This is a genomic window from Geodermatophilus sp. DF01-2, assembly GCF_004571065.1.
GTDB lineage: Bacteria > Actinomycetota > Actinomycetes > Mycobacteriales > Geodermatophilaceae > Geodermatophilus.
Window position 1 is genome coordinate 1 of the sequence record NZ_SPQN01000010.1, and the last position, 57,671, is coordinate 57,671.

The window sequence follows — 57,671 nt, forward strand, 5'->3', positions numbered from 1 at the left end:
CCGCGCACTGCGGCGCCCGCGCCTGCCGGCGCCGGCCCGAGGCGTGCACCCACGACCTGACCGGCCGGCCCGGGCTGCGCGCCCCCGGCCCGACTGAGGGCTACGGGCCCGGTGCCGCACTGGACCGCACCGGCCGGGCGCGGGATCGGCGGTGTAGGTTTCCCGGCTGCCGCCGCTGGGTGCCCACGGCCGGCGAGCTCGACCACCACCGGCCGTACGCCGCCGGGGGTGAGACCAGTGCGGCCAACCTGGCCGGCTACTGCACCGGTGACCATCGCGGAAAGCACCAGGCGCCGGGCTGGACCCACACCCTCGACCCCGACGGCACACTGACGGTCACCACACCGTCGGGTCTCACCGCCGTCACCACCCCACCGCCCTACTGACCGACCGGATGGACCTGGCCCGGCACGGCGCACACAACTTCTGGGGACTGCTCACCCGCACCGCCGCCACCATCGCCGCGCACACCCTGCTACGCACCTGCCTGGCCGACCTCACCGTTGCGTAAGACAACCCACATAACGCGCCTGAGGGAAGCGTGCCGGTCGGGTTTCGCCCACCGGCGGGGAACCCGGTGGCAGCCGCGCCGGTTCGTCGGCACAGTGCGCGGATGGCCGTCGACCACTTCACGGGATGGATCGCGGAGCGCTACGACGAATCCGCGGCCGAGACCTTCGTCCCCGCGGTGGTCGATCCGGTGGTCGACCTCCTCACCGACCTCGCCGGGACGGGCGCCGCTCTGGAACTGGGCATCGGGACCGGCCGGATCGCCCTCCCACTCAGCGCCCGCGGCACCAGCGTGCACGGCATCGACCTGTCCTCGGACATGGTCGCGCAGCTGCGGGTCAAGCCCGGCGCCGAACGCATTCCCGTGGCGATGGGCGACTTCGCTGCCACCTCGGTGGACGAGACATTCGCCCTCGCCTGCCTGGTCTTCAACACGATCATGAACCTGACGACCCAGGAGGAGCAGGTCGCCTGTTTCAGGAACGTCGCCCGGCACCTCGAGCCCGGCGAACGCTTCGTCGTCGAGGTCGGCGTCCCCGACCTCCGGCGACTCCCGCCCGGGGAGACCGCCCGGCCCTTCCTGGTGTCACCCACGCGACTGGGCTTCGACGAGTACGACGTCGCGCAGCAGCGACTGGTCCCCCACCACCACGTGCTGACCGACGGGCAGTGGCGCGCCACTTCGATCCCGTTCCGGTACGTGTGGCCGGCCGAGCTCGACCTCATGGCCCGGTTGGCGGGGATGGAGCTCGAGGCGCGCTGGGGTGGCTGGGACCGTCAGCCGTTCACGGCCGAGAGCCGCGCGCACGTGTCGGTCTGGCGCAAGCCGGGCTGAGCCCGCTGGCCCCCTTGAGGGCACGGCCCTCTCCGGGCGTGCGCTCTGAGCCTGCGAAGGGCTCGGAAAGAGGGTCCTTCAGGCGTCACCGATCGTCGCCACGGCGCGGGCTGCCTCGGGCCCCTCCTCGAGGAGCACCCGGAAGCCGTCGTCGTCCAGGATGGGCGCCTTGACCTGCACCGCCTTGTCGTACTTGCTGCCCGGCTCGGCCCCGACGACGACGAAGCCGGTCTTCTTGCTCACCGACCCGGTCACCTTGCCGCCGCGCTCCTGGATCGCGGCGATCGCCTGGTCGCGGCTGAAGTCGCGCAGCGAGCCGGTGACGACGACGGTGACGCCGGTCAGCGGCCCCGGCCCGGCGTCCTCGCCCTCGTCGGCCATCCGCACGCCGGCGGCGCGCCACTTCTCCACGACCTCGCGGTGCCAGTCGACGGCGAACCAGTCGCGGACCGACCGGGCGATGGTCGGCCCCACCCCGTCGGCGGCCGCGAGCTCCTCCTCGCCCGCCTCGGCGATGCGGTCGAGCGAGCGGAAGTCGCGGGCCAGTGCCTGCGCCGCCGTCGGGCCGACGTGCCGGATGGACAGCGCGACGAGCACCCGCCAGAGTGGGACGTCCTTGCGGGTCTGCAGGTTCGCCAGCAGCTTGCGCCCGTTGGCGGAGAGGCTGCCGTCCTTCTTGGTGAAGAAGGCGGTGCGGCACAGCGCCTCCTCGTCGAGGGTGAAGACGTCCCCCTCGTCCTGCAGCAGGTGGCCATCCAGCAGCGCGATGGCCGCCTCGTAGCCGAGCACCTCGATGTCGAAGGCGCCCCGGCCGGCGACGTGGAACACCCGCTCCCGCAGCTGGGCGGGGCAGGACCGGGCGTTGGGACAGCGGATGTCGGCGTCGCCCTCCTTCTCCGGCCGCAGCTCGGTGCCGCACTCCGGGCAGTGCGTCGGCATGACGAACTCGCGCTCGTCACCGGTGCGCGCCGCGGCCACTGGGCCGAGCACCTCGGGGATCACGTCGCCGGCCTTGCGGATGACGACGGTGTCGCCGACGAGCACGCCCTTGCGTTCGACCTCGCTGGCGTTGTGCAGCGTGGCCAGCTGCACCGTCGACCCGGCGACCTTCACCGGCTCCATGAAGGCGAACGGCGTGACCCGGCCGGTGCGCCCGACGTTGACCCGGATGTCGAGCAGCTTGGTGGTGGCCTCCTCGGGCGGGTACTTGAAGGCGATCGCCCAGCGCGGCGCCCGCGAGGTGGAGCCCAGCCGGCGCTGCAGGGCGACCTGGTCGACCTTGACCACGACGCCGTCGATCTCGTGCTCGACGGAGTGCCGCTGCTCGCGGTAGCGCTCGACGTAGGCCCACACGCCCTCGAGGTCGTCGACCACCTCGAACCGGTCGCTCACCGGCAGGCCGAGCTCGCGCAGCCGCGCATAGGCCGAGGACTGCCGATCCGGCGTGAACGCCTCCCGCGCCCCGAGGCCGTGCACCACCAGCCGCAGCGGACGGGAGGCGGTGACCCGCGGATCCTTCTGCCGCAGCGACCCCGCGGCGGCGTTGCGCGGGTTGGCGAACGGCGCCTTGCCCTGCTCCACCATCCCGGCGTTGACGTCGGCGAACGCGGTGACGGGGAAGTAGATCTCGCCGCGCACCTCGAGCAGCGCGGGGACGTCGTCCCCGGTGAGCTGCTGCGGGACGTCGGCCATCGTGCGAACGTTGGCGGTGACGTCCTCCCCCGTCACCCCGTCGCCGCGGGTCGCCGCGCGGACCAGCCGGCCCCGCTCGTAGACCAGCGCCACGGCGACGCCGTCCACCTTGAGCTCGCAGAGGTAGACGGCCGCGCTGCCGACCTCGCGCTCGACCCGGGCGGCCCAGGCGGAGAGCTCGTCGCCGGAGAACGCGTTGTCCAGGCTCTGCATCCGCTCCAGGTGCTTCACCGGGGCGAAGGTGGCGGTGAAGCCGCCGTTGACCTTCTGGCTCGGGGAGTCGGGCGTGACGAGCGCCGGGTGCGCGGCCTCGATGGCCTCGAGCCCGGCCATGAGCTCGTCGTACTGGCCGTCGCTGACCAGCGGCGCGTCCTGCACGTAGTAGGCGAACGCGTACCGGTCGAGCTCCTCGGCCAGGTCCCGGTGCCGGGTGCGCGCCTCGTCCGGGACCTCGGTGACGTCCTCCCGCTCGGTCACGGCCCCCACCTGCGGGGCGTCGGCCAGCGGCTCCGGCTCGGCGTCGGTGGTCACGTCGGAACGGTATCCGGCGGGTACGACGGCGAACCCGCCGTCACCCGGTCGGGGTCCGCTCCCGCGGGGACGGCACCTGGTCGGGATCGGGCCGCCGCGGCGGACGGACGTCCCCCAGGCAGCTGAGCAGTCCCACGGCACAGAGCACGCCGGTCAGGAGGCGCCACCCGCCGGGCAGGTCCGTCGCCGTCAGGGCGATCCAGAGCCCGACCGCGCTGAGGACCGCACCCAGAGCGCTCACCGCGCGGTACCAGCCGGGGCGGGTGGCGCTCAGCCGCCGCCAGCGGTCGAGCACGCCACCGCTGCCCTCGGGAGCGGTGAAGTCACCCCGCACCGACGCGTAGAAGCCGCCCGCGATCCCCTTCCCCTGGACCTCCTGTGCCTCGGCCTCCTCGACGCCGTCCAGGAGTGCGGGGACCTCGGGCGGCAGGCCGAGGACGACGACGGCGTGCTGCACCACCTCGGCTGGGGATCCGTGCATTCCCAGCAGGGCCGCCGTGTCCGACTCCGGTCGACCGGTCGCCTGAGCCAGGAGCCGCGGATCGCCCGGCTGCATGCCCCAGCAGTGCCGGTCGACCTCCTTCCCCCCGCGCAGCAGCACGTACTCGACATCGACGTGCGTACGCCGCAGCACGAGCCCCGTCGTGCCACGGCCGACCACGGCCGACAGGTCGCCGGCCACGGCTTCGGCCGGCCGGTCGCCGTCGGCCAGCACCGCGGTCCACTCTCCGTTGGACACCAGCTTCGCGCCGTGGTTCCCCAGAGCCACCGCCTCGGCCACCCGGTGGGCCGGAGCACGGAGCAGCAGCAGTCCGTCGTCGAGAGCGTCGTCGTCGACGACCTGGAGCTCCACCGGCACCGCGGCTCGTACGAGCGCCACGGCCTCGGCGCCGTCGCGCCAGTCGTCCTCCGACAGCGGGAGGCTGAGACCCTCGCGACCCACCAGCGCCCACTCCCCGGGTGCCTGCCGCACCAGTCCGACGGCGTCCCGCCACAGCACGGTGATCCGGCGGTCCTCGCCGAGCAGGAGGCTCGCCCCGTCCTCACCCACGACCAGCCGGGCGTCCTTGGGTACACCACGCAGGCGCCTGCGGGCGAACACCCTCCCGGCGGGGACGACGCCGGGTGACCAGTCCGGCAGCCGCTGGAGGTCGGCCCACGGCAGCTCGGACTCCCCCGGAACGAGGAGGACGGCGGCATCCCGGAGCGCGGAGGCCAGCTCGCGGACGGACTGCACGCTCAGCGAGGCGGCGTCGCTGCGCAGTTCCTCCGCGCCGCTCGCCGGAACCCCGGTGACCGCAGCGTGGGCGAGTGCGCACGCCTCGTCGACGTCCGACCGGGGGTCGTCGAGGTAGGCCTCGAGCTCGGCCCGCTCCTGCTCGACCTCCGCCGCTGTGGGCCCCTGGTCGGCGAGTCGGTGCACCTCCCGCCAGAGAACCTGGGCAGCCATGGCCTCGGAACCCGGACGCACGTCGCTGGTCACCACGAGCACCCGGGTGCCGTGGTCGATGCCCAGCTTGCCGGCGTCCACCGAGTAGGCCAGGCCACGGCGGTGCCGCAGCTCGTCCTCCAGCCGCGTCCGGAGGATGCCGATCGTGGCGCTCAGCGCCGGGTGGGACGGCAGCTCCGCCCCGAGCGCCACGTGCGCCTCGAGGGGCATCGGACCCCAGGCAGGAGTCGCGAGCGCCCGCCGGTGCTGCGGCGCACGCTCGGGAGCATGCCCCTCGGCGAGCGGGAGCTCGAGCCCTTCGGGCACCGGTCCCGACAGCCACAGGGCGGCGTTGCCGCGGACGAAGTGGCTCCGCGCCCACTCCCGCACGGCTGCGGCGTCCAGCGATCGCAGCGCGGGCTCTCTCGCCGATGCCAGCCCCGCACCGGCGGTGCCGTACAGCTCACCGAGCAGCACCGCGACCGGAGGCGGGGCGACCGTTCCCCCCTCCGCGCGGAGGACGTCGGCTTCGACCGCGAGCTGCTCGGTGGGCAGGTCCGCCAGCGCCAGGCAGACCGCACGCAGGAAGGCGGCCACGCGGTCCGGAGGCCCGCTGGCGGTGAACTCGGTCGCGGTCAGGTCGACCGAAGCGTTCCCCTCGACCGTCGTGCGCCCGACCGCACGCATCGCGAGGTGCTCGACGAGGTGGGTGATGCCGCCGCGGACGAAGTCCTCGTCGCGGCGGCCGACACCGAACACCAGCCCGGCAGAGAGCGGCGGTGGGCCGTCGGCCACGAACACGGGGATGCCTTGGATGGCGAGCTCGCGCACCGCGGCAGCGTAGGGCCGTGTGCCTCACCCAGCGCATGGACGCGCCGACGCAGCGTCACTCGGGGAGCAGGTACCTCGCCGCCTCGCGTACGTGGGTCATCGCCGCCCGCGCGTAGCCGGGCGTGGCGCCGGCCAGCCCGCAGGCCGGCGTGAGGGTGACCGCCCCGGGCAACCGGTCGGCGGCGAAGCCGAGCTCCCGCCACCACGCCTGCAGGCGGGAGGCGGTCGCCTTGGGAGCGGGCAGCGGGGCGTCGGTGCCCGGGACGACGCCGGGGAGCAGGTGCGTGCCGGCCTCGACCGCGGTGCCGAGCGCATCGAGGTCCTGCACCAGCCCGAGGTCGAACGAGACGGCGTCCGCCCCGGTGGACCGGAACAGCTCCAGCGGAGCCCGGTCGGCGCAGCAGTGCACCACCACCGGCGCCGGCAGCGCGCGGACGACGGCGGCGAGTTCCTGCTCCACCACGGGCGCCTCGACGGCGGGCAGCTTGCCCCATCCGCTGGCGGTGGGCAGCGCCCCCTGGAGGACGGCGGGCAGCGACGGCTCGTCGAGCTGCACGACCACCCGTGCCCCGGGCACCCGCGCGGCGACGGCGGCGACGTGTCCGGCGAGGCCCTCGGTGAGCGACTGGGCGAGATCGCGACGCGCGCCGGGGTCGACGACGGCGCGGTCGCCGCGGGTCCGCTCGAGGCCGGCGGCCAGCGTCCACGGGCCGGCGGCCTGCACCTTGAACGGGCCGGTGTAGGCCTCGGCGACGTCGTGCAGGGCGTCCAGGTCACGGGCCAGGAACTCCTCGGCACGGCGCTGGTCGATCCCCGTCCGCGGGACCAGCCGCCAGCCGGCCGGCGTCAGCTCGACGGCCAGGTCGACCAGGAGGGCGGCGCTGCGGCCGATCAGGTCCGCGCCGGCGCCGCGTCCGGGCAGCTCGGGCAGGTGGGCGAAGTCCGGCAGCTCACCGGTCACCACCCGCAGCGCCTCGGCCGGGTCGGCGCCGGGCAACGATCCGACCCCCGTGGCCGGGCCCCACGACGGGGGCGCGAACGCCGGCTCCTCCTCCGGGGACGGTCCGGTCGGTGGGGCGGGGTCGATCGGTGATGCCACGCTCGCGACGGTAGCCCGCGTCCGGCCCCGTCCAGGGCACCGCCCCGAGCCTGCGAGGAGTGGGGAGGACGGGGTCCTTCTTCAGGCGGCGCGGTCGGCGGCGAGCACGGTGCCCTGCCCCAGCACGAGATCACCGCGCCGGGCGTCCGGGGCGTAGAGCACCGCCGACTGCCCCGGGGCGACCCCGCGCTGCCGGCTGTCGAGTACCAGCCGCAGGCCGCCGTCCTCCCCTGCCGTCACCTCGCACGGCACCGGGGTGCCGTGCGCCCGCAGCTGCACCTCAGCGCGGAACGGCAGCGCGGGCACCGGGCCGGTCCAGGTCGGCGGGGCGGTACGGACCTCGCCCACCCCGGCGAGGTCGGCGGTGCCGATGGTCACCGTGCGGGACACCGGCTCGATGCCGAGCACGTACCGGGGACGGGAGTCACCCACGGCGACGCCGAGCCCGCGCCGCTGGCCGACGGTGAAGCCGTAGGCGCCGGAGTGCTCCCCCACGGTCGCACCGGTGGCGGCGTCGACGACCGGGCCGGGCTGCTCGCCGAGCCGCCGGGCGAGGAAGCCGCGGGTGTCGCCGTCGGGGATGAAGCAGATGTCGTGCGAGTCGGCCTTGGTGGCCACCGCGAACCCGCGCTCGGCGGCGATCTCGCGGACCCGCTGCTTGGTCATCGACCCCAGCGGGAAGACCGCGCCGGCCAGCTGGTCGGCGGTGAGGACGGCGAGCACGTAGGACTGGTCCTTGGCCGCGTCGACCGACCGCCGCAGCTCGCCGTCGGCCAGCCGGGCGTGGTGGCCGGTGACCACCGCGCCGAAGCCCAGCGCCTGCGCCCGATCGAGCACCGCCGAGAACTTGATCTTCTCGTTGCAGCGCAGGCAGGGGTTGGGCGTGCGCCCGGCGGCGTACTCGGCGACGAAGTCCTCGACGACGGCTTGCGTGAACCGCTCGGCGAGGTCCCAGACGTAGAACGGGATGCCGAGCTCGTCGGCGACGCGCCGGGCGTCGTGGGCGTCCTCGACGCTGCAGCAGCCGCGGGCGCCGCTGCGCAGTGTCTGCCGGTCCGGGGAGAGCGCGAGGTGGACGCCGGTGACGTCGTGCCCGGCGTCGACGGCCAGGGCGGCGGCGACCGCGGAGTCCACGCCCCCGCTCATCGCGGCGAGGACCCGCATCACCGCCGCCCCATCCCGGCCCGGCGGGCACGCTCCACGACCGGTCCGATGACCGCGAGCAGGGCGTCGACGTCGGCGTCGGTCGAGGTGTGCCCGAGCGTGAACCGCAGCGAGCTGCGGGCCCGGTCGGGATCGGCCCCGACGGCGAGCAGCACGTGGCTGGGCCGGGCGACGCCGGCGCTGCACGCCGACCCGGTGGAGCACTCCACGCCGCGGGCGTCGAGCAGCATGAGCAGTGCATCCCCCTCGGCGCCGGGGAAGGACAGGTGCGCGTTGCCGGGCAGCCGCCCCGGGCCGCCGATCGGGTCCGCCCCACCGATGACATCGTCCAGCGGGGCGCCGTTGAGCTGGGCGTCGGGCACCTGGGCCATCACCCCGGCGACCAGCCGGTCGCGCAGCGCGGCCAGCCGGTCGGCGCGCTCCTCCCGGGTCGCGACGGCGGCCGTGGTGGCCACCTGCAGGCCGACGATCGCCGCGACGTCGAGCGTGCCGGAGCGGACGTCGCGCTCCTGTCCGCCACCGTGCAGCAGCGGGGTGCACTCGGCCTCGCGGCGCAGCAGCAGGACACCGGCGCCCATCGGCCCGCCCAGCTTGTGCCCGGTCATGGTCAGCGCGTCGACCCCGCTGGCGGCGAAGTCGACCGGCACCTGCCCGATCGCCTGCACGGCGTCGGTGTGCAGCAGGACGTCGACGGCGTGCGTCACCTCGGCCAGGGCGGCGATGTCGCTGACCGTGCCGATCTCGTTGTTCGCCCACATGACGCTGGCCAGGGCGACGTCCTCGCCGTCCCCCAGCGCGGCGCGCAGCGCCTCGGGCGTGACCCGGCCGGTCGGCTCGACCGGCAGCCAGGTGACGTCGGCGCCGTCGTGCTTGGCCAGCCACTCGACGCTGTCCAGGACGGCGTGGTGCTCGGCCGGGCTGACCACGATGCGCCGGCGACGGGAGTCGGCGTCCCGCCGGGCCCAGAACAGGCCCTTGACGGCGAGGTTGTCACTCTCGGTGCCCCCGCCGGTGAACAGCACCTCGGAGGGGCGGGCGCCCAGCGCCTCGGCCAGCCGCTCCCGCGACTGCTCGGCGACCCGGCGGGCGGTGCGGCCGCTGGCGTGCAGCGAGGAGGCGTTGCCCACGCGGCCCATCTGCTCGGTCATCGCGGCCAGGACCGCGGGGAGCAGCGGCGTGGTGGCCGCGTGGTCCAGGTAGACCGCCTCGGGCGAGCTCACCTGGCCTCCTCGCTGGCGCTCGTCGGCCATGTGACCGTCATCCTGTGCTCCCTCGTGACCTCGCACGCGCGGTCACAGCGCCAGGGTAGTCGCGCGGGACGACGGGTCGCGGCGCAGGACCTCGGAGGGCGGGCCCCGGGAACGCGCCGAGCGCCGGCCCCCACGTGGGGGCCGACGCTCGGCGCGGGTGGTGTGGTCAGCCCTTGCGGGCGGAGATGGCCCCGGTGGCCTGAGGGACGACGGTGTTCAGGTCGCCCACGACGCCGAAGTCGGCGAGCTCGAAGATCGGCGCCTCGGGGTCCTTGTTGACCGCGACGATGGTCTTCGAGGTCTGCATGCCGGCCCGGTGCTGGATCGCCCCGGAGATGCCGACGGCGATGTAGAGCTGCGGGCTGACGGTCTTGCCGGTCTGCCCCACCTGGAAGGTGTGCGGGTAGTAGCCGGAGTCGACCGCGGCGCGCGAGGCGCCGACCGCGGCACCGAGGGAGTCGGCCAGGGCCTCGATGATCGAGAAGTTCTCCGCGCTGGCCACGCCGCGACCGCCGGAGACGACGATGGACGCCTCGGTCAGCTCCGGGCGGGAGGACTGCTGCTCCACCACCCGGTCGACCACCCGGGTGGCCTTGGCGGCTTCCGACAGGGAGACCGCGACGGTCTCCTCCTCGGCGGCCGCCGGCGCCGGCTCCGGGGTGACCGAGTTGCCGCGGACGGTGTAGATCGGGGTGCCGACGGTGACCTTCGAGTGCACGATCGTCGCCCCGGCGAACGCCACCTGCGTCGCGGTGCCGTCACCGGCGATCTCGGTGACGTCGGTGAGGAAGCCGCTGCCGGTCTTGATGGCCAGCCGGCCGGCGACCTCCTTGCCCTCCGGCGAGGAGGGGATGACGACCGCGGCGGGCTGCTTGTCGGCGACCAGCTGCGCGAGCACCTCGGCCTTGGGGGCGACCAGGAACTGGTCGACCTCCTCGGACTCGGCGACGTAGACCTTCGCCGCACCGTACTCGGCCAGCTGCGCCTTCGCCGCGGCGGCCGAGCCGGGGCCGCCGACGACGACCGCGGACGGCTCACCGAGCGCGCGAGCGGCGGTCAGCGCCTCCAGCGTGGTCTTGCGGACACCCTCACCGGCCGGGTTGAGCTCGACGAGGACCAGGACCTCAGCCATGGGAACTACCTCTCCTTCGATTCGGTCCGGGTCAGACGATCTTCTGGCCGGCCAGGAAGTCGACCAGCGCAGTCGCGCCGTCGCCCTCGTCGGTGACCTTGACACCGGCGCCCTTCGGAGGACGGCCGGAGAAGTCGAGCACCTGGCTGGTCGCGCTCGCCAGCCCCACGGTGGCCGGGTCGACGCCGAGATCGGCCAGCGACTTCTTCTCCACCGGCTTCTTCTTGGCGGCCATGATCCCCTTGAAGGAGGGGTAGCGCGGCTCGTTGATGGTGTCCCACGTGGACACGATCGCCGGCAGCGGCGCCTCCAGCGCCCAGTAGCCGCCGTCGGTCTGCCGCTCCACCCGCGCCACGCCGCCCTCCACGGTGAGCTTGCGGGCCCCCGACAGCTGCGGAATGCCCAGCCGCTCGGCCAGCAGCGCCGGCATCACCGACAGCTGGCCGTCGGTGGACTCCGCACCGCACAGCACGACGTCGTAGGACATCTGCCCCAGCGCCGCGGCCAGGATCGCCGACGTCTGCGGCGCACAGGAACCGTGGATGGCGTCGTCGACCACGTGCACGGCCTTGTCCGCGCCCATCGACAGCGCCTTGCGGATCGCGTCCGACGCCGACTCCGGGCCGACGGTCAGCACCGTCACCTCGCCACCGTGGGCCTCCTTGAGGACCAGGGCCTCCTCGACGGCGTACTCGTCGATCTCGTTGACGACGTTGTCCGCGCTCCCCCGGGCGACGGTGTTGTCCGCCGGGTCCAGGTTGCGCTCGCTCCCGGAATCGGGGACCTGCTTGACCAGAACGACGATGTCCATCGTCAGACCTACCTCCGCGCTGGGGTCGGGATCGCGGGCCGGCGCCCGCCTGCTCCGATAGTGGACGTTACCGCCGCGTAGCGGCTCCGCCGCCGGCGGCCCGGGTGACCAGGGTCACGCCGGCCGGCCGCGTCAGCGCCCGGTGAAGGTGGCGTTGCCCGGGCCCTGCTCGAGGAAGGACCGCATGCCGGTCTTCTGGTCCTCGGTGTCGAACAGCTCGGCGAACAGCCGGCTCTCCAGCGCCAGGCCCTCGCGCAGCGGCCGGTCCAGGCCCTCGTCGATCGCCCGCTTGGCGGCGGCCAGCGCCAGCGGCGGGCCGGCGGCGAACTTGCGGGCCATGGCGACCGCCGTCTCGTAGACCTCCGCGTCGGGGACGACGGCGTCGGCGAGCCCGATCTCCAGCGCCTCCTCGGCGCCGACGTGCCGGCCGGTGAAGACCAGGTCCTTGGCCCGGGCCGGTCCGACCAGCCGGGCCAGGCGCTGGGTACCGCCCGCGCCGGGGATGACACCGAGCAGGATCTCCGGCTGGCCCACCTTCGCGCCGGCGCCCATGACCCGGAAGTCCGCGCACAACGCCAGCTCGTAGCCGCCACCGAGCGCGTAGCCGGTGATCGCGGCGATGACCGGCTTGGGGATCTCCTGGACGGCGGTGAAGGAGTCGGTCAGCTCCCGGCCCCAGGCCACCATGCTGCCGCCGTCGAGCCGGGACATCGCCTTGATGTCGGCGCCCGCGGCGAACACCCGCTCCCCGCCGTAGACGACGACGGCCCGCACGTCCTCGCGCTGCCCGGCCTCCAGCGCCGCGGCGCGCACCTCCATGTGCAGCTGCTGGTCGATCGCGTTCATCTTCGGCCGGTCGAGGCGGATGGTCCCCACCCCGTCGGCGATCTGCAGCGTCACGAACTCCGGCTCTGCCACGGGGACCTCCTGGGGTGGACGACGTCGTCGCCGCACCCTATAAGGACCCCCTGCCCTCCCGGCCTCGTCCAGGGCACCGCCCCGAGCTCGCGAGGGGTGGGGAGGACGAGTCCTTCTACCGCAGGGGGCCGTGCTCAGGCGGCCCGGCGGGCGGTCCAGCGCCCGTCGGCGCGCTGCACCCGCAGCGCCAGCCCGAACGTCTCCGACAGCGCCTGCTGGGTGAGCACCTCCTCGACCGGTCCGGCCGCCACTGCCTGTCCGGCGCGCAGCAGCAGCGCGTGCGTGTAACCGGGCGGGATCTCCTCCACGTGGTGGGTCACCAGCACCTGGGCCGGGGCGTAGGCGTATCCGGCGAGGTCGGAGAGCCGGCTCACCAGGTCCTCCCGGCCGCCGAGGTCCAGGCCGGCGCCCGGCTCGTCGAGCAGCAGCAGCTCCGGGTCGGGCATGAGGGCACGGGCGATCTGCGCCCGCTTGCGCTCTCCCTCGCTGAGCGTGCCGAACGGGCGGTGCGCCATCGGGGCGACGCCCCACTGCTGCATGAGCATCGCCGCGCGGGTGAGGTCGTGGACGTCGTAGCGCTCTCGCCAGCGGCCGACCACGGCGTACCCGGCGGAGAGGACGACGTCGCCGGTGCGTTCACCGGTCTCGATCCGTTGCGCCAGCGCGGCGCTGGTCAGCCCGATCCGCGGCCGCAGCTCGAAAACGTCGACCGCGCCGAGGGTCTCCCCGAGCAGCGTGACGGTCCCCCGCGTCGGGTGGAGGTGCGCCGCGGCCAGCTGCAGCAGCGTCGTCTTGCCCGCGCCGTTGGGGCCGAGCACCACCCAGCGCTGGTCCGCCTCGACCGTCCAGTCGACCCCGCGCAGCAGGTGGGTCTGCCCCCGGACGACGTCCACCCCGTGCATCTCGACGACCGGATCGCTCGACACGCCCCCATCCAACCAACCCAGGCCGGACCCGCGCCGCTGCGACCCGGGGGCATCTCGTGCTGCCAGGATCACCGGGTGCGCAGCAGCCCGGACGACGTGGAGGTCTGGCCCGGCTCCCCCGCGCCCCTGGGCGCGCACTGGGACGGCACGGGCACCAACTTCGCCCTCTGGTCGGCCGGTGCGCACGCCGTCGACCTGTGCCTGTTCGACCGCGACGGCACCGAGCACCGCCACCGGCTGCAGGAGACCACCCACCAGGTCTGGCACGGCCGGCTGCCCGGCGTCGGTCCCGGCCAGCGCTACGGCTACCGGGTGCACGGCGTCTGGGACCCCCGCTCGGGGCTGCGGCACAACCCCGCCAAGCTGCTACTGGACCCCTACGCCCGCGCGGTGGACGGCGAGCTGGCCCTGCACCCGGCCCTGTTCGGCTTCCGGTTCGAGGGCGGCGAGGGGCCCGACCCGCGCGACTCCGCGCCGTACGTGCCGCGCGGGGTGGTGGTGCACGACCCGTTCCCGTGGGACGGCGACCGACGGCCCGCCACCCCGTGGTCGGACACGGTCATCTACGAGGTGCACGTCAAGGGGGCGACGATGCGCCACCCCGACGTCCCGCCCCCGCTGCGCGGCACCTACGCGGGCCTGGCGCACCCGGCGTTCGTCGAGCACCTGCAGTCGCTCGGCGTGACCGCCGTCGAGCTGCTGCCGGTGCACCACTTCGTCAGCGAGCCGCACCTGCTGCGCCGCGGCCTGACCAACTACTGGGGTTACAACACCCTGGGCTACTTCGCCCCGCACACCGCCTACAGCTCCGCAGGGGCCGGGGGCCAGCAGGTCACCGAGTTCAAGGCGATGGTGAGGACGCTGCACGCGGCCGGCATCGAGGTCGTCCTCGACGTGGTCTACAACCACACCGCCGAGGGCGACCACACCGGCCCGACCCTGTCGTTCAAGGGCATCGACAACGGCGGCTACTACCGGCTGCGCGAGGGCGACCCCAGCCGCTACCAGGACTACACCGGGTGCGGGAACACCCTCGACGTCCGCCGTCCCCAGGTGCTCGCGCTGCTCATGGACTCGCTGCGCTACTGGATCACCGAGATGCACGTCGACGGCTTCCGCTTCGACCTCGCCTCGGCCCTGGCCCGCTCGCTGCACGACGTCGACCGGCTGTCGGCGTTCTTCGACGTCGTCCACCAGGACCCCGTGGTCAGCCGGGTCAAGCTGATCGCCGAGCCCTGGGACGTCGGCCCCGGCGGCTACCAGGTCGGCAACTTCCCGCCGCTGTGGACCGAGTGGAACGGCCGGTACCGCGACACCGTCCGCGATGTGTGGTCCGGCGCACACGTGGGGGTCCGGGACCTGGCCTACCGGCTGACCGGCTCCTCCGACCTCTACCGCTCCGACGGCCGCCGGCCCTTCGCCAGCGTCAACTTCGTCACCGCCCACGACGGGTTCACGCTGGCCGACCTGGTCACCTACGAGCACAAGCGCAACGAGGCCAACGGCGAGGACAACCGGGACGGCGAGAGCCACAACCGGAACTGGAACTGCGGCGTCGAGGGCGATGCCTCCGACCGGGAGGTCACCGCGCTGCGGGCCCGGCAGGTGCGCAACCACCTGACCACGCTGCTGGTGTCGACCGGCGTCCCGATGCTCACCGCCGGCGACGAGCTGGGCCGCACCCAGCGGGGCAACAACAACGCCTACTGCCAGGACGGCGAGATGTCCTGGCTGGACTGGGCCCGGGTCGACGAGGACCTGCGCGCCTTCGTCGCCCGCCTGGTGCGGGTGCGCCGGAACTCCCCCGTGCTGCGCCAGGAGGCCTTCTTCGAGGGCCACGAGCTGCCCGGCACCGGCGGTACCCGGGACCTCGCCTGGTTCGCGCCCGGCGGGGCGCAGCTGACCACCGCGGACTGGTTCGACACGGGGCTGCAGACGGTCGGGATGTACCTCGACGGCCGCGGCATCCGGCACCGCGACGAGCGCGGCCGGCCGGTGCAGGACGACTCCTACCTCGTGCAACTGCACGCCGGCCCCGACCCGGTGACCGTGAACCTGCCCGGCCCGCCGTGGGCCGACGGCTACGAGTTCGTCGTCTCGACCGAGTACCCGACCGGCGCGCCGCCGCGGCCGGCGGTCGTCGCCCCCGGCCCGATCGAGGTGCCGTCGCGCTGCGTCTGGCTGCTGCGCGTCCTCCGCCGGCCTTGACGATGATCTGGCCGTCTACCCGGACCGCATCGCGGCTCTTGCGGTGCTGCACGCGCTCCAGCGGTGCTGCACGACCGCACGAGCGGCGGGAACACCGCAAGAGCCACCCCGGTGCGATCCGCTGGATCGCGGTGTCGTCCCTCAGTCGGACTGCTGCTCGAAGGTGATGACCGTCCATCCCAGCAGGAGGCGGTCGCCGTCGGAGAGGGGGTGGGCCACACCGGGCTCCAGCTGGGTCCACTCGGTCGCCTCCGGGCCGGCGACGTGCGTGCCGTTGAGCGAGCCCAGGTCGACCAGCGACACCTCCCGCCCGCTGCGCTGGATCGCGGCGTGGGCCGAGGAGAGGACGTTCTGCGTGTCCGCGATCGGCACCGGGCGCGCCGAGCCGCCGGTGACCAGCTCGTGGTTGTCCGGCCGGCGGCCGAGCACGAGGTCCTCGTCGACGGTCACGACCAGGCCGTCGTCGAAGCGCAGGACCGGGGCGGGCGGCGCGTCGGGCTTCCAGAAGGCGGTCGCCTCGCCCTCGTCCTCCTGCCGCGACGGAGCCGCGGTGGCGCCGTAGCCCGAAGAGCCCGCACCGCCGAAGCCGGCATCGGAACCGGCGGTGAAGGACGGCGTCGACGACTGCGGGGCACCGGCCGACGAGGGGTGTGCCACCGCGGCCAGCTGCAGCATCGCCCCGGAGCCGGGGACGGTGCCCTCGACCAGGTCGTAGGAGACACCCGGCGGCATGGTGGGCACCGGCTGGCCGGGGCCGACGTAGAGGGTCTGCCCGAGCTGGAAGCCGGTGGCGAGGGTGCAGCCGTCGACCGAGGTGCCCGACACCGGGACCCCGTCCACAGCGGGCTGCCCCTTGCCGGACCACAGCGCCGTGCCCGTACCGCTGCCGGTGCCGGCCCCGGTGTCGACCAGGACGAGCGCGAACGACGCCGAGCCGCCCCCGAGCGCCGCGACCTGACCGGCGACCGCGCCGAGCACCCGCTCGGCACCGGGGCCGGAGACCCCCAGGCAGGCGTGCAGGGCGGCGACCAGGGCCGGGGACCCCGGCGCGTCGGCCCAGAGCAGACCGCCTCCGCGTCGGGCGACGACGGAGTCTCCGGGCAGGACTTCACAGCGGTCGGGCATGGCCTCCAGCCTAGATGCGACTCACCCGACCGGGTGACCGGTCCTCCCCGCCACGCCGATCACCGGACGGGCCGGCGGGACCCCTGCGACCGGCGTGGCGGGTGTGCCGCCCGTGAGCAAGGACCTCCCTTTCTCATGCGCTCGCGACGACCCCGAGCTCCGCCGGATCGGCCAGGTGTTCCGAGTGCGGCAGCACGCGGACGGTGTACCCGAACGCACCGGTGCGCTCCAGCGGCAGCGTGGCGGTGAACCAGTGCCGCGACCCATCGGTGTGCTCGTGCGCCATGGGCAGCGTGGTCACCTCGTGCAGACCGTCGGCGTCGTCCACCCGCCCGTACGCCGCCTGCACCTGGACGTCGGACGGCGACAGGCCCGGCAGCTCCACCTCGGCCCGCAGCGCCAGCGTCGAGCCGATCTCCGGGGTGTCCCCCGCACCGGTGGCCTCCACGTGCGCCACCCGCACGGTGCTCCAGCGGTCGAGCAGCCGGGCACGCCACCCGGCCTCGGTGCGGGCCGCGCCGTAGCCGCCCTCGGCCATCGCGCGGGACGAGCCGGCCGCCGGCACGTACAGCTGCTGCACGTAGTCGCGGACCATCCGGGTGGCCAGCACCTTCGGGCCGGTCTCGCGCAGCGTGTGCCGCACCATCTCCACCCACCGGCTCGGCACGCCGTCGCGGTCGGTCTCGTAGAAACGCGGGATCACCTGGCTGCTCAGCAGCTCGTAGATCGCCCGCGCCTCGACGTCGTCGCGGCGCTCGGGGTCGGCGATGCCGTCGGCGGTCGGGACGGCCCAGCCGTTCTGGCCGTCGAACCACTCGTCCCACCAGCCGTCGCGGATGGAGAGGTTGAGCCCGCCGTTGAGCGCGGCCTTCATCCCGGAGGTGCCGCACGCCTCCAGTGGGCGCAGCGGGTTGTTCAGCCAGACGTCGCAGCCCCAGTACAGGTAGCGGGCCATCCCGATGTCGTAGCCGGGCAGGAAGGCGATCCGGTGCCGGATCCCGGGGTCGTCGGCGAACTTCACCATCTGCTGGATCAGCTGCTTGCCGCCGTCGTCGGCCGGATGGCTCTTGCCGGCGATGACCAGCTGCACCGGCCGCTCCGGGTCGAGCAGCAGGGCCCTGAGCCGCTCCGGGTCGCGCAGCATGAGGGTCAGCCGCTTGTACGAGGGCACCCGGCGGGCGAAGCCGATGGTGAGGACGTCGGGGTCGAACGCGCTCTCGGTCCACCCCACCTCGGACTCCGCCGCGCCGCGGGCCAGCGCGGTCTCGCGCAGCCGCCGGCGCACCTCCTCGACCAGCCGGCCGCGCAGCATCCGGCGGGTGCTCCACAGCTCCCCGGAGGGGATGCGGTCGACGCCGTCGAAGCACACCGGGCCCTCGAGGTCGACCGGGTCGCCCTGGTTGCTCACCTGGGTGCCCATCTCGACCAGCTCCCGCGCGGTCCAGGTGGGCGCGTGCACGCCGTTGGTGATCGAGCTGATCGGCACGTCGGACTCGTCGAAGCCCGGCCACAGGTAGCTGAACATGTGCCGGCTGACGGAGCCGTGCAGCCGGCTGACGCCGTTGGCGCGCTGACCCAGCCGCAGGCCCATGTGCGCCATGTTGAACTTCGCCGGATCCTCCTCCGCACCCAGCGGGATGAGGTGCTCGAGGGGGACGCCGAAGCCGGCGAAATAGCGCTCGATCAGCGCCCGCGGGAAGCGGTCGATGCCGGCGGGCACCGGCGTGTGGGTGGTGAAGACCGTGCCGGCGCGCACCGCCTGCAGCGCCTCGGCGAACGAGAGCCCGTGCGTCTCGGTCAGCTCGCGGATCCGCTCGATGCCGAGGAAGCCCGCGTGCCCCTCGTTGGCGTGGTAGACCTCCGGCGCCGGCGTCCCGGTGAGCTGGCAGTACGCCCGCAGCGCCCGCACACCGCCGATGCCCAGCAGCATCTCCTGGCGCAGCCGGTGGTCCTCGTCGCCGCCGTAGAGGCGGTCGGTGACGCCGCGCTCGGCCGGCGCGTTCTCCTCGATGTCGCTGTCGAGCAGCAGCAGCGAGACCCGGCCGACCTGCGCCCGCCACACGTGCGCGAACAGCGTGCGCCCCTCGGGCAGCGGGACGTTGACGACGACGGCGGTGCCGTCGGACTGGCGCAGCAGCTTCAGCGGCAGGCCGTGCGGGTCCAGGGACGGGTAGTGCTCCAGCTGCCACCCGTCGGCCGACAGGCCCTGCTCGAAGTAGCCGGCCCGGTAGAGCAGCCCGACGCCGACCAGCGGGACGCCGAGGTCGGAGGCGGCCTTGAGGTGGTCACCGGCGAGGATGCCCAGGCCGCCGGAGTACTGCGGCAGCACCTCGGTGATGCCGAACTCGGCGGAGAAGTAGGCGACCGTCGCGGGGGCCCCGTCCCCGAGCGACTGGTACCAGTGCGGCGCCGAGAGGTACTCCTCGAGGTCGTCGACGACGTCCTGCAGCCGGCGCACGAACCGCCGGTCCTTGGCGAGGGTGGCCAGCCGCTCGGCCGAGACCTCGCCGAGGACCTGCACCGGGTCCCCGTTGCAGCTCCGCCACAGCTCGGGGTCCAGGGCCTCGAAGAGGTCCCGCGTCTCGGCATGCCACGACCAGCGAAGGTTCGTCACCAGCTGGGACAGCGGCACCAGCTCCTCGGGGAGGGACGCCCGGACGGTGAACCGGCGGAGAGCACGCACGGGGCGAGACTATCCACGGCCGGGGACCGTCACAGGGTCGCGTCGACGGGCCGGGGACACCTCGCCAGGACGGCGACCGGCCGTGCGGACCCGGCCCTCCCGCCGAGGTGCCCACCGACCGCGACCTCGATAGCGTGGCCGGGATGACTGGCCGCGCTGACCTCCGCCTCGGCATCACCGATGTCGCCCCCGTCGTGTCCTGCGGTGCGTTCTCCGCCCGCGCCGTGGTCGGTGAGCACGTGCCGATCACCGCCACCGTCTTCCGCGAGGGCCACGACGCCGTCGCCGCCAACGTGGTGTGGACCCCACCCGGCGAGGACGGCGTGCCGCAGCCGCTGCGCCGGATGGCCCCCTTCGGCGACCAGCCCGACCGGTGGCTGACCACGGTCATGCCCGACCGCGAGGGCAGGTGGAGCTTCCGGGTGGAGGCCTGGAGCGACCCGCTGGCGACGTGGCACCACGCCGTCGAGGTGAAGATGGCGGCCGGTCAGGGCCCCGAGGAGCTGGCCAACGACCTGGAGGAGGGCGCCCGACTGCTCGACCGGGTGGCCGCCGAGGCCGACGGCGACTGGAAGGCGCGGGTGGCCGACGCCGCCGCCGCGCTGCGCGACACCTCCCGGGAGCTGCCCGCCCGGGTCGCGCCGGCGCTGGCCGCCGCGCTGCAGGAGTACCTGCACGAGCACCCGGTGCGGGAGCTGGTCACCGCCGGGCCGCGGTACGAGGTGTGGGTCGACCGGCCCCGCGCGCTGTTCGGCTCCTGGTACGAGTTCTTCCCGCGGTCCACCGGCCCCGTCGTCGGCGGCAGGCCCACGCACGGCACCTTCGCCACCGCCGCCGACCGGCTGCCCGCGGTCGCCGACATGGGCTTCGACGTCGTCTACCTGCCGCCGATCCACCCGATCGGCACGGTCAACCGCAAGGGCCCGAACACGGCCCAGTTCCCCGGTGGGAACCCGTACGAGGTCGGGCCCGACGACCCGGGCTCGCCGTGGGCCATCGGGAGCGCGGAGGGCGGGCACGACGCCGTCCACCCGCAGCTGGGCACGACGGAGGACTTCCGCGCCTTCGTCGACCGCACGCGGGAGCTGGGCATGGAGGTGGCGCTGGACTTCGCGCTCCAGGCCGCGCCGGACCACCCGTGGGTCGCCGAGCACCCCGAGTTCTTCACCACCAAGCCCGACGGGACCATCGCCTACGCGGAGAACCCGCCGAAGAAGTACCAGGACATCTACCCGGTCAACTTCGACAACGACCCCGAGGGCATCTACGCCGAGTGCCTGCGGGTCATCCGGGTGTGGATCGACGCCGGGGTGCGGATCTTCCGCGTCGACAACCCGCACACCAAGCCGCTGAACTTCTGGCACTGGCTGATCTGGACGGTCAAGGAGACCGACCCGGACGTCCTCTTCCTCGCCGAGGCCTTCACCCGGCCGGCGATGATGCACCAGCTCGCCCGCATCGGGTACACGCAGTCCTACACGTACTTCACGTGGCGCACCGAGCGCGGCGAGATCGAGGACTACGGCCGCGAGCTGGCCGCCAACTGCCACTACATGCGGCCCAACTTCTTCGTGAACACCCCGGACATCCTGCACGCGTCGCTGCAGTTCGGCGGCCCGCCGATGTTCAAGATCCGCGCCGTGCTGGCCTCGATGATGAGTCCGACGTGGGGGGTCTACTCGGGTTACGAGCTCTTCGAGCACGTCGCCGTGCGCCCCGGCAGCGAGGAGTACCTCGACAGCGAGAAGTACCAGCTGCGGCCGCGCGACTTCGCCGCGGCCGAGGCGTCCGGTCGCAGCCTCGCGCCCTACCTGCGCCGGCTCAACGAGATCCGTCGCGCCCACCCCGCCCTGCAGCAGCTGCGCACGCTGCGGTTCCACTCGGTGGACAACCCGAACCTGATCTGCTTCACCAAGACCGATCCCGGATCCCAGGACGCCGTCCTCGTCGTCGTGGCCCTCGACAGCCACAACACCCAGATCGGGACGACGGCTCTCGACCTCCCGGCGCTCGGGCTGGACTGGTACGAGCGGTTCACCGTGACCGACGAGCTGACCGGCGCCGCCTACGACTGGGGCCAGTTCAACTACGTCGAGCTCGACCCCTACCGGGAGCCGGCGCACGTCTTCTCCGTCACCCACTCCCGGCCGGTGCAGGTGCCACCGCCGGTCTCCTAGAAAAGGACCCCCTTGCCCCCCGCCACTCGCAAGCTCGCAGCGGGCCCCTGCAAGGAGGCCGCCCTCGCCACCGCCACTCGCGCTGGCCTCCTCCCGAGGCCCACCCCGAGCTGGCGAGGGGTGAGGAGGACGAGGTCCTTCTGCTCCCATCCGCCGATCCACGTCAAGGGCGACTGCATCTGATGACCGTTCCCTACTCCGACCTCCCCGAGGCCGGTTCCCCCGTGCCGGCCTCGGCGCTGCCGGCGCCCGGCACCGACCCCGAGTGGTACAAGCGCGCACTGTTCTACGAGGTGCTGGTGCGCGGCTTCGCCGACAGCAACGCCGACGGCGTCGGCGACCTGCGGGGCATGATCGACAAGCTGGACTACCTGCAGTGGCTGGGCGTCGACTGCCTGTGGCTGCCGCCGTTCTTCGCCTCCCCGCTGCGTGACGGCGGCTACGACGTCAGCGACTACACCGCCGTGCTACCGGAGTTCGGTGACATCGAGGACTTCACCGAGTTCCTCGCCGCCGCCCACGCCCGTGGCATCCGCGTGATCATCGACTTCGTCATGAACCACACCTCGGACCAGCACCCCTGGTTCCAGGCCAGCCGCAGCGACCCCGAGGGCCCCTACGGCGACTTCTACGTGTGGAGCGACGACGACACCCGCTACGCCGACGCCCGGATCATCTTCGTCGACACCGAGAGCTCGAACTGGACCTTCGACCCGGTGCGCAAGCAGTACTTCTGGCACCGGTTCTTCTCCCACCAGCCCGACCTCAACTTCGAGAACCCGCGGGTGATCGAGGCGATCCTGGACGCCCTGCGATTCTGGCTGGACCTGGGCATCGACGGCTTCCGGCTGGACGCCGTGCCCTATCTGATCGAGGAAGAAGGCACCAACTGCGAGAACCTGCCGGGGACCCACGAGATCCTCAAGCAGGTCCGCAAGGTCGTCGAGGCCGACTACCCCGACCGGGTCCTGCTGTGCGAGGCCAACCAGTGGCCGGCCGACGTCGTCGAGTACTTCGGCGAGGACGGCGACGAGTGCCAGATGGCCTTCCACTTCCCGGTGATGCCGCGGCTGTTCATGGCCGTCCGGCGGGAGCAGCGGTTCCCGATCTCGGAGATCATGGCCTCGACGCCGGAGATCCCGGACAACTGCCAGTGGGGCATCTTCCTGCGCAACCACGACGAGCTGACCCTCGAGATGGTCACCGACGAGGAGCGCGACTACATGTGGGCGGAGTACGCCAAGGACCCCCGCATGAAGGCCAACATCGGCATCCGCCGCCGGCTGGCACCGCTGCTGGACAACGACATGGACACCCTCGAGCTGTTCAACGCGCTGCTGCTGTCGCTGCCCGGGTCGCCGGTCTTGTACTACGGCGACGAGATCGCGATGGGCGACAACATCTGGCTCGGTGACCGCGACGGCGTCCGCACCCCCATGCAGTGGACGCCGGACCGCAACGGCGGCTTCTCCACGGCCGACCCGCAGCGGATGTACCTGCCGCTCAACGCCGACCCCGTCTACGGCTACCAGGTCACCAACGTCGAGTCGCAGCTGCGCAACACCAACTCGATGCTGCACTGGCTGCGGCAGATGATCCACGTGCGCAAGCAGCACCCCACGTTCGGCCTGGGCAGCTACGCCGAGATCGGCTCGCGCAATCCGACGGTGCTCTCCTTCGTCCGCGAGTTCGGCGACGACGTGGTGCTCTGCGTGAACAACCTCTCCCGGTTCCCGCAGCCGGTGGAGCTGGACCTGCGCCGCTTCGAGGGCTACACCCCCGTCGAGCTCACCGGCCGGGTGGAGTTCCCGCAGATCGGCGTTCTGCCCTACATGCTCACCCTCTCCGGCCACGGTTTCTACTGGTTCGAGCTCGCCAAGCCCGCCGAGCCGGTGGAGGAGCCGGAGGAGCCGGAGGAGCCCCAGACCACGGCCGCCAGCCCCGTCGCCGAGTCACTGCTGGCTGCCGGCCTGGTCACCGCGGCCGAGGAGATCCCCGGCGACAGCGACACCCGGACCGGCGACGACGCCCCGCCCAGCACCGGAGGACCCCGATGAGCACAGCCCTGACCGACCTCCTCCGGGAGTGGATGCCCCACCAGCGCTGGTTCGGCGGCAAGGGCCGCGAGTGGGCGGAGGTCTCCGAGGAGGGGTTCCTCATCGACCAGGCCGACCCGGTGCTCTCCGTGCACCGGGTGCGGGTCACCTACACCGACGGCGCGACCGAGACGTACCTCGTGCCGCTGTCGTGGCGCGACCACCCGGTCGAGGAGCTCGCCTCGGCGTTCATCGGCGCCGTCCCGGGCCAGGACCGGGAGAACTACGCCTACGACGCCATGCGGGACCGGGACGCCACCCCGCCGTGGTTGGCCCACCTGGTCACCGCCTCGACGATCGGACCGATGCACTTCCACCCGGCCGGGGTCTCCTCCGTGCCCGAAGGGCTGCCCGGCGACATCGTCTCGACCGAACAGAGCAACACGTCCCTGGTCTACGGCTCCGAGGCGATCTTCAAGCTCTTCCGCCGGCTCGAGCCGGGCCTCAATCCGGACGTCGAGATCCACGACGCGCTGCGCAAGACCGACAACCCGCACATCGCGCCGCTGCTGGGCTCCATCGAGATCGACGACCCCGACCCGACGGCCGAGCCGGCGACGGTCGCGATGCTGCAGACCTTCGTGCCGAACGCCAGCGACGGATGGCGGCTGGCCACGGCCAGCGTGCGGGACCTGTACGCCGAGGGCGACCTGCACGCCGACGAGGTGGGCGGGGACTTCGCCGCCGACAGCGAGCGGCTGGGCGCGGCCACGGCCTCGGTGCACGCCGACATGGCCGAGGTGCTGCCGACCGAGAACGCCGATCCCGCCTGGTTCGGCCGCGTGGCCGAGCAGATGACCGCGCGGCTGGAGGCGGCGATCGACGTCGTCCCGCAGCTGGCCGAGTACGCCGACGGGCTGCGCGCCGTCTACGCGGCCGTGGCCGACAGCCCCGAGCGCGTCGTGCGCCAGCGGGTGCACGGCGACCTGCACCTGGGCCAGGTGCTGCGGACCGCCACCGGGTGGGTCGTGCTCGACTTCGAGGGTGAGCCGGCCCGCCCGCTGGCCGCGCGCCGCGAGCTCGACAGTCCGATGCGCGACGTCGCCGGGATGCTGCGCAGCTTCGACTACGCCGCGCGTCACATGCTCGTCGAGCAGCCGGAGGACCCCCAGCGCGCATACCGCGCCCAGGAGTGGGCAGAGCGCAACAGGAGCGCGTTCTGCGCGGGCTACGCGGCCGCGAGCGGGATGGACGCCTGCGGCGACAGCCCGTTGCTGCGGGCTTTCGAGGCGGACAAGGCCGTCTACGAGTGCGTCTACGAGGCGCGCAACCGCCCGCACTGGCTGATGATCCCGCTGCAGTCGCTGTCCCGGATCACCGCTGCGGACCAGCGCGCGTGAGACATGACCCCCGACACATCGGCACCGAAGAGGACGGCGACGCGATGACATCCCCCGACGGGACGACCGAGGACAGGGCCACCGGCGCGACCGAGCCCACCATCGACTCCGGCGCGCGGCCCCCCGCGACCAAGGAGGAGTTGCAGGCCGTCGTCGAGGAGAAGACCGCCCAGGCCGAGGCGGCCGAAGAGGGCCCCGTCGTCAACGCCGTCCCGGCGCGCAAGCGGGCGACGGCGAAGAAGACTCCCGCCGCGCAGAAGACGACGGCTGCGAAGAAGACGGCCGCTGCCAAGAAGAGCACCACGGCGGCGGAGAGGACCACGGCCAAGCGCGCGCCGCGGAAGAAGGCCGCGCAGGGCGACGTCGTCGCCGAGCAGGGCGGCACGGCGACGCCGGTGGTCGCCCCGGCACCGATCGCCGAGCCGGGCAGCCCGAGCGGCGCCCCGGCCGGGCAGCCCGAGCCGCCGAGCCCCGACCCCGCCGAGCCGAGCACCCCGCAGGCGCCGGACGAGGACGGCGGCCCCGGCCCGGCCGAGACCCCGCCCGCCGAGACGCCTCCTGTCGACACCCCACCCGCCGAGAGCGTCCCCGCCGAGGACGGCTCCGCGGGCAGCGGGTCGGCCGTGGCGGCCGCGACCGTCCCCGAGGGACAGGCCCCCGCCGAGGAGGGACTGGTCCAGCAGGAGGCGCCCGCGGAGGTCAGCGAGGAGCAGCTGCGCGCCGTCGTCGAGGGCTGGTCCCACGCCCCGCACAGCGTGCTCGGCGCCCACCCCGCGGCCGACGGCTGGGTGGTCCGCACGCTGCGCCCCGACGCGGTCTCGGTGGCCGTCGTCGACGAGGACGGGTCGCGGTACGACGCCCAGCAGATCCACGGCGGTGGGGTCTACGAGGCCCGGCTGCCGCAGCAGCCGGGTGACTACCGCCTCGAGGTGACCTACCCCGACAGCCAGCACGGCACCACCACCTTCGTCGCCGACGACCCCTACCGCTGGCTGCCCACGGTCGGCGAGCTCGACCAGCACCTCATCCGCGAGGGGCGGCACGAGCGGCTGTGGGAGGTCCTCGGCTCGCACGTGCGCCGCTACGACACCCCCCGCGACCGGGTCGAGGGCGTCTCCTTCGCCGTCTGGGCGCCCAATGCCCAGGGCGTGCGGGTGACCGGCGACTTCGACTACTGGCAGGCCCGCGCCTACCCGATGCGCTCGCTCGGTTCCTCCGGCGTCTGGGAGATCTTCATCCCCGGCGTCGCGGTGGGCGCCAAGTACCGCTACCACGTGCTCGGCCGCGACGGCGTGTGGCGGCACAAGTCCGACCCGCTGGCCTTCGAGACCGAGGTTCCGCCGCTCAACGCCTCGGTGGTGACCGAGTCCGCCCACGAGTGGAACGACGACGAGTGGCTGACCGAGCGGGCCCGGGGCGACTGGCACCAGCGGCCGATGAGCGTCTACGAGGTGCACCTCGGCTCGTGGCGGCAGGGGCTGTCCTACCGCCAGCTCGCCGACGAACTCGTCGACTACGTCGTCGAGCACGGGTTCACCCACATCGAGTTCATGCCGGTCGCCGAGCACCCCTTCGGCGGGTCGTGGGGCTACCAGGTCACCTCCTACTACGCCCCCACCGCCCGCTACGGCAGCCCCGACGACTTCCGGTACCTCGTCGACCGGGCGCACCAGGCGGGGATCGGCGTCATCGTCGACTGGGTCCCGGCCCACTTCCCCAAGGACGACTGGGCGCTGGCCCGCTTCGACGGCACGCCGCTCTACGAGCACGGCGACCCGCGCCGCGGCGAGCAGCTGGACTGGGGGACCTACGTCTTCGACTTCGGCCGCTCGGAGGTGCGCAACTTCCTCGTCGCCAACGCGCTGTACTGGTGCAAGGAGTTCCACGTCGACGGCGTCCGGGTCGACGCGGTGGCCTCGATGCTCTATCTGGACTACTCGCGCGACGAGTGGGTGCCCAACGTGCACGGTGGCCGGGAGAACCTCGAGGCCATGGCGTTCCTGCAGGAGATGAACGCGACCGTGTACCGCGAGGTGCCCGGCGTGGTCACCATCGCGGAGGAGTCGACCGCCTGGCCCGGCGTCACCCGACCCACCCACCTCGGCGGCCTGGGCTTCGGCTTCAAGTGGAACATGGGGTGGATGCACGACTCGCTGGCCTACATGTCCAAGGAGCCGGTGCACCGCAGCTACCACCACGGGCAGCTGACGTTCTCGATGATCTACGCCTACTCCGAGAACTACGTGCTGCCGATCAGCCACGACGAGGTCGTGTACGGCAAGGGCTCGCTGCTGCGGAAGATGCCCGGCGACCGCTGGCAGCAGCTGGCCAACCTGCGCGCCTACCTGGCGTACATGTGGGCCCACCCCGGCAAGCAGCTGCTGTTCATGGGCTCGGAGTTCGCCCAGGACGCCGAGTGGGCCGAGAGCCGCTCGCTGGACTGGTGGCACCTCGACGACCCCGCGCACCGCGGCGTGCTGCAGCTGGTGACCGACCTCAACGCCCGGTACAAGGAGACGGCGGCCCTGTGGTCGCAGGACGTCGACCCGGCCGGGTTCCAGTGGATCGACGCCAACGACGCCTCGGGCAACGTGCTGTCCTTCCTCCGCTACGCCGGCCCCGGCGCGGGGGGCGCGGGCACGGACGGCCAGGCGCTGGCCTGCGTGGCCAACTTCGCCGGCAGCGCCCACCACGGATACCGGATCGGCCTGCCCCGGCCCGGCTCCTGGCGCGAGGTCCTCAACACCGACGCGGCGGGCTACGGCGGCTCCGGCAGCGGCAACATGGGCGGCATCGAGGCCGTCGCGGAGCCGTGGCACGGCCAGCCCTGCTCGGCGACGCTGACGGCCCCGCCGCTGGGCACCGTCTGGTTCGTGCACGAGTAGCAGGACCATCCTGCCCACACCACTCGTAGAAGGACCCCGTCCTCCTCACCGCTCGCAAGCTCGCGGCGAGCCTCTGGACGGGACCGGCGAGACACTGCAGGAGGGCCGCTCCAGTACGTCACGGGGCCGCGCCAGCGCCCGGCACTGCAGCTCCGTGGGCGACGGCGCTACCCCGGTGGGACGATCCCAGGGACATGCCTGACTCTCGCCTGCGCCGGGCGGCCGTGGCCCTGCTGGCCACGGCCGCTCTGCTGCTGGTGTCCGGATGCTCGGTCGTCGTCGTCGGCCGGCCGAGCGCCGCGCAGCCACCGGCCGCCGACGTCCCCCCGGGCGAGGTGGGCGTCGCCGGCGCCACCGAGGAGCCGGTCGACGTCCTGGCGCGCAACGCCCTCGCCGACCTCGAGACCTACTGGACCGAGCAGTTCCCCGACGTCTTCGGCCAGGAGTTCGTGCCCCTCCAGGGCGGCTACTTCAGCGTCGACCCGGACGACGTCGACCCCGCCGCGTACCCTCAGGGCATCGGCTGCGGCGAGGACCCCCGCGACGTCGAGAGCAACGCCTTCTACTGCCAGGCGCCGGACGCACCGAACTCGGACTCGATCAGCTACGACCGCGCCTTCCTGCAAGAGCTGGCCGAACAGTACGGGCGCTTCATCCCCGCGCTGGTGATGGCCCACGAGTTCGGCCACGCCGTGCAGGGCCGGGTCGGCTACCCCGACGACTCGATCTCGGTGGAGACCCAGGCCGACTGCTTCGCCGGCGCCTGGACGGCGTGGGTGGCCGACGGGCAGGCCGAGCACTCGCAGATCCGCGCACCCGAGCTGGACGAGGTCCTGCGCGGCTACCTGCTGCTGCGCGACCCGGTGGGTGTCACCACCGAGGCCGCGCACGGCTCGTACTTCGACCGGGTCTCGGCGTTCCAGGAGGGCTTCGACGCCGGCCCGACCGTCTGCCGGGACGAGTTCACCGCCCAGCGTCCTTACACCCAGGATGCGTTCTCGACCGCGAACGAGGCGGCGAGCGGCGGGAACGCGCCGTTCGGCCTGGCGCAGCAGTACGCGGCCGAGGCGCTGCCGGAGTTCTGGGACCGGGCCTTCGCCGCGGAGTTCGGCGAGACCTTCGTGTCGCCGACGCTCGAGCCGTTCGCCGGCACTGCGCCGACCTGCGCTCCCGACGACCGCGACCTGGTGCTCTGTGCCGACGAGGACCTCGTCGGCTACGACGTCCGGGACCTGGTGGGCCCCGCCTACGAGCAGCTGGAGAGCGCCGACTACGCCGTCATCACCGCTGCCTCGCTGCCCTACGCGCTGGCCGCGCGGGAGCAGCTGGGGCTGTCCACCGACGACGAGGCGGCGATCCGGTCGGCGGTCTGCCTCACCGGGTGGTTCTCCCGGGCCTTCTTCGACGGCGAGCTGGAGGCGGCCGACATCTCTCCCGGCGACATCGACGAGGCCGTGCAGTTCCTGCTCACCTACGGCACCGACCCGTCGGTGGTGCCGGAGGTCGAGCTGACCGGCTTCCAGCTGGTCGACCTGTTCCGCAACGGCTTCTTCGACGGCGCCGCCGCCTGCGACGTCGGGCTATGACACTGCGGTCCTCCGGACCGCACCGCAGCCAGGTGACGCACTGGAACGGCCCCCTCCAGGGCACCGCCCCGAGCGGAGCGAGGGGTGGGGAGCAGGGGGCCCTCTGTCAATAGAGCGCGAGGGTGAGCTGGCGGCGGGCCGCGGCGACCCGCGGGTCCTGGTCGCCGACGACGCCGAAGAGGTCGACGAGGTGCCGGCGCGCCCGATCGCGGTCCTCCCCGGCGGTGCGGCGGACGACGTCGAGCAGCCGGTCGAAGGCGCCCTCGACGTCCCCGGTGCCCAGCTGGAAGTCCGCGGCACGGGCCTGCGCGGCGACGTCGTCCGGGGCGGCGTCGGCGGCGGCGAGTGCGTCCGGCCCGGCCTCGTCGGCGCGGCGGAACAGCTGCACCTGGCGCAGCGCGAGGCCCGCGACCGGGTGGTCGGGCTCGGCGTCGAGGATCGCCTGGTAGGCGGCCTCCGCGGCGGTCAGGTCGCCGCGTTCGAGGGCGGCCTCGGCGGCGTCCAGGCGGGGGTCGTCGGCCTCGGCGGCCTCGGGGGCGCCGTCGCCCGGGACGGCGCCGCCGGTAGTGGCGCGCACCAGCTCGGTGACGAACTGCCGGGCCTGCTCCTCGGGGATGGCGCCGGTGAACTCGGCGACCAGCTGGCCCTGCCAGACCGCCTTCACCGCGGGGATGCCCTGCACCCGCAGGCCCTGGGCCAGCGCAGGGTTGGCGTCGACGTCGACCTTGGCCAGCACCCACGAGCCGCCGCCCTCCGCGGCCAGCCGCTCCAGCACCGGGGACAGCTGCTTGCACGGGCCGCACCACTCCGCCCACAGGTCCAGCACGACCGGTACCTGGAAGGACCGGTCGAGCACCTCGGCCTGGAAGGTGGCCTCGGTGACGTCGACGACGGCGGCACCCGGGGCGCCGGCCGGAGCGGCGGCGCCGGGCGGAGGCGCCGCCTGGGCCCGCGCCGCGGCCTCGGAGCGGGCCTTGACGGCGGCGAGGTCGACCGCACCTGCGAGTGAGGCGGCCAGCTGCGCCTGCTGCGCCTGCGCGCGCGGGTCGGGGCGTCCGGAACGGGTCGGCTGCATGACCTCGATCATCCCACCGCCGTGAAGGCGGCGTCGGGGGTGGCGGGGCAGCCGCTCAGCGGGCCGCCGGCTCGCCGCCCGCCACGTCACCGGCTCCCAGGCGGACCCGCTTGAGGATGGCGAAGAGCATGTCCAGCTCGGTGTCGGGGACGTCGCCCAGCCCGAAGTCCAGGCCGGTCAGCGCAGCGGTCGCCGTCTCGACGACGGCCCGGCCGCGGTCGGTGATCGACGCCAGCACGCCGCGCCCGTCGGCGGGGTTGGGCCGGCGGTCGACGTAGCCGGCCGCGACCAGCCGGTCGATGGCGTTGGTGACGCTCGTGGGGTGCACCATCAGCCGGCTGCCGATCACCTTCAGCGGCAGCTCCCCGGTGCGGCTGAAGGTGAGCAGGACCAGCACCTCGTAGCGGGCGAAGGTCAGCGCGTGCGGCCGCAGCACCTCGTCGAAGCGGGCGAGCAGGATCTGCTGCACGCGGAACACCGACGTCGCGGCGCGCATCGCCGCGGCCGGGCCGAAGCGCTGCTCCCAGGTCTCCCCGGCGCGCTCGATGGGATCGAACGGCAACCCCAGCGGACGGACCATGGGTCCACACGCTACGGGGGCTGCTGCGTGGGACACCGAGATGCGTCCCGTGGCGCTCTTCCTCGGCCGGGAAGCCGCGGTCAGCCGTATCTCGGCGCCGGCCTGTGGACAGCCAGCTCGCGATCCCGGCCCGGTGGTGCAGGGTCCCCCGGTGCCCCGACCTCCCTCCTCGCCTCCCCCGCTGCGCGGCCGGGTCTTCTGCGGTTCCTCCGTCGTGCGGGAGGGGCTGCTCACCCCGGCCCAGCTGAGGAGCTCGGCCTGGCGGCGGCTGTACCCCGACGTCTACGCCTGCGCCGGCCTCGAGGTCACCCACGCCATCCGGGCACTGGCGGTCACCCGGCTGCTGCTGCCGGGCGCGGTCGCCAGCGGGCGCAGCGCCGCCGCGCTCTGGGGCGTCGACGCGAGGACCCCGGAGGACGACGTCGAGGTCACCGTCCCGCCGGCCTGCCGTGGAGGCGCCGTGACCGGCGTCCGCGTGACCCGCCGTCCGCTGCCGGCCGACGCCGTGACCCGCACTCGCGCGGTGCCGGTGACGACCCCGCTGCGCACGGCACTGGACCTGGCCCGGACCCTTCCGCCCGTGGACGCCGTCGTCGCCCTCGACGCCCTGGTGCGGACCGGACTGGTCGGGCTCGCCGACGTCCGGGGCGCGGTTGCGACGGCGACCGGCCGGGGCTGCCGCCGGGCGCGCGACGCCGCGGCACGCGCGGATGGTCTCGCCGAGTCACCTCAGGAGACGCGGCTGCGGCTGGTGCTGCACGCCTCCACCCTGCCGCCGCCGGTCGCCCAGCACACGGTCCGGGACGCCGAGGGCCGCTTCGTCGCGCGGGTCGACTTCGCCTGGCCCGAGCACCGCCTCGCCGTCGAGTACGAGGGCGCCTGGCACGGCCAGCCGCAGAACGTGGCCCGCGACCGCGCCCGCCTCAACCGGCTCACCGCGGCCGGGTGGCGGGTCGTCTTCGTGACGGCCGCGGACGTGTACCGACCGGCACAGCTGCTGACGCGCATCGCCGCGGCGCTGGCTGCACCGAGATCCGCCTGAGCGCTGCTTCGGCGACCCCGGTGGCAGCCACCGGCCGCATCTCGACGACGTCAGGCTGCAGAGTCGGGCGCGGGGCGCAGCGCGGGCACGTGCCGCAGGCCGAAGACCTCCCGCAGTGCCACCTGGGCGGCGTTGTCGCCGCAGGCGCCGTGCACCGCGGGCCCCGGAGGCGTCGCGGACGACGCGAGGTAGACCCCCCGCACCGGCGTCTTGTAGGGGTTCCAGCGCGGCACCGGCCGGGCCAGCATCTGCCGCAGCGTCGCCTGGCCGTTGGAGATGTCCCCGCCGAGGTAGGCGGGGTTCCACGCCTCCATCTGGACGGCGTTCTTCGTGGCCCGCTCGACGATCGTGTCCTTGAACCCCGGCGCGAAGCGCTCCACCTGGTCCTCGATCGCTCCGGTCATGTCGACGTCGGCGCCGTGCGGCACGTGCACGTAGGCCCAGAAGACGTGCCCGCCGTCCGGCGCCCGGGTGGGGTCGGGCACCGTCGGCTGGACGGCGAGCACGTACGGGCGGTCGGTGAGCCGCCCCTGGTTGGGCGCGCGCTCGCCGGCGATCGTCTCCTCCAGGGTCCCGGCGACGTGGATCGTCCCGGCCCGCCGGACGTCCGGGTTGGTCCAGGGCACCGGCTCGGAGAGGATCCAGTCGACCTTGAACACGCCCGCGCCGTGCCGGTAGCGCCGCACCCAGCGGCGGTAGCCCTCGTGCACCCGGTCGCCGGCCATGGCCACGAAGGCCTCGGGCGTCGTGTCCAGCAGCACGGCCGGCACGCCGTCGAACTCGCGCAGGTCGGTGACCAGGTGCCCGGTGACCACCTCGCCGCCCTGCTGCTCCAGAGCGGTCACCATCGCGTCGGCGAGGTTCTGCGACCCGCCCTCGACCAGCGGCCAGCCGACGTGGTGGCCCAGCATCGTCAGCAGCATTCCCAGCGCGGAGGTCAGCGGCTGGGTCAGGTCGAGCATCCCGTGCGCGGCCGCCCCGCCCAACAGCGCCCGGGCCTCCTCGGTCTCGAAGTACCGGTGCGCCAACCAGCGCACGTTGGGCAGCCCGTTGAGCCCGAACTGGACGATCTGCGGCACGCTGCGGGTCGGCAGGCGGCGCAGCCGGCTGGTGAGGAAGAAGTCGACGACGTCGGTGCCGTGCTCGACCAGCGGCCCGAACAGACGGCGGTAGGCCGGCCCGTCGACGCCGAGGCCGGCGGCGGTCTCCTCCAGCGAGCGGTACGCGACCGAGGCCCGCCCGCCGTCCAGCGGGTGCGCGTAGTTGACCTCCGGCTGGACCAGCCGGACGCCGCGGGCGGCCAGGTCGAACTCGCGGAAGAACGGTGCCGCGGCGGCCATCGGCTGCACGATCGAGCAGATGTCGTGCCGGTAGCCCGGCCGCAGGAGCTCCTCGGTGCGCATTCCCCCGCCGGGGCGCTCGGCCGCCTCGACGACCTGCACCCGCAGCCCGGCGGCGGCCAGGCGCAGGGCCGCGGCCAGCCCGTTCGGTCCGCTCCCGACGACGACGGCGTCCGGCTTGCCGTTCAATGCCATGGCCCGTTCACCCCGCCATCCTGCCCTCAGCGACTCACAGCTGCGCGAGCAGCGCGTCCGCCGCGCGGAACGGGTCGGTCTGCCCCGCGACCACCTGCTCGGCCAGCGCCCCGAGGGCCGCCGAGCCGCGGACGTCGCCCATCCGCTCCCGCAGCCCCGCCAGCGCGATCGCCTCGATCTCGCGGGCCGCGCGACCGGCCCGCCGGCGGTGCCCCTCCCCCGAGGACTCCAGCCAGCCGCGGTGCTCCTCGACGGTCTCGACGAGCGCGTCGATACCGGTGTCGTCGGCGGCCACGGTGCGGCGGATCGGCGGGCGCCAGGCGCCGGTGAGCTCGTGCCGGCCGCCCAGCGAGAGCATGTAGCGCAGGTCGCGCACGGTCTGGTCGGCGCCGTCCCGGTCGGCCTTGTTCACCACCAGGACGTCGGCCACCTCGAGGATCCCGGCCTTGGCCGCCTGGATGCCGTCGCCCATGCCCGGGGCGAGCAGCACCAGCGTGGTGTCGGCCAGCGAGGCGATCTCCAGCTCCGACTGCCCGACGCCGACGGTCTCGACCAGCACGACGTCGCACCCGGCGGCATCGAGCACGCGCAGGGCCTGTGGCGTGGCCCAGGCCAGCCCGCCCAGGTGCCCGCGGGAGGCCATGGAGCGGATGTAGACGCCGGCGTCCCCGGCGTGGTCCTGCATGCGCACCCGGTCGCCGAGCAGCGCCCCGCCGGAGAAGGGGGACGACGGGTCGACCGCCAGCACGCCGACCCGCCGACCCGCCCGCCGGTACGCGCGCACGAGTGCCGTCGTCGTCGTGGACTTGCCGACGCCGGGCGAGCCGGTCAGCCCGACGACCTGGGCGCGCCCGGTGTGCGGGGCCAGCGCCGCGGCGACCTCGCGCAGCGCGGGGCTGGCGTCCTCGACCAGGGAGATCAGCCGGGCCACCGCGCGGGCCTCGCCGTCCCGGGCGCGGGCGACGAGGTCGGGGACGTCGACCGCGCGACGGCTCCGCCGCCCACGGGGGGCGGCGGAGCCGGGTGTCTGGACTGCGATGCCCTCCGAGCTCACGCCTTGGCGGGCACGTGCAGGATCAGCGCGTCACCCTGCCCGCCACCGCCGCACAGCGCGGCGGCGCCGACACCGCCACCGCGGCGACGCAGCTCCAGCGCCAGGTCGAGCACGATCCGTGCACCGCTCATGCCGATCGGGTGGCCGAGGGCGATCGCGCCACCGTTCGGGTTGACCTTCTCCGGGTCGATGCCCAGCTCGCGGGTGGACACGATGCCCACGGCCGCGAAGGCCTCGTTGAGCTCGACGAGGTCCAGGGCCTTGGGGTCGATGCCCTCCCGCTCGCACGCCTTCTGGATCGCCCTGGACGGCTGGCTCTGCAGGGTCGCGTCGGGCCCGGCGACAACGCCGTGCGCACCGATCTCGGCGATCGGGGTGATCCCCAGCTCGGCGGCCTTCTCGGCGCTCATGACGACGACCGCGCATGCACCGTCGGAGATCTGCGAGGCCGAGCCGGCGGTGATGGTGCCGTCCTTGGCGAAGGCCGGCTTGAGCTTCGACAGGCTCTCCGCGGTCGTGTCGGGGCGGATGCCCTCGTCCTCGCGGAACTCGATCGGGTCGCCCTTGCGCTGCGGGATGAGGACCGGGGTGATCTCCTCGTCGAACACCCCGTTCTTGGCCGCGCGCGCGGCCTTCTGGTGGCTCTCCGCGGCGAAGGTGTCCTGCTCCTCGCGGGTGAGGTCGTAGCGGGCGTTGGCCTTCTCGGTCAGCTCGCCCATCGCCACCTGGTCGAAGGTGTCCGACAGCCCGTCGTGGGCCATGGCGTCGACGAGCTGGGTGTCGCCGTACTTGGTGCCGGTGCGCGAGTTGGCCAGCAGGTGCGGCGCCTGGGTCATCGACTCCATGCCGCCGGCGACGACGACCTCGTACTCGCCCGCGCGGATGAGCTGGTCGGCCAGCGCGATGGCGTTGAGCCCGGAGAGGCAGACCTTGTTGACGGTCAGCGAGGGCACCGACATCGGGATGCCAGCGGCGACCGCGGCGGGGCGGGCCGGGTTCTGCCCCGCGCCGGCCTGGATGACCTGCCCCATGATGACGTAGTCGACCTGCTCGCCGGAGATGCCGGCGCGCTCGAGCGCGGCCTTGATGGCGACGCCGCCGAGGTCGGCGGCGGAGAAGTCCTTGAGCGAGCCGAGCAGCCGCCCCATCGGGGTGCGGGCGCCGCTGACGAGGACCGAACGGGACATGGGCTGCCTCCAGAGCGGGGCCGCCGACGCTGGCGACCGCGTGGCCGGTACCGCCGCGCCGGGGGGCGCGGCGTCCATCCCGCAGAGGATAGGACGCGGAGGGCGGGGTGGTCACCGGCGTGACGAGGGTCTCACGCGGTCGCGGACCCACCTGTCGTCTCAGACGTCTCGTTGGGGAAGATGCCGCGGTGACCACCGACCCGCGCACCGGCCTGCCGGCCGAGCTGTTCACCACCATCGACCACGTCGGCATCGCCGTCCCGGACCTGGACGAGGCGCTGGCCTTCTACGCCCAGGCCTTCGGCGTGCACTCGGTCCACGAGGAGGTCAACGAGGAGCAGGGCGTCCGCGAGGCCATGCTCGCCGTCGGGGACGGCGACACCCGCATCCAGCTGCTCGCGCCGCTGACCCCGGAGTCGACGATCGCGAAGTTCATCGGCCGATCGGGTCCCGGGTTGCAGCAGCTGGCCTTCCGGGTGGCCGACGTCGAGGCGGTCAGCACGACGCTGCGCGAGCGCGGCCTGCGGCTGCTCTACGACGCCCCGAAACGCGGTACGTCGGAGAGCCGGGTCAACTTCGTCCACCCCAAGGACGCCGGCGGTGTCCTCGTCGAGCTGGTCGAGCCGGCACCGGGCAGGCACTGACCTGCCCGACCGGGGAGCTGACGCTCTACCTACCCACCGGTAACATCTCGCGCCACTGCACCGCCTCGACCGACTCACGAGCGACGAAGACCCGGGAGACCGAGTGAACGACATCAGGGACGCCATCCTCGCCGACCAGACCGACGCCCTGGCCGGGCTGCCGGTGCCGGAGTCCTACCGCGCCGTGCTGGTCCGCAAGGACGAGCAGGACATGTTCGAGGGCCTGCCCACGAAGGACAAGGACCCGCGCAAGTCGCTGCACGTCGAGGAGGTGGCGACGCCGGAGCTCGGCCCGGGCGAGGCGATCGTCGCCGTCATGGCGTCCTCGGTGAACTACAACACCGTCTGGACGTCGATCTTCGAGCCCGTCTCGACGTTCGGGTTCCTCGAGCGCTATGGCCGGGTCTCCGAGCTGACCAGGCGGCACGACCTGCCCTACCACGTGGTGGGGTCGGACCTGGCCGGCGTGGTCCTGCGGGTGGGCCCCGGCGTCAACAAGTGGAAGCCCGGCGACGAGGTGGTCGCGCACTGCCTGTCGGTGGAGCTGGAGGACCCGGCCGGCCACGACGACACGATGATGGACCCGCAGCAGCGGATCTGGGGCTTCGAGACCAACTTCGGCGGCCTCGCCGAGCTGGCGCTGGTGAAGAGCAACCAGCTCATGCCCAAGCCGGCCCACCTCACCTGGGAGGAGGCCGCTGCGCCCGGGCTGGTCAACTCGACGGCCTACCGGCAGCTGGTCAGCAAGAACGGCGCGGCGATGAAGCAGGGCGACGTCGTCCTGATCTGGGGGGCGTCGGGCGGCCTGGGCTCCTACGCCACCCAGATGGCGCTCAACGGCGGCGCGATCCCGGTCTGCGTCGTGAGCAGCCCGGAGAAGGCCGACATCGTGCGGTCCATGGGCGCCGACCTGGTGATCGACCGCTCGGCGGAGAAGTACCAGTTCTGGAAGGACGAGGACACCCAGGACCCCAAGGAGTGGCAGCGCCTGGGCAAGAAGATCCGGGAGCTCACCGGCGGCGACGACGTCGACATCGTCTTCGAGCACCCGGGCCGGGACACCTTCGGGGCCAGCGTCTACGTGACCAAGAAGGGCGGCACGATCGTCACCTGCGCCTCGACAACCGGCTACATGCACCAGTACGACAACCGCTACCTCTGGATGAACCTCAAGCGGATCGTCGGCTCGCACTTCGCCAACTACAAGGAGGCGTGGGAGGCCAACCGGCTCATCGACAAGGGCCTCATCCACCCCACCCTGTCGAAGGTCTACCCGATGGACGAGGTCGGCCAGGCCGCCTGCGACGTCAAGGGCAACCTGCACCAGGGCAAGGTCGGTGTGCTCACCCTCGCCCCCGAGGAGGGGCTGGGCGTCAAGGACGCCGAGAAGCGGAAGAAGCACCTCGCCGCCATCAACCGGTTCCGGGGCGTGTGAGGAGGGACCCCGTCCCCGGCCACTCGTAGGAGGACCCGCGCCCCGAGCCCTTCGTCGAAGGATCTCCTCCTCCCCATCCCTCGCGGGCTCGGGGCGGTGCCCGGAGGCGGCCGACGCGAGGGCCGGGCCCTGCAGGGGCCACAGGGTGCTGCGTGCCAGCGGTCGTCCCGCCGGGCTCCCCGGCGGGACGGCCGCGGGCCCGTGGCGGGCGGTCGGGCGGGGCTGGCACCCTGCAAGGAGGGGCCCGGCGACACGCCGAGTTCCCTCGCCGACTCTGCGAGGATGACCGCATGACCGATCCCCGCCGCGACATGCTGCCGATGCGCGAGGCCCAGCACTCGTTCGACGTGGTGCTCCGGGGCTACGACCGGCACCAGGTGGCCGAGACGATCGAGCGCCTCGAGGCCGACATCCAGGTGGCGCTGGCCGACCGCGACGCCGCGATGAGCCGCTCGGCCGACCTGGCCGGTCAGCTCTCGGCACTGCATGGGGAGATCGACTCACTGCGCCGCAAGGCGGCGTCGTCCGGGCCGCCCACCTTCGAGAACATCAGTGAGCGCATCCAGCACATGCTGCAGCTCGCCGAGGAGGAGGCCGCGGAGATCCGCCGGGCCGCCGAGCAGGAGGCCCAGGCGTTGCGGGAGCACACCGCCGCCGAGGAACGGGCGATGCACGAGCGGCACGCGGCCGGCCAGGGCGAGGTCGACCGGATGATCGCCGAGGCTCGGCAGAGCGCCGAGCAGATCGCCAGCAAGGCGCAGATCCGCGCCGACGAGCTGGTCGCCAAGGCCCAGGAGAAGGTCGCCCGGCTCGACGCCGAGTCCCAGGCCCGGCGGGCGAAGGTCGAGGAGGACTTCGAGATCGCCCAGCGGGCGCGCCGGCAGGAGGCCGCACGTCTGGAGGACGAGCGGGACCGCTCCTCGGCCGAGGCTGCCCGGCAGCGGGTCGCCGCGGCCGAGCAGCACGCCGCCCGGGTGGTCAGCGACGCCGAGGCGGGCGCGGCGGCCGTCCGCGCCGTGCGGGACGAGCTCGCCGGCCGGCTGCTCGAGGCCCGCCGGCTGCTCGAGCGGCTGCCCGACCTCAGCGATCGCCGGCCCGAGTCGCAGACCGGCTCCCGGCCGCCTGCTCCGGCGCAGGCCCGCCCCCAGCCCACCCCGCGAACCCCGCAGAACCAGCCGGAACCGGCGCGCGACGAGCAGCCGCGGCAGCAGCCGGTCGGCCCGGTGACGGCCCAGCAGCCGGCGGTGCGAGCGACCACCGCGCCGCAGCCGGCGCAGCGGCCCGAGCCCCCCACGGGCAACGGGGAGGCCGCCGCGGCCCGGCAGCCCACGCGTCCCCCGGCACCGCCGACGCAGCCCGCCGTGCAGCCGGCCGCCGACGCCCCGACGCAGCAGGTGCCACCGTCGCCGCAGCAGACCCAGCAGATCCCCTCGGTCCCCACGGGCGGCAGCACGGCCTCGACGGCGCCGTCGCGGGTCGACCCGCCGACGCTCGTGCAGCCGGCGGTCGCCAGGCCCGACGCCGACACCGGCAGCCAGCCGGTCGGCCACGGCCGGCGATGACACCGGCGGCTCGCCCTCCTCGGTAACGAGGCACCGACCCACCGTGTGCGGGACACCGGCGTCCCGCCTGCGGTTCCGCACACGGACGCCGGGGAGGAGGCGCGGTGCCGACCCGCCATACCCGGCACCGTCCCCGGCACCGGGCCGAGGGGCGGCTCGGCGCGGTCCTGGGCAGCCGGCAGGGCCACGTGGTCGTCGCGGTCGCTCTCGTGGCGGTGCTGACCGCGGCCGCCGTCGCCCTGTTCCTCGGGCGGGACCGGGCGGACCGGTCCACCGCCGACGGCGGAGAGCCCACCCGCGAGGTCACCACGCCGCCCACCGCGGGGACGCCGACGGCCGCTCCTCCGGACACCGACCCCTCTGCCGGTACCGACCCCGTGGCCCCCGCTCCTCCCGCGGCGGCGCTCCTGGACTGGGCCGAGCGCGAACTGCCGGTCGACTCGCGGCTGCGCGCCGAAGCGGGCGTACGCGACGACCTCCTCGCGGCCGGCGCCCCCGACGACCTGCTGGCGACCGACCGGCCGACCGGACCGGGCGACCTCGTCCTCACGGTCACCGACGGCGAGCCGACGGCCCGGAGCCGGGTGCTCGCCCGCTTCGGCGGTCTCACCGTCGCCGACCCCTCCCCCGGCATCCCGACGGCCGAGCAGCTCGACCGGCGGCGGACGCTGGCGGAGGCGGTGCTGGCCAACCCCACGACGCGCGCACCGGAGGAGGCCGCCGCGGTGCTCCGGTCGGCCGACGTCGACATGCGGCTGCTGTCCCTGCTCGCGGTCCTCACCGCCCGGGAGGGCATCGGGGTGGCCGCCTTCCCACGCACCGAGGGGGACGAGGGCCCGGCGCGCAGTGTGCTGCTCGACGCCGTCGGGAGCGCCCCGGTCGGGACGGGAGAGCCGGCGACCGCGCCGCTGCGGACCTGGCTGGAGGCGCAGCTCCCGCCCTTCGCCCCCGACCACGTCGAGGTGACCGGCGACGGGGTCCTGCTGTCGTACCGCTACGCATCCGACCCCGACGCGCTCGTCGCCGAGGTCTCCCCATGACGCTCCGTTGGACAGGAGCCGTGCGGAGTGCGCGAATGGACCCAGGACCGGGCGCCGGTCCGCACCCGAGCCTCCTGGAGGAACCGTGGACCGGTTGACCCGTGTGCTGTCCGTCGCCGCGCTGAGCGTCGGCCTGGTGCTCGTCGCCCCCGCCGGGGCCGGCGCTGCCGACGGTGGCCTGCTGCGCCTGGCGCACCTCTCCCCGGACACCCCGGCGGTGGACGTGTACGTCGACTCGGTCGCCGACCCCGGAGACGGGACGGCGCTGCTCACCGTTCCCGGCGTCAGCTACGGGACCATCTCGGACTACCAGACCGTGCCGCCGGGCGTGTACACGGTGAGCATGCGGCAGGCCGGCGCCGACCCGTCCACCCCGCCGGCCCTCTCCACCACCGTCGAGATCGGCGCCGACAGTGCACGCACCGTCGCCGGGGTGGGCCGCTTCGCCGACCTGGGTCTGGAGGTGCTCGAGGACGACCTCACGCTCCCGCCGTCCGGGCAGGCGCGGGTGCGGGTGGTGGCCGCCGCCGCCACGGCGCCGACGCTGGACGCCTCCGCCGGCGGCACCGCCCTGGCCACCGACCTGGCCTTCGCAGAGGCCGGCGAGTACGCGATCGTGCCTGGCGACGTCACGCAGCTGCAGCTGACCGTGGACGGCGCACCCACCGAGCTGCCGCTCGACCTCGCCGCGGGCTCGGTGTACAGCCTGTTCGTCCTCGACCGGCCCGAGGGCGGGCTGACCGTGCGCACCGTCCTCGACGCCGCCGGCTCCGGCGTGGTGCCGACGGGTGGGGTGGAGACCGGGGCCGGCGGCACGGCGGCCGGGGAGCTGGACGCGGCCGTCGTCGGCGGTGCCGTCGGCCTCACCGTGCTCGCCGGAACCGGACTGGCCCTGGTCCGGCGGTCGCGGCGCGGTCCCGCCCGGCACGCCGCCCGGTCCTGAGGCCCTGCGCATGGGGTATCGCCGGTGAGCCGGCACCGCAGGCCGCGGCGGCCGGCACGGCCGCTCCTGCGGGGGCTGTTCGCGGCCACCGTGCTCATCGCCGGCTTGGTGGCGCTGGTCACCTCCGCCACGTCGCCGGCCGGAGCGGTGGCCGGCGCGCCGGTCCCGGTGGTCGCCGAGCGCGGCACGGAGCGTACGGCGGCGCCGCCGGTCCGCGTGCGGGCGCCGGCCATCGGGGTGGACAGCACGCTGGTCCGGCTCGGCACGGACGCCATCGGGGCGCTGGTGCCACCGGCGGACTTCGCCCGGGCCGGCTGGTTCGCCGCCGGTACCGCCCCGGGCGACGTCGGTCCGGCGGTGATCGCAGGGCACGTGGACTCGACCGACGGGGCGGCCGTCTTCTTCCGCCTCGGCGACCTCGCTGCCGGCGACGAGGTCCTGGTCGACCGCGAGGACGGGACGACGGCACGCTTCGCGGTCACCTCCGTCGACCGGTACCCCAAGTCGGACTTCCCGACCGAGGCGGTCTACGGGCCCACCCCGCGCGCGGAGCTGCGGCTGATCACCTGCGGCGGCGACTTCGACCGGTCGGCACGCAGCTACGAGGACAACGTCGTCGTGTTCGCCCGACTGACGTGATGCCAGGCTCCGTCCAGGGCCGGCCCCGTCCAGAGGCTCGCCGCGAGCTCGCGAGCGGTGAGGAGGATGGGTCCTCTGACAAAGGACGGGAAGGACGCTCCTCCTACGGGGCGCGGAGGGGAGGAGTGGTCCTCTTTCAGCGCCGGCGCCCCCGGGCCTGCCAGCAGGCGGCGTGCCAGTGCCGACGCCGGTCGGCGGCCGACTCGGTGTCCCAGGGGTCGAGGTCGGAGTCCCGCACGTAGGCCGGCCAGGTCACCAGGTGCGGCGTCCCCGGGTGGATCTCCTGGTCGCACCCCGGGCAGCGGTAGGTCTTGCCGCTCGCCGCGCCCGTGAGGCGGCGGACCACCCAGTCGCCGTCCGCCGCCTCCTCCACCGGGTCGGGACGACGGAACGGGTCGCGGTCGCCCGGCCGCGACCCGTTGCGTCCACTCCGGCGGGGCACCGGTTCAGCGGCTCGCGTGGTCCCGGAAGCCGCGGCCGGTCTTGCGCCCCAGGTAGCCCGCGGTGACCAGGTGCTCCAGCAGCGGGGCCGGGGCGAAACCGGGCTCGCGGAACTCGGTGTAGAGCTCCTGCTCGATGGCCAGCGACACGTCGAGGCCGACGACGTCGAGCAGCTCGAACGGGCCCATCGGGTAACCGCAGCCGACCTTCATGGCCGCGTCGATGTCGTCGGCGGTCGCGTAGTGCGCCTCGAGCATCTTCACCGCGTCGTTGAGGTACGGGAACAGCAGCGCGTTGACGATGAAGCCCGCCCGGTCGGTGCACGAGACGGCGTGCTTGCCGAGCCGGGCGCTGACCGCGTGCGCGGTGGCCGCCACGTCCGGCGCGGTGGAGATCGTGGCGACGACCTCGACCAGCTTCATGACCTGTGCCGGGTTGAAGAAGTGCATGCCGACGACGTCGGCCGGCCGGCCGCTGGCCTTGGCGCACTCGATGACCGGCAGGCTCGAGGTCGTCGTGGCCAGCACCGCCCCGGGCTTGGCGATCTCCCCGAGGTTGCTGAACAGCGCCTCCTTGACCGGCAGCGACTCGACGACGGCCTCGATGACCAGGTCCCGGTCGGCGAGGTCGTCCAGCGACGTCGTCCCGCTGACCCGGGCCAGGACCTCGTCGCGGGCCGACTCGTCGAGCCGGCCGCGCTGCACCTGCTTCTCCAGCGACCTCGTCAGCGCCTTGTGCACCGCCTCGACCTTCTCCGGCGACCGGGCGACGAAGCGGACGTCGTAGCCGCCCTTGGCGACGACCTCGATGATCCCGGTGGCCATCGTCCCCGAGCCGACGACGCCGACCGTGCGCACCTCCCGGGCCCCCTCGGCGGCTCCGCCCGCGGCCGGGGTCTGCGCGTCGGGCACCACCTCGGCTGAGTCGCGGCCGGCGTAGGTGTAGAAGCCGCGGCCGGACTTCCGGCCCAGCAGGCCCGCGGTCATCATCTGCTTGATGATCGGGCTGGGCGCGTGCAGCCGGTTGCGCGACTGCTTGTACATCGTGTCGAGGATCTCGTAAGCGGTGTCGAGCCCGATGAGGTCCATCAGCGCCAGCGGGCCCATCGGCAGGCCGCAGCCCAGCCGCATGGCGGCGTCGATGTCCTCGCGGCTGGCGTACCGGTTCTCGTACATGGAGACCGCGTGGTTGAGGTAGCCGAACAGCAGCGCGTTGGCGATGAAGCCGGCCTTGTCGCCGATGGTGACGTCGACCTTGCCCAGCCGCTCGGCCAGCGCCTCGACGTCCTCGATGACCGGCGGCTCGGTGACGACGGTGCGCACGACCTCCACCAGCTTCATGACCGGCGCCGGGTTGAAGAAGTGCATGCCGATGACCTTGCTCGGCCGCCCGGTCGCCACCGAGATCTCGGTGACCGACAGGCTCGAGGTGTTGGTGGCCAGGATGGTGTCCGGCGGGCAGAGCTTGTCCAGCGCGGCGAAGATCTCGCGCTTGAGCTCCATCCGCTCGGGGACGGCCTCCACGACGAGCTCGGCCTGGGCGAGCTCGTCCAGCGAGGTGCCGAAGCGGATCCGGTCGAGGATCGCGTCGCGCTCGGCGGCGTCGAGCTTGCCGCGGCGCAGCGCCCGCTCGGTGGACTGCTCGATGTGCCCCCGGCCACGGGCGACGGCCGCCTCGTCGACGTCCACGGCGGTCACCGACAGGCCCGCCCGGGCGAGCACCTCGGCGATGCCGGCACCCATGGTGCCCAGCCCCACCACGCCGACCTCGGTCAGTTCTCTGGCCACGCTGCCATCTCCTCCACCGTCCGGAACCCCGAGCAGTCTCTCATTGCCACCACGTGCGGAGTCGCTCGGTGACGGTTGTCGCGCTCGAACGACTCCGCCGGGTCAGAACAGGCGCTGTGAGGGGTCGTCGGTGCCCTCGAGGACGACGTAGTCGACGGTGAGACAGTCGATGCCGCGGTCCCCGGCCAGCACCCGCGCCTGCGACTCGATCTCCTGGGCGGCGAAGTCCCCGCGGACCGGGGCGAGCAGCGGGTCGCGGTCGAGCAGCTCCAGGTAGCGGTCAGCTGCTCGACGCCGTCGAACCAGGATGCACCGCTTGACAACTCTGTGATCCGTAGGCCGAGCCGTCTCGGTGCGGGGTAACCGGCTCTGTGACCATGCCGAGCGCGAGCCGGGGGGGGGACATCGGACTTCGAACGCGAGATGTACTGGGGAGTCGTCGAAGAAGCCTCTCCGGCTGAGCTTCCGCTGACGACCGACCGCGGGACACAGGAGCTCGAGGAGCCCCCGAGTTCCTAGTGCCGCGGGCCGTCAGCGTTGGCCTGGGTGGCCGACCGACCGTGATGGTGTGCGCTGAGTGCCAGTTTCACGGCCCGGAACTGGCACTCGGCGCACATCGTTCGGCAGGAGCGCCCTTAGAACAGCCGCATGGAGGGGTCGGCCAAGCCACGCAGCTCGTCGTAGTCCACGATGCGCACTTCGATGCCCCTGTCTTCCGCCTCCGTCCTGGCCTGCGGAGTGCACTCCTGAGCCGCCAGCATTCCTCGCACGGGCGCGAGGAGCGGGTCGCGGTTCAGATAGGTCAGATACCGGGTCAGTTGCTCGACCGACTCCATGGTGGCTCGCCGCTTGACCTCAACAGCCACGTGACGGGCGGGCGGCAAGGCGGTGCGTTCCCCGTCCATCGGGCCGTCGATCTCGCCGCGACGCTTGATCTCGACGGCGACCGTCGTCCCGGTGGCGTCACGACAGAGCAGGTCCACCGGGCCGATGGCGGTCGGGTACTCGCGGCGGACCAGGGACCAGCCGGTTCCGAAGTTCTCCACGTGCAGGGCGAGCAGCCGCTGCAGCTCGGCCTCGACGCCGTCCTTCTGCAGGCCCGGGTCGACGCCGAGCTCGTGCGAGCTGTCGTGCTCGACCGACTCGATGGTGATGATCAGCTGCTCACCGGCCTTGTTGGTGACCGTCCAGGTGCCCGCGCCGTCGGTCAGCTCGTCCTGGAACGTGCAGGGCGGAGTCATCCAGTTGAGCGGCTTGTACGCGCGGTCGTCGGCGTGCACCGAGACCGAGCCGTCGGCCTTGACCAGGAGCAGCCGCGGGGCCATCGGCAGGTGGGCGGTCAGCCGCCCGACGTAGTCGACCGAGCAGCGGGCGATGACCAGGCGCACGGGGTCCGACGGTACCGAACCGGCAACGATGCGCCGGTGGACACGGGACGGCCGCCAGGGGAGGGCATCCTGGCGCAATGAGACGAATCCCGGTTGCCGCCGTCCTGGCCCTGCTCGTGCTGCTGGCCGGCTGCGCCGGGGCCACCGGGGGCACCGAGGGCACCGGGGAGGCCGTCTCCCGGCCGACGCCTGTCCCGGGCGGCCCGGGCCGGCTGGTGCTGCAGGTCGAGCACGTCGGCGGCTTCGTGACGCCGGAGATGCTGGCCGCCCGGCTGCCCGTGGTGAGCGTCTACTCCGATGGGCGCGTGATCACCCAAGGACCGCAGATCGCGATCTATCCGGCTCCGGCGCTGCCCAATCTCCAGGTACAGCAGATCCCGCCGGAGGCGGTGCAGGAGCTGATCGAGCGGGCACTGGCCGCCGGGGTCGGCGAGGATCTCGACCTCGGCCGCCCGCCGATCGCGGACGCGACCTCGACCCGGTTCTCCGTCGTCACCGCGGAGGGCACCGAGGTGCTCGAGGTGTACGCCCTGGGATCCACCCTGCCCGTGCGGGAGCCGGCGCCCGCGCCCGGTACCGAGCCCGCGCCCGACCCCGGCCCGGGTCCGGCCGACGGGCTGACCCCCGAGCAGCAGGCCGTCCGGGCAGAACTCCAGGAGCTGGTCGAGCTGCTCAGCTCGCCGGCCCAGCTGCTCGGCCCGGAGGCGGTGTCCGACGCCGAGCCGTACGTTCCCGAGGCGGTGGCCGCCCTGGTCACCGAGTGGACCGAGCCCGAGGGTGAGGTCGCCGCCTCCCCCGAGGTGGCCTGGCCCGGTCCGCCGCTGCCCGGCGAGCCGCTGGCGGAGGGCCTCGGGCTCTTCTGCGTGACCGCCCGTGGCGAGGCCGCGGAGGCCGTGCTGGAAGCGGCCGAGTCGGCGACGATGCTGACGCCGTGGGTCAGCGAGGACGGCCAGCGCTGGTCGGTGACGCTGCGCCCGCTGCTGCCGCACGAGTCCGGCTGCGCCGACCTGCTCGAGGAATGAGGGGGTGTCTCCGCGCGGGGACGCCGGGTCTCAGGCACGCGCGTCGCGGCACCGGATGCCGTAGTCGGGGGCCACGCCCAGGGCTTCCGCCAGGCGGTAGACCGTCCGCAGGCTGGGTCGGCCGGGCGGTCCACCGAGCTGCGCCCCGGCCCGAGCAGCTTGGCGTCGTTCGGGGGCATCCCGGCCCGCTCGACCAGCGCAATCTGCGCAGCCACCTCGATCGATTCCCGAAGGCGACTGCATAGGTCCCTCAGTCGCACTCGGGGAGTGGGCGCTCGATTTCGCCGTCGTCGTGGACAGGCCGGCGTCCTCACCCGTCGCACGCTGGGCGGACAGACCCCCGGGCATCTCGCGAAGGAGGTGTTCGACTGCTTGGCCACACCGAGCGACAGCTCGCCAGCACCCACTTCGCCACCGAACCGGCCGGTCCCTGCATCTCCGCAGGGCTGATCAGTCAGGCCAGACCGGCTTGCGCTTCTCCAGGAACGCGGCCATGCCCTCGACGGCGCCGGGGAGCTGGCTGGCGGCGGCCATGACCTCGACCGCGGTCGTGTAGGCATCGCGCTCCGGACGGTCGAGCTGGGCGTACATGGTCTGCTTGCCCCACGCCTTGCTCGCCCGCGACCCGCGGGTGGCCCGGCCCATGAGGTCGGCCACAGCCGCGTCGAGCTCGGCGTCGGGCACCACCCGGTTGACCAGGCCCCAGTCCAGCGCGGTGGCGGCGTCGATGACGTCACCGGTCAGTGCCAGCTCCATCGCCCGCTTGCGACCGACGTTGCGGGCGATCGCCACCATCGGCGTGTGGCAGAACCAGCCGCCCTTCCCGCCGGGGGCGGCGAAGCCGGCCGACTCGGCGGCGACGGCCAGGTCGCAGGAGGCCACGAGTTGGCAGCCGGCGGCGGTGGCCAGGGCGTGCACCCGGGCGATCACGACCTGCGGGACGTCCTGGAGGGTCTGCATCAGCTCGGTGCACAGCTGCAGCAGGCCGCGCACCTCGGCCACCGGCCGGCCGGCGACGTCGGCGAAGTCGTGGCCCGCGCTGAACACCGGACCCTCCGCGGCGAGCACGAGGCCGGTCGCGTCGCTCCCCCCTACCTCGGTCACCGCGGCCAGTAGCTGGCCGAGGTGCTCGCGGGACAGTGCGTTGCGCCGGGCCGGCCGGCACATCGTGACAGTGACGACGTCGCCGTCGCGCTCGACCCGGGGGGCGCCTTGTGCAGTCATGCGCCGACCACACCACGAGGCGCGACCGGGGGCAACGGAGCCCGGCATGGACCCCGTGCGCTTCGGACTGGTGGGGTACGGCTTCGGTGGCCGGTACTTCCACGCCCCCCTGTTGGCCGCCGCCCCCGGGGTCGACCTCCTCGGCGTGGTGACGACGTCGGCCGAGCGGCGCGCGCAGGTGGCCGCCGAGCATCCCCGGCTGCGCACGTTCGGCTCGCTCGAGGACCTGGCCGACGCCGGGGCCGAGGCGGTGGCGATCTCCACCCCCGCCGACACGCACACCGCGCTGACCGAGCGGGCGCTGCACCGGGGCCTGGCGGTGGTGTGCGACAAGCCGTTCGCGCTCGACGCCGCGTCCCGCCCGGAGGACGGTGGAGCTCGCCGCCGCGCAGGGTCTTCCCCTGGCGCCGTACCAGAACCGCCGGTGGGACTCCGACTTCCGCACCGTCCGGACGCTGATCGACGCCGGCCGGCTGGGCACGGTCACCCGGACCGAGTCGCGGTTCGAGCGGTTCGCCCCCAAACCCGGGCCGCCGGCCGCGGGCGGGGGCACGCTGCTGGACTTCGGCAGCCACCTGGTCGACCAGGCACTGCTCCTGCTGGGCCCGGTGACCAGCGTCTACGCCGAGTGGCGGCTGCGCGACTCCGGCCTGGACGACGACGTCTTCGTGGCGCTCACCCACGCCGACGGGGCCCGCTCCCCCCTGTGGGGCAGCTGGGACCAGGCCGCGCCCGGCGACCGGTTCCGGGTCAGCGGCACCGAGGGCGGCTACGTCGTCGGCGGGCCGATGGACGGCCAGGAGGCCGCGCTGCTGGCCGGGCAGACGCCGGCCACGCTGGGCGAGCGGTGGGGCACCGAGCCGGAGGAGCGCTGGGGCCGGCTACGCCGCGACGACGAGGGTACCGTGGTGCCGACCGAACGCGGGCGCTGGGACATCTTCTACCCGGCCTTCGCCGCCGCCGTCCGCGGGGAGGGGCCGGTGCCGGTCGACCCGCGGGACGCCGTCGCCACGGCCACCGTGCTCGACGCCGCCCGCCGCAGCGCGACGGAAGGCACCGTCGTCGAGCTGTAGCGGAGTCGTTCGGGCGCGGCGGCCCCCTCCTCGGCCTCCCCGAGGGTGCGAGGGGAGCCAGGAGGGGGTCCTCTCACGACTCCGCTCAGGCCGGCGTGGGGACCTTCTCGCCGAGGTCGTGGGCCTCGCGGACGACGTCCACGATGTGGCCCATGATGTCGGTCAGCCCGAAGTCCTTGGGCGTGAAGACCCGAGCCACGCCCTGCTCGCGCAGCCGGCGGGCGTCACTGTCGGGCACGATCCCGCCGACGACCACCGGGACGTCGTCGAGCCCGGCCTCGCGCAGACCGCGCAGCACCGCCGGCACCACCTGCAGGTGCGAGCCGGAGAGCACCGACAGACCGACGACGTGCACGTCCTCCTCGATCGCAGCCGAGACGATCTGCGCCGGGGTGAGCCGGATGCCCTGGTAGACGACCTCGAAGCCGGCGTCCCGCGCGCGGACGGCGATCTGCTCGGCGCCGTTGGAGTGCCCGTCCAGACCGGGCTTGCCCACCAGGAGGCGCAGCCGCCCACCCAGTTCCTCACCCGTCGCGCGCACCCGCTCGCGGACGTCGGTCAGCGTCTGGTCGGCCTCGCCACCACCGGTGGCCGCGGCGACGCCGGTGGGCGCACGGTACTCGCCGAACACCTCGCGCAGCACGCCGGCCCACTCCCCCGTCGTCACGCCCGCGCGGGCGCACTCGAGGGTGGCCGCCATCAGGTTCTCGTCGGTGCCGGCGACCTCGCGCAGCCGATCCAGCGCCCGCCGGACGGGCTCCGGGTCGCGCTCGGCACGCCACGTGCGGACGGCCTCCTGGGCGGCGCTCTCCACGGCCGGGTCCACCGCCTGGATGGCGGCGTCGAGGTCGGCCAGCAGCGGATTGGGCTCGGTGCCCTCGAACCGGTTGACGCCGACGACGACGTCGTCCCCGCTCTCCATCCGGCGGCGCCGCTCGGCGAGCGAGGCGACCAGCTGGCCCTTCATGTAGCCGGACTCGACGGCGGCCACCGCGCCGCCCATCTCCTGCACCCGGGCGATCTCCTCGCGGGCGCCCTCCATCAGCTGCGCGACCTTCTGCTCGACGACGACCGAGCCGGTGAACAGGTCCTCGTACTCGAGCAGGTCGGTCTCGTAGGCCAGCACCTGCTGCAGCCGCAGCGACCACTGCTGGTCCCACGGCCGCGGGAGCCCGAGCGCCTCGTTCCAGGCCGGCAGCTGGACGGCACGGGCCCGGGCGTCGCGGGACAGCGTGACCGCGAGCATCTCCAGCACGATCCGCTGCACGTTGTTCTCCGGCTGCGCCTCGGTCAGGCCCAGGGAGTTGACCTGCACGCCGTAGCGGAAGCGGCGGTGCCTGGGGTCCTGGACGCCGTAGCGCTCCCTCGTCAGCTCGTCCCACAGCTGGGTGAACGCCCGCATCTTGCACATCTCCTCGACGAACCGGACGCCCGCGTTGACGAAGAAGGACATGCGGGCGACCACCTCGCCGAAGCGCTCCTGCGGCACCTGGCCGGAGTCGCGCACCGAGTCCAGGACGGCGATCGCGGTGCTCATCGCGTAGGCGATCTCCTGCACCGGCGTCGCCCCGGCCTCCTGCAGGTGGTAGCTGCAGATGTTGATCGGGTTCCACTTCGGCATCGCCGACACCGTGTAGGCGACCATGTCGGTGATCAGCCGCATCGAGGGCCCGGGCGGGAACACGTAGGTCCCGCGCGACAGGTACTCCTTGATGATGTCGTTCTGCGTCGTCCCGGCGAGCTTGGCGACGTCGTGACCGTGCTCCTCAGCGACCGCCTGGTAGAGCGCCAGCAGCCACATCGCGGTGGCGTTGATCGTCATCGACGTGTTCATCTCGTCGAGCGGGATGCCGTCGAAGAGCGCGCGCATGTCGCCGATGTGGGTGACCGGCACGCCGACCTTGCCGACCTCACCGACCGACAGTTCGTCGTCGGGGTCGTAGCCGGTCTGCGTCGGCAGATCGAAGGCGACCGAGAGGCCGGTCTGCCCCTTGGCGAGGTTGCGCCGGTACAGCGCGTTGGACTCGGCCGGCGAGGAGTGGCCGGCGTAGGTACGCATGACCCAGGGGCGGTCGCGCTCCTCCGGCATGTGCGGGAACGGCATGCCAGCGGAGTGTAGGGGGGCTACTCACCAGTAGCGAGGGCGCCTCCGGAACTCACGGTGGCACACTCGCAGGCGCGCGGGAGGAGGACGGCGATGTCACCGGTGGCCGGCACCCACTACCTGGCGGGCCCGGTCATCGCGTTCGCCGTCGTGGCCGGGTTCGCGCTTTTCCTGCGCTGGGCTTTCGGCGCCGACGAGCGTCGTCGTCCGCCGGCGGACGACGGGCTGCTGACCCGGGTCGCGACGCTCTCGCGGCGCGACTCCGCGCTGGCGCTGCGCGCGGTGCTCTCCGACGCCGGGATCCGCTCGACGGTGCGATTCTCCGGCCCGCACCGGGCGGAGGTGCTGGTCTTCCCCGAGGACGCCGACCGGGCCCGCGCGCTCGCCGCGTCCTTCCCCTCCGGCTGAAGGAGGACCCTCGTGCCCCCGTGGAAAGGACCCTCCTGCCCTCCGCCGCAGGCAGGCTCGCGGCGGGGCCCTACAGGAGGGCCTAGTCGGGGCGCCGCACCCGCTCGATCTTGGCGCCGAGGCCGCGCAGCTGCTCCACGAAGTCGGGATAGCCGCGGTCGACGTGGTGCACGTCCTGCACCTCCGTGACGCCGTCGGAGACCAGCCCGGCCAGCACCAGCCCGGCGCCGGCACGGATGTCGGTGGCCAGCACCGGCGCGCTGGAGAGCCGCTCCCGGCCTCGGACGACGGCGTGGTGCCCGTCGATGCGCACCGAGGCGCCCAGCCGGACCAGCTCGTTGACGAACATGAACCGGCCTTCGAACACGTTCTCCGTGATCAGCGCGGTGCCGGTGGAGACCGCCGCCAGCGCGACCGCCATGGGCTGCAGGTCGGTCGGGAACCCCGGATAGGGCAGCGTGACGACGTCCACGCACCGTGGGCGGCCGTCCATCGCGACCCGCAGGCCGTCGGGCAGCGGCTCGACGTGCGCCCCGGCGTCGGTGAGCTTGGCCAGCGCGACGGTGAGGTGGTCGGCGACGGCCCGCTCGATGACGACGTCCCCTCGGGTCATGACCGCACCGATCGCCCAGGTTCCGGCGACGATGCGGTCGGGCACGGTCGTGTAGGTGACCGGCTCCAGCGCCGGGACCCCCTCGACGGTGATGGTGGACGTGCCGGCGCCCTCGATCTGCGCCCCCATCGCGGTGAGCATGGTGCACAAATCGATGATCTCCGGCTCGCGGGCGGCGTTGTCGATCACCGTGCTGCCCTCGGCCAGCACCGCGGCCATGACCAGGTTCTCCGTCGCGCCGACCGACGGGAAGTCCAGCCAGATGGTGGTGCCCCTCAGCCGGGGCGCGGTGGCCACCAGGAAGCCGTGCTCGCTGTCGATGGTGGCGCCCAGCCGCTCCAGGCCGGAGATGTGCATGTCCAGCCCGCGGGACCCGATCGCGTCGCCACCGGGCAGCGCGACCCGGGCCGAGCCGCACCGGGCGACCAGCGGGCCGAGCACGCTGATCGAGGCCCGCATCCGGCGCACCAGGTCGTAGTCGGTCTCGGTGGAGGGCTCCTCGGGCACGTCGACGACCAGCCGACCGCCGCCGTGCTCATGACGCTCGTAGGTGACGTCGCAGCCGAGCCGGCGTAGCACCTCGCTCATGATGGCGACGTCGAGGATGTCGGGAACCTCCTCGATGGTGGTCCGCCCGGCGGCCAGCAGCGCGGCCGCCATGAGCTTGAGGGCGCTGTTCTTGGCGCCGGTGACCCGCACCCGTCCGGTCAGGGCCGTGCCGCCGGTGACCTCGAAGCACTCCACCGGCCCACCCTACGGCGGCCCCGTTGCAGGGTCCCGCCGCGAGGTGAAGGACCCCGTCCTCCTCACCCCTCGCACGCTCGGGTCGAGCCTCGGGACGGGGCCGAGGGCAGCGGGGTCCTTCTTCTAGGCTCGGCTGCATGACCGTCCGGCTGACCCGCATCTACACGAAGACCGGTGACGCCGGCCAGACGCACCTCGGCGACATGAGCCGGGTGGCCAAGACCGACCCACGCCTGGTGGCCTACGCCGACGTGGACGAGGCCAACAGCGTGCTGGGGGTCGCCCTGGCCTTCGGGTCGCCGACGCCGGAGCTCACCGAGTTGCTGCGCAGTGTGCAGAACGACCTGTTCGACGTCGGCGCCGACCTGTCCACCCCGGTCACACCGGACCCGCAGTACCCACCGCTGCGGGTGACCGCCGCCTACACCGAGCGGCTCGAGGCCGCCTGCGACGTCCACAACGAGGCGCTGCCCAAGCTGGCCAGCTTCATCCTGCCGGGAGGCACGCCACTGGCGGCGCTGCTGCACCAGGCGCGGGTCGTCACCCGCCGGGCGGAGCGCAGCGTGTGGGCGCTGCTGACGGCCGACGGCGAGCGCACCAACCCCGAGACCGCGCGCTACCTCAACCGGCTCTCGGACCTGCTGTTCATCCTCGCCCGGGTCGCCAACCCCGGTGGTGACGTCCTGTGGGAGCCGGGGGCGCACAGCGGGGCGCACGCACAGCGGGCGGCCGCCGACGAGAGTTGATCGCGGCTCCTTCAGCGCACCGGCGGGGCCGACTCGACCCAGGAGAGGAATCCCGTCACCGTCGAGGGGTCCATGGCCAGCTCCCGGGGGCCGGCCGCGGTGGCGCAGGAGAGGACGACGACGTCCGCGGGCAGCGCGACGTCCTCCGCGCAGGCCCGGCGCCGCCCCTGCACCTGGACCTCCGCCCGGCACAGCCGCTGCTGTGGCCGCACCGACAGCGACAGCGCCCGGTACCAGAGCAGCGAGTCGCCGCCGTACCAGGCAACCCCCACCGACCAGCGCGACGAGCCGGTCGGCCGCAGCCACATGGTGACCGCACCCAGGCCGGTGAGCAGGAGACGGCGGCGCAGCAGGAAGGCGACCACCAACCCGACGACGGCCACCACGGCGGCCAGGATGAGCAGCTCGGTGAGCATCCGCGGCGCAGGGGTGTCGGGCGGGACGTCGGCTGGGGCTCAGGCGTCCTGGCCGGCGGCCCGCAGCCGGGACTGGGCGCGCCGGGCGGCCGCCAGGGCCTCGGGTTCGTCCCCGGCCTGCTCGGCGCGACGGAGCGCCTCGCGGGCCCGCTCGACGTCGATCTCGGACGAGATCTCGGCGGTCTCCGCGAGGATCGACACACCTCGCCCGGTGACCGACAGGAAGCCGCCGTGCGCGGCCACGACCATGTCCTCGCCCTCGACGGTGCGCACGGTCACGACGCCACCCTCGGCGAGCTGGCCCAGCAGCGGTGCGTGCCCCGGCAGCACACCGAGCTCACCCTCGGTCGTGCGGGCGATCACCCGCTCGGCCTCGCCGGACCAGATCATCCGCTCGACGGCCACCAACTCGACATGCAGGGTCGCCACGACACTCCTCGGGGTCCACCGACCGGCGGTACGGGCACGCCACGTCCGGGGTGGACACGGCGACGGGTCGGGCCCCACTCTATCGGCCGCGTCCGGCGCATCTCGGCAGGCCGTCCGGCCCACCACCCGAGGCCCCTGCCGGGCACGGCCCCGGCCCCGTCCAGGGCACCGCCCCGACCCTGCAAGGGTGGGCAGGATGGCGGCCCTCCTGCAGGGTCCCGCCGCGACCTTGCGAGTGGCGGGGGCAGGGCGGCCCCGTCCAGGGAACCGCCCTGAGCCTGCGAGTGGCGGGGGCAGGACAGGGTCCTTCCTCAGGCGCCGCGGCGGTACAGCAGCGTCCAGCGCCCTACGCGGACCCACGGGCGGCGAACGGTCGACGCCGGGGCCCAGTCCTCGGTGACGAACTGCCGGCCGCCGACGTAGGGCACCGCAGCCGACGGAGGCCAGCTCCAGTCGGCACCGTCCGCTCTGCTCCCGGTGATCCCGTCCACGTCGTCCCCCGAACGTCGCCCAGCTCGTCCGGGCCTCCCCGCTCCTGATCGGCATCGAACGGGACGCCCTTGAGGCGACCCCGCACCACACCTGCCGGCCCATGCCGCCACCGGCGGGCTACCCCTGCCCGTCCCCGGGCACACGAGAACGGCCGGGTCCGTAGCGGACCCGACCGTTCCCGGCGGCGCCGGCGAGGCTCAGCCCCGCTTCAGCTTGTCGGCGTTGCGCTCGAGGTCCTCGAGGCCACCGCACATGAAGAAGGCCTGCTCCGGTACGTTGTCGTACTCGCCGTCGGTGATCGCCTTGAACGCCTGCAGCGTCTCCGACACCGGCACGTAGGAGCCGGGCTGACCGGTGAATGCCTCGGCCACGAACATGTTCTGCGAGAGGAAGCGCTCGACGCGCCGGGCCCGGTTGACCGTGACCTTGTCCTCCTCGGAGAGCTCGTCGATGCCGAGGATCGCGATGATGTCCTGCAGCTCCTGGTAGCGCTGCAGGACCTGCTTCACCGTCTGGGCGATCGCGTAGTGCTCCTGCCCGATGTACTGCGGGTCGAGGATCCGGCTGGTGGAGTCCAGCGGGTCCACGGCCGGGTAGATGCCCTTCTCCGAGATCGGCCGGGAGAGCACCGTCGTCGCGTCGAGGTGCGCGAAGGTGGTGTGCGGCGCCGGGTCGGTGATGTCGTCGGCGGGCACGTAGATGGCCTGCATCGAGGTGATCGAGTGGCCGCGGGTGGAGGTGATCCGCTCCTGCAGCTCACCCATCTCGTCGGCGAGGGTCGGCTGGTAGCCCACGGCGGAGGGCATGCGGCCCAGCAGCGTGGAGACCTCCGAGCCGGCCTGCGTGAACCGGAAGATGTTGTCGATGAAGAGCAGCACGTCCTGGTTCTGCTCGTCACGGAAGTACTCCGCCATCGTCAGCGCCGACAGCGCCACCCGCAGCCGGGTGCCCGGCGGCTCGTCCATCTGGCCGAACACCAGGGCGGTGGACTCGATGACGCCGGACTCGGTCATCTCGGTGATGAGGTCGTTGCCCTCGCGGGTGCGCTCGCCGACACCGGCGAACACCGACACGCCACCGAACTCCTGGGCGACCCGGCGGATCATCTCCTGGATGAGCACCGTCTTGCCCACACCCGCGCCGCCGAACAGGCCGATCTTCCCGCCGGCCACGTAGGGGGTGAGCAGGTCGATGACCTTGATGCCGGTCTCCAGCATCTCGGTGCGGCCCTCGAGCTGGTCGAACCGCGGCGCGTGCCGGTGGATTTCCCAGCGCGGCGCGTCGGAGCCGTAGCCGGGCTGGTCCAGGCACTGGCCGAGGGCGTTCCACACGTGGCCGGTGGTCACGTCGCCGACCGGCACGGAGATCGCCGAGCCGGTGTCGCGGACCTCGGCGCCCCGGACCAGACCGTCGGTCGGCTGCATCGAGATGGTGCGGACCACGTTGTCACCCAGGTGCTGGGCGACCTCGAGGGTCAGCGTCTTGCCCAGGTCGGCGAGGGTGACCTCCACCTGCAGGGCGTTGAACAGGTCGGGCATCGCGTCGCGCGGGAACTCGACGTCGACGACCGGCCCGGTGACCCGGACGACGCGGCCGGTCGTCTGGGTGGTCGGACGGTCCTCGGTGACGGTCATCTGTACTGTTCTCCTGCCCTCGGGCTCGGTTGTTGGCGCGTCTTCGGCGTCCCGGCCGCGGAGCGGTCGGGGGTGGGGTCAGTCGTCGGCGCCCGCAGACACCAGCGCGTCCGCACCGCCCACGATCTCACTGATCTCCTGGGTGATCTCGGCCTGGCGGGCCTGGTTCGCCTGCCGCGAGAGATTCTTGGCGAGCTCCTCGGCGTTGTCCGACGCCGACTTCATGGCCCGCCGCCGGGACGCCGACTCCGACGCCGCCGACTCGAGCATGGCCGCGAAGATCCGCGTCGTGACGTACTTGGGCAGGAGAGCGTCGAGCAGGACATCGGGCGAGGGCTCGAACTCGTACGACGTCGGCACCCCGGAGTCACCGGTGCCGGCCGCCGCGCCGCGCTCCCTGTCCTCCCGCTCGTAGTCGAACTCCTCGACCTCCTCGACCTCCAGCGGAGCCATCCGCTTGGCGACCGGGACCTGGGCGAGCAGCGACCGGAACTCGGTGTAGACGATGTGCAGCTCGTCCACGCCTAGGACGCCGTCGGCGCCGGCACCGCTCTCGTCGTCGTCCTGACCGGCGGTGAAGGCGGCGATGAGCTGCTCGCCCACGCGCTGGGCGTCGGGGTAGCCCGGCTGTTCCGAGAAGCCGGTGAAGGTCTCCGCCACCGGGCGGTTGCGGAAGGAGTAGTAGGTCTCCCCCTTCCGGCCGACCACGTAGAGGACCGGCTCCTTGCCCTCCTGGCGGAGCAGCGAGAGCAGCTCCTCGGTGCGACGCAACACGTTGACGTTGTAGGAGCCCGCGAAGCCGCGGTCGGAGGTGATCACGAGGACCGCCGCCCGGCGCGCGTCCTGCCGCTCGGTCAGCAGCGGATGGTCCAGCGACGCGGAGGAGGCCAGGGCCGACAGCACCCGGGTGATCTCCCGGGCGTAGGGCTTGGAGGCCTCCACCCGGGCCTGCGCGCGCACGATGCGGGCGCCGGCGATCAGCTCCTGCGCCGAGAAGATCTTCTTCGTCGACCGCGTGGAGCGGATGCGGCGCCGCAGCGCGCGGAGGTTGGCGGCCACGGTCAGGCGCTCCGCTTGACCTGGACGCGCTCCTGGCCGCGCTCGGACGCGTCCATCGCCTCGGCCTCGTCCTCGTTGACCCGCAGCGTCCCGCCCTCGGCGGTCTGGAACTGACCGTAGAACTCCT

The 57,671-nt window shown here is 73.6% G+C and carries 46 protein-coding genes and 2 pseudogenes (1 of these 48 running past the window's edge); 20 read left to right on the forward strand and 28 right to left on the reverse strand.

Features of this window, described 5'->3' with window-relative positions; genetic code table 11:
- A partial coding sequence (locus E4P41_RS05080) for an HNH endonuclease signature motif containing protein (RefSeq protein WP_135139847.1) occupies positions 1-386 on the forward strand: 386 nt, incomplete at its 5' end.
- A 227-nt stretch (positions 387-613) separates the two neighbouring features.
- Entirely contained in the window at positions 614-1,345 is a 732-nt protein-coding gene (locus tag E4P41_RS05085) for a class I SAM-dependent methyltransferase (protein ID WP_135139848.1), read from the forward strand.
- 78 nt (positions 1,346-1,423) lie between these two features.
- Here the strand turns inward: E4P41_RS05085 and ligA are convergent, their stop codons facing one another.
- The 9 genes from ligA to E4P41_RS05130 form a co-directional block, all read right to left on the reverse strand.
- A complete protein-coding gene (gene ligA, locus E4P41_RS05090) occupies positions 1,424-3,568 on the reverse strand; it encodes an NAD-dependent DNA ligase LigA (protein ID WP_135139849.1) in 2,145 nt (714 codons plus the stop codon).
- 40 nt (positions 3,569-3,608) lie between these two features.
- Positions 3,609-5,828 carry an insulinase family protein gene (locus E4P41_RS05095; protein ID WP_135139850.1) on the reverse strand — a complete coding sequence of 740 codons (2,220 nt, stop codon included), beginning with the start codon at positions 5,826-5,828 and terminating at the stop codon, positions 3,609-3,611.
- 55 nt (positions 5,829-5,883) lie between these two features.
- Entirely contained in the window at positions 5,884-6,927 is a 1,044-nt protein-coding gene (locus E4P41_RS05100; protein WP_135139851.1) for a methionine synthase, read from the reverse strand.
- Between the two features lie 81 nt (positions 6,928-7,008).
- On the reverse strand, positions 7,009-8,091 hold the full coding sequence (gene mnmA, locus E4P41_RS05105; RefSeq protein ID WP_135139895.1) for a tRNA 2-thiouridine(34) synthase MnmA: 1,083 nt from the start codon (positions 8,089-8,091) through the stop codon (positions 7,009-7,011).
- Positions 8,091-9,311 carry a cysteine desulfurase family protein gene (locus E4P41_RS05110; RefSeq protein WP_209307552.1) on the reverse strand — a complete coding sequence of 407 codons (1,221 nt, stop codon included), beginning with the start codon at positions 9,309-9,311 and terminating at the stop codon, positions 8,091-8,093. The genes mnmA and E4P41_RS05110 overlap by 1 nt, the downstream gene beginning before the upstream one ends.
- A gap of 196 nt (positions 9,312-9,507) precedes the next feature.
- A complete protein-coding gene (locus E4P41_RS05115) occupies positions 9,508-10,473 on the reverse strand; it encodes an electron transfer flavoprotein subunit alpha/FixB family protein (RefSeq protein WP_135139853.1) in 966 nt (321 codons plus the stop codon).
- Positions 10,474-10,504: 31 nt separating this feature from the next.
- Entirely contained in the window at positions 10,505-11,284 is a 780-nt protein-coding gene (locus E4P41_RS05120; RefSeq protein ID WP_135139854.1) for an electron transfer flavoprotein subunit beta/FixA family protein, read from the reverse strand.
- Between the two features lie 132 nt (positions 11,285-11,416).
- Positions 11,417-12,202: an enoyl-CoA hydratase-related protein gene (locus E4P41_RS05125; RefSeq protein WP_135139855.1), complete on the reverse strand. Its 786-nt coding sequence runs from the start codon at positions 12,200-12,202 to the stop codon at positions 11,417-11,419.
- Between the two features lie 134 nt (positions 12,203-12,336).
- Complete coding sequence (locus E4P41_RS05130; protein WP_245177117.1) at positions 12,337-13,128, reverse strand: ABC transporter ATP-binding protein; 792 nt, start codon at positions 13,126-13,128, stop codon at positions 12,337-12,339.
- A gap of 75 nt (positions 13,129-13,203) precedes the next feature.
- On the opposite strand from E4P41_RS05130, the gene glgX reads away from it, so the two are divergent.
- Entirely contained in the window at positions 13,204-15,336 is a 2,133-nt protein-coding gene (gene glgX / locus E4P41_RS05135; RefSeq protein WP_135139856.1) for a glycogen debranching protein GlgX, read from the forward strand.
- Between the two features lie 141 nt (positions 15,337-15,477).
- On the opposite strand, the gene E4P41_RS05140 is transcribed toward glgX, so the two are convergent.
- The gene (locus tag E4P41_RS05140) at positions 15,478-16,461 is read right to left on the reverse strand and encodes an FHA domain-containing protein (protein WP_135139857.1); all 984 of its coding nucleotides are present in this window, start codon (positions 16,459-16,461) and stop codon (positions 15,478-15,480) included.
- Between the two features lie 133 nt (positions 16,462-16,594).
- Positions 16,595-19,144 (reverse strand): alpha-glucan family phosphorylase, encoded by a 2,550-nt coding sequence (gene glgP, locus E4P41_RS05145; protein WP_135139858.1) that lies wholly within the window; start codon positions 19,142-19,144, stop codon positions 16,595-16,597.
- Between the two features lie 143 nt (positions 19,145-19,287).
- Here glgP and E4P41_RS05150 point away from each other — a divergent pair, with 143 nt between their 5' ends.
- The 5 genes from E4P41_RS05150 to E4P41_RS05170 all read left to right on the forward strand — a co-directional run bounded on the left by E4P41_RS05150 (position 19,288) and on the right by E4P41_RS05170 (position 29,228).
- Positions 19,288-21,321 carry an alpha-1,4-glucan--maltose-1-phosphate maltosyltransferase gene (locus E4P41_RS05150; protein ID WP_135139859.1) on the forward strand — a complete coding sequence of 678 codons (2,034 nt, stop codon included), beginning with the start codon at positions 19,288-19,290 and terminating at the stop codon, positions 21,319-21,321.
- A 182-nt stretch (positions 21,322-21,503) separates the two neighbouring features.
- Positions 21,504-23,378, forward strand: coding sequence for a maltose alpha-D-glucosyltransferase (gene treS / locus E4P41_RS05155; protein WP_135139860.1), 1,875 nt, complete (start codon positions 21,504-21,506; stop codon positions 23,376-23,378).
- A complete protein-coding gene (locus tag E4P41_RS05160) occupies positions 23,375-24,757 on the forward strand; it encodes a hypothetical protein (RefSeq protein WP_135139861.1) in 1,383 nt (460 codons plus the stop codon). Before treS ends, E4P41_RS05160 begins: the two co-directional genes overlap by 4 nt.
- Before the next feature lie 44 nt (positions 24,758-24,801).
- Positions 24,802-27,642, forward strand: a complete 2,841-nt coding sequence (glgB, locus tag E4P41_RS05165; protein WP_135139862.1) for a 1,4-alpha-glucan branching protein GlgB — start codon at positions 24,802-24,804, stop codon at positions 27,640-27,642.
- A 194-nt stretch (positions 27,643-27,836) separates the two neighbouring features.
- Complete coding sequence (locus tag E4P41_RS05170) at positions 27,837-29,228, forward strand: neutral zinc metallopeptidase (protein ID WP_245177118.1); 1,392 nt, start codon at positions 27,837-27,839, stop codon at positions 29,226-29,228.
- A gap of 106 nt (positions 29,229-29,334) precedes the next feature.
- On the opposite strand, the gene E4P41_RS05175 is transcribed toward E4P41_RS05170, so the two are convergent.
- Both E4P41_RS05175 and E4P41_RS05180 read right to left on the reverse strand, forming a co-directional pair.
- Complete coding sequence (locus tag E4P41_RS05175) at positions 29,335-30,303, reverse strand: tetratricopeptide repeat protein (protein WP_135139863.1); 969 nt, start codon at positions 30,301-30,303, stop codon at positions 29,335-29,337.
- Between the two features lie 55 nt (positions 30,304-30,358).
- Positions 30,359-30,883 carry a MarR family transcriptional regulator gene (locus tag E4P41_RS05180; RefSeq protein WP_135139864.1) on the reverse strand — a complete coding sequence of 175 codons (525 nt, stop codon included), beginning with the start codon at positions 30,881-30,883 and terminating at the stop codon, positions 30,359-30,361.
- Positions 30,884-31,034: 151 nt separating this feature from the next.
- Between E4P41_RS05180 and E4P41_RS05185 the strand changes: the two genes are divergently transcribed.
- On the forward strand, positions 31,035-31,925 hold the full coding sequence (locus E4P41_RS05185; protein WP_245177119.1) for a type IV toxin-antitoxin system AbiEi family antitoxin: 891 nt from the start codon (positions 31,035-31,037) through the stop codon (positions 31,923-31,925).
- Positions 31,926-31,975: 50 nt separating this feature from the next.
- Here the strand turns inward: E4P41_RS05185 and E4P41_RS05190 are convergent, their stop codons facing one another.
- Genes E4P41_RS05190 through E4P41_RS05200 form a run of 3 tightly spaced genes read right to left on the reverse strand, consistent with a single transcriptional unit; the run spans position 31,976 to position 35,701 of the window.
- On the reverse strand, positions 31,976-33,460 hold the full coding sequence (locus E4P41_RS05190; RefSeq protein WP_167760933.1) for an NAD(P)/FAD-dependent oxidoreductase: 1,485 nt from the start codon (positions 33,458-33,460) through the stop codon (positions 31,976-31,978).
- Positions 33,461-33,494: 34 nt separating this feature from the next.
- Positions 33,495-34,514 carry a methylmalonyl Co-A mutase-associated GTPase MeaB gene (gene meaB, locus E4P41_RS05195; RefSeq protein ID WP_245177120.1) on the reverse strand — a complete coding sequence of 340 codons (1,020 nt, stop codon included), beginning with the start codon at positions 34,512-34,514 and terminating at the stop codon, positions 33,495-33,497.
- Positions 34,511-35,701, reverse strand: coding sequence for an acetyl-CoA C-acetyltransferase (locus tag E4P41_RS05200; protein WP_135139866.1), 1,191 nt, complete (start codon positions 35,699-35,701; stop codon positions 34,511-34,513). Before E4P41_RS05200 ends, meaB begins: the two co-directional genes overlap by 4 nt.
- Before the next feature lie 188 nt (positions 35,702-35,889).
- On the opposite strand from E4P41_RS05200, the gene mce reads away from it, so the two are divergent.
- From mce to E4P41_RS05230, 6 genes are all read left to right on the forward strand, one after another.
- Positions 35,890-36,345 carry a methylmalonyl-CoA epimerase gene (gene mce / locus E4P41_RS05205; protein WP_135139867.1) on the forward strand — a complete coding sequence of 152 codons (456 nt, stop codon included), beginning with the start codon at positions 35,890-35,892 and terminating at the stop codon, positions 36,343-36,345.
- 103 nt (positions 36,346-36,448) lie between these two features.
- Positions 36,449-37,780: a crotonyl-CoA carboxylase/reductase gene (ccrA, locus tag E4P41_RS05210; RefSeq protein ID WP_135139868.1), complete on the forward strand. Its 1,332-nt coding sequence runs from the start codon at positions 36,449-36,451 to the stop codon at positions 37,778-37,780.
- Between the two features lie 290 nt (positions 37,781-38,070).
- Entirely contained in the window at positions 38,071-39,342 is a 1,272-nt protein-coding gene (locus tag E4P41_RS05215) for a hypothetical protein (RefSeq protein WP_135139869.1), read from the forward strand.
- Between the two features lie 104 nt (positions 39,343-39,446).
- Positions 39,447-40,382 (forward strand): hypothetical protein, encoded by a 936-nt coding sequence (locus E4P41_RS05220; protein WP_135139870.1) that lies wholly within the window; start codon positions 39,447-39,449, stop codon positions 40,380-40,382.
- Between the two features lie 85 nt (positions 40,383-40,467).
- Entirely contained in the window at positions 40,468-41,325 is an 858-nt protein-coding gene (locus tag E4P41_RS05225) for a DUF4397 domain-containing protein (protein WP_245177121.1), read from the forward strand.
- Positions 41,326-41,349: 24 nt separating this feature from the next.
- Positions 41,350-41,964 (forward strand): class F sortase, encoded by a 615-nt coding sequence (locus tag E4P41_RS05230; RefSeq protein ID WP_135139871.1) that lies wholly within the window; start codon positions 41,350-41,352, stop codon positions 41,962-41,964.
- A gap of 136 nt (positions 41,965-42,100) precedes the next feature.
- Here the strand turns inward: E4P41_RS05230 and E4P41_RS05235 are convergent, their stop codons facing one another.
- From E4P41_RS05235 to nucS, 4 genes and pseudogenes are all read right to left on the reverse strand, one after another.
- Positions 42,101-42,406: a hypothetical protein gene (locus E4P41_RS05235; RefSeq protein ID WP_245177122.1), complete on the reverse strand. Its 306-nt coding sequence runs from the start codon at positions 42,404-42,406 to the stop codon at positions 42,101-42,103.
- Between the two features lie 4 nt (positions 42,407-42,410).
- A complete protein-coding gene (locus E4P41_RS05240) occupies positions 42,411-44,192 on the reverse strand; it encodes a 3-hydroxybutyryl-CoA dehydrogenase (RefSeq protein WP_135139872.1) in 1,782 nt (593 codons plus the stop codon).
- 102 nt (positions 44,193-44,294) lie between these two features.
- Positions 44,295-44,471, reverse strand: a pseudogene (locus tag E4P41_RS23570) (endonuclease NucS domain-containing protein); the annotation flags it as partial.
- A gap of 356 nt (positions 44,472-44,827) precedes the next feature.
- Entirely contained in the window at positions 44,828-45,580 is a 753-nt protein-coding gene (gene nucS, locus E4P41_RS05250; RefSeq protein ID WP_135139873.1) for an endonuclease NucS, read from the reverse strand.
- 77 nt (positions 45,581-45,657) lie between these two features.
- On the opposite strand from nucS, the gene E4P41_RS05255 reads away from it, so the two are divergent.
- Positions 45,658-46,602, forward strand: a complete 945-nt coding sequence (locus E4P41_RS05255) for a hypothetical protein (RefSeq protein ID WP_135139874.1) — start codon at positions 45,658-45,660, stop codon at positions 46,600-46,602.
- Positions 46,603-47,052: 450 nt separating this feature from the next.
- Here E4P41_RS05255 and E4P41_RS05260 read toward each other — a convergent pair whose 3' ends face one another.
- Positions 47,053-47,826, reverse strand: coding sequence for an enoyl-CoA hydratase-related protein (locus tag E4P41_RS05260; RefSeq protein ID WP_135139875.1), 774 nt, complete (start codon positions 47,824-47,826; stop codon positions 47,053-47,055).
- Positions 47,827-47,872: 46 nt separating this feature from the next.
- On the opposite strand from E4P41_RS05260, the pseudogene E4P41_RS23035 reads away from it, so the two are divergent.
- Positions 47,873-48,121 (forward strand): annotated as a pseudogene (locus E4P41_RS23035) (Gfo/Idh/MocA family oxidoreductase); the annotation flags it as partial.
- A gap of 76 nt (positions 48,122-48,197) precedes the next feature.
- Entirely contained in the window at positions 48,198-48,899 is a 702-nt protein-coding gene (locus tag E4P41_RS05265; protein WP_245177123.1) for a Gfo/Idh/MocA family oxidoreductase, read from the forward strand.
- 85 nt (positions 48,900-48,984) lie between these two features.
- On the opposite strand, the gene E4P41_RS05270 is transcribed toward E4P41_RS05265, so the two are convergent.
- On the reverse strand, positions 48,985-51,003 hold the full coding sequence (locus tag E4P41_RS05270) for a protein meaA (protein ID WP_135139876.1): 2,019 nt from the start codon (positions 51,001-51,003) through the stop codon (positions 48,985-48,987).
- Positions 51,004-51,096: 93 nt separating this feature from the next.
- Between E4P41_RS05270 and E4P41_RS05275 the strand changes: the two genes are divergently transcribed.
- Entirely contained in the window at positions 51,097-51,411 is a 315-nt protein-coding gene (locus E4P41_RS05275) for a hypothetical protein (protein ID WP_135139877.1), read from the forward strand.
- 82 nt (positions 51,412-51,493) lie between these two features.
- Here E4P41_RS05275 and murA read toward each other — a convergent pair whose 3' ends face one another.
- Positions 51,494-52,768 (reverse strand): UDP-N-acetylglucosamine 1-carboxyvinyltransferase, encoded by a 1,275-nt coding sequence (gene murA, locus E4P41_RS05280; RefSeq protein WP_135139878.1) that lies wholly within the window; start codon positions 52,766-52,768, stop codon positions 51,494-51,496.
- A gap of 137 nt (positions 52,769-52,905) precedes the next feature.
- Here murA and E4P41_RS05285 point away from each other — a divergent pair, with 137 nt between their 5' ends.
- Positions 52,906-53,514: a cob(I)yrinic acid a,c-diamide adenosyltransferase gene (locus tag E4P41_RS05285; RefSeq protein WP_135139879.1), complete on the forward strand. Its 609-nt coding sequence runs from the start codon at positions 52,906-52,908 to the stop codon at positions 53,512-53,514.
- Positions 53,515-53,525: 11 nt separating this feature from the next.
- Here the strand turns inward: E4P41_RS05285 and E4P41_RS05290 are convergent, their stop codons facing one another.
- The 5 genes from E4P41_RS05290 to atpA form a co-directional block, all read right to left on the reverse strand.
- Positions 53,526-53,930, reverse strand: coding sequence for a DUF2550 domain-containing protein (locus E4P41_RS05290; protein WP_135139880.1), 405 nt, complete (start codon positions 53,928-53,930; stop codon positions 53,526-53,528).
- 39 nt (positions 53,931-53,969) lie between these two features.
- A complete protein-coding gene (locus E4P41_RS05295; protein ID WP_135139881.1) occupies positions 53,970-54,359 on the reverse strand; it encodes a F0F1 ATP synthase subunit epsilon in 390 nt (129 codons plus the stop codon).
- Between the two features lie 689 nt (positions 54,360-55,048).
- Complete coding sequence (gene atpD, locus E4P41_RS05300; RefSeq protein ID WP_135139882.1) at positions 55,049-56,485, reverse strand: F0F1 ATP synthase subunit beta; 1,437 nt, start codon at positions 56,483-56,485, stop codon at positions 55,049-55,051.
- 78 nt (positions 56,486-56,563) lie between these two features.
- Entirely contained in the window at positions 56,564-57,544 is a 981-nt protein-coding gene (locus E4P41_RS05305; RefSeq protein WP_135139883.1) for a F0F1 ATP synthase subunit gamma, read from the reverse strand.
- A gap of 2 nt (positions 57,545-57,546) precedes the next feature.
- On the reverse strand, positions 57,547-57,671 hold the final stretch of the coding sequence (gene atpA, locus E4P41_RS05310; RefSeq protein ID WP_135139884.1) for a F0F1 ATP synthase subunit alpha. The gene runs 1,513 nt beyond the window's last position; the window shows 125 of its 1,638 coding nt (coding positions 1,514-1,638); the start codon falls outside the window, past its right edge — the gene reads right to left on this strand; it ends in the stop codon at positions 57,547-57,549.

Coding starts and splice junctions, on each gene's coding strand:
- E4P41_RS05085 (WP_135139848.1), top strand. CDS start 614: ATGGCCGTCGACCACTTCACGGGATGGATCGCGGAGCGCTACGACGAA.
- mnmA (WP_135139895.1), bottom strand. CDS start 8,091: ATGCGGGTCCTCGCCGCGATGAGCGGGGGCGTGGACTCCGCGGTCGCC.
- E4P41_RS05115 (WP_135139853.1), bottom strand. CDS start 10,473: ATGGCTGAGGTCCTGGTCCTCGTCGAGCTCAACCCGGCCGGTGAGGGT.
- E4P41_RS05120 (WP_135139854.1), bottom strand. CDS start 11,284: ATGGACATCGTCGTTCTGGTCAAGCAGGTCCCCGATTCCGGGAGCGAG.
- E4P41_RS05140 (WP_135139857.1), bottom strand. CDS start 16,461: ATGCCCGACCGCTGTGAAGTCCTGCCCGGAGACTCCGTCGTCGCCCGA.
- E4P41_RS05150 (WP_135139859.1), top strand. CDS start 19,288: ATGACTGGCCGCGCTGACCTCCGCCTCGGCATCACCGATGTCGCCCCC.
- treS (WP_135139860.1), top strand. CDS start 21,504: ATGACCGTTCCCTACTCCGACCTCCCCGAGGCCGGTTCCCCCGTGCCG.
- E4P41_RS05160 (WP_135139861.1), top strand. CDS start 23,375: ATGAGCACAGCCCTGACCGACCTCCTCCGGGAGTGGATGCCCCACCAG.
- glgB (WP_135139862.1), top strand. CDS start 24,802: ATGACATCCCCCGACGGGACGACCGAGGACAGGGCCACCGGCGCGACC.
- E4P41_RS05170 (WP_245177118.1), top strand. CDS start 27,837: ATGCCTGACTCTCGCCTGCGCCGGGCGGCCGTGGCCCTGCTGGCCACG.
- E4P41_RS05175 (WP_135139863.1), bottom strand. CDS start 30,303: ATGCAGCCGACCCGTTCCGGACGCCCCGACCCGCGCGCGCAGGCGCAG.
- E4P41_RS05180 (WP_135139864.1), bottom strand. CDS start 30,883: ATGGTCCGTCCGCTGGGGTTGCCGTTCGATCCCATCGAGCGCGCCGGG.
- E4P41_RS05190 (WP_167760933.1), bottom strand. CDS start 33,460: ATGGCATTGAACGGCAAGCCGGACGCCGTCGTCGTCGGGAGCGGACCG.
- E4P41_RS05200 (WP_135139866.1), bottom strand. CDS start 35,701: ATGTCCCGTTCGGTCCTCGTCAGCGGCGCCCGCACCCCGATGGGGCGG.
- E4P41_RS05215 (WP_135139869.1), top strand. CDS start 38,071: ATGACCGATCCCCGCCGCGACATGCTGCCGATGCGCGAGGCCCAGCAC.
- E4P41_RS05255 (WP_135139874.1), top strand. CDS start 45,658: ATGAGACGAATCCCGGTTGCCGCCGTCCTGGCCCTGCTCGTGCTGCTG.
- E4P41_RS05260 (WP_135139875.1), bottom strand. CDS start 47,826: ATGACTGCACAAGGCGCCCCCCGGGTCGAGCGCGACGGCGACGTCGTC.
- E4P41_RS05270 (WP_135139876.1), bottom strand. CDS start 51,003: ATGCCGTTCCCGCACATGCCGGAGGAGCGCGACCGCCCCTGGGTCATG.
- E4P41_RS05275 (WP_135139877.1), top strand. CDS start 51,097: ATGTCACCGGTGGCCGGCACCCACTACCTGGCGGGCCCGGTCATCGCG.
- E4P41_RS05285 (WP_135139879.1), top strand. CDS start 52,906: ATGACCGTCCGGCTGACCCGCATCTACACGAAGACCGGTGACGCCGGC.
- E4P41_RS05290 (WP_135139880.1), bottom strand. CDS start 53,930: ATGCTCACCGAGCTGCTCATCCTGGCCGCCGTGGTGGCCGTCGTCGGG.
- atpD (WP_135139882.1), bottom strand. CDS start 56,485: ATGACCGTCACCGAGGACCGTCCGACCACCCAGACGACCGGCCGCGTC.